A 57671-nucleotide genomic window follows, 5' to 3' on the forward strand; every position below is an offset into this window, starting at 1 on the left:
CCGAACCCGGAAGTTAAGCTTCCCTGCGCCGATGGTACTGCACTCGGGAGGGTGTGGGAGAGTAGGTCACCGCCGGACAATCTTTATAGGAAAGGGCCCCGACGCCGAGCGTCGGGGCCCTTTCTGCGTTGTCGAGCTGTCTGCATGGCGGCGTCGGCCAGCGAACCCGGGATGGTGATGGCGTCCTGCTTGTTGGCCGGCAGGGGCGGCAGATCGGCAGGTCCCATGTCTGCGCCCCACGGCACCAGAAGGAGCGAGAGTCTTCGCCCGCCTCCTGCGCCATCCTCAACTCGGCTGTTCCTCTCCCTTCGCCATCGACATCGCAACCGGCGGCAGCCTGCCCGTGGCGCTCGAACCGTACCGTTCGTACATCTGGCCGTTTCTGGGGTGCTCGGTGCGGCACCGGTGGTGCCGGTCCCAGAGTGGCGGAGTGGTGGGCCTCTGTCGCTGAGCTCGATTCTGGCGCGCCCGTACGACCAAAGGCGGTCCCGTCGGCCCATGGCTGGGTGAGAGCAGCTGCAGGGGCATCGCTGGCTCCTCCCCCTGCTGCTGGAGATCGGCGGGTCGATGTACCCCCGATCGGACACCGCGTGGCCTGCGTTCGATCAGGGCCTTCAGCAGGGTCCTGTCGTGTGGGGCCGTCGGCGGTGGGGAGCATGGGGTCCTTGGCCGTCTTCGGGCTCGTGGGCGTAGCGGGGTTGCCGCGTCCTTAGGCTGACCGAGACCTCGGCGTACGTGATGGGAACGGTGTCGGCGGCTGCCACGGCTCAGGGATGCTGGCGGCTTCCGCGGCTCAGGGATCGGGGCTGTCGGCTTCCGCGGCTCTCGGCCTGGTCGCATCGTATGGCCCTTTAGCCTCCCTCTCTCTGAAGAAGGACGGGGCGGACACCCGGCGAAGGCTCGCCATGAATGCGGTCTACGGCCGGGTGTTCGGCGCAGTCGTGGTAGTGACGGCCCGGATGTTGCTTGTTGCACGCCCGGGTGCCTTCGCCGGCGTTGGTCCATGAGCGTTCGTGCTGCTGTACATCGCGATGCCGGCCATCTGGCTCATGGCGTTCGGCATCCTGCCCTTCGTGGCGCTGGCGAGCGCCGGGTGGGCCTGGCAGGGCTCGGGCTCCTGCCGTTGCGGTGGCGCCGCTTCGTGCGGGTGATGACCGGTCGTGGTCTGGAGTTGTGGGATGGCCGCGGTTGCCGCTACCTCCATCCGGTCTTCCGCCACTACGGTCGCGGCTCGCGTGGAGGAGGAGCGGAAGAGCTCTAGCTGACGTGCAGGGTGCCCGACATCACGGTGACGGCCCGGCCGGCGAGGTGGACCCGGTCGGCGGCGTGCGTCACGTGGACGAGACCGCCCCGGGCTGAGAGCTGAGCGCCCACCAGCGAGGGCCGGCCGAAGCGGGCCGACCAGTACGGGGACAGGGCGCAGTGTGCCGAGCCCGTCACCGGGTCCTCCGGCACCCCGACCCTGGGGGCGAAGAAGCGGGAGACGAAGTCGGTTTCGGTGCCGGGCGCGGTGATGATGATTCCTCTTGCGTCTACTGTGTTTAGAGCGGCGATGTCTGGGGTAATACCGCTTACCGCTTCCTCTGACTCCAGCTCCACCAGCAGGTCGAGCCGGCTTTTGCCGACCCGTACCGGGGTGACACCGAGGGCTTTCTCCAGGCCGGGAGGAGCCTCTGCGGGGGTCACCTCCATGGCGGGGAAATCCATTGTGATCATGCCGTCGGCATGGCGATTCACGGTGAGCGTTCCGCTGGCGGTGTCGAATTCGAGCTGCCCGTCCGCCGCACCGGTCGAATAGAGGACGTGTGCGGTCGCCAGCGTGGCATGACCACACAGCGTGACCTCTACGGCCGGGGTGAACCACCGGAGCGAATCCCCGAGCAGGAAGGCGGTCTCGGAGAGGTTCATCTCCGCGGCTACGCTCTGCATCCATTGCTCAGTAACCGGAGTGTCCAACAGGCAGACGGCTGCGGGATTACCCTGGAAAGCTGAGTCGGTGAAGGCATCGACCGTGAAGAGGCGCATGTGGCCGATGGTATACGGGGGTCGGATATCCAGCTGCAAGCAGGCTGCAAGCCGTACAAAATGGAATTAGGGCTGGGCGTGTCGCGTGGCGAATGCGGAATCGTCGGTTACCGTCCAATGTGTAGGGACGTGCCGATTACGGTGAGTTCCTGAGGAAAGGACAAGCCGATGGGGGCAGTGCGCAAGGTGGTGAGCTACCTTGGCCTGAGCGGGGTCGATCACTACGACGAGGGCTATGACGACGACGAGCAGTACGAGGACGAGTACGTCCCGGCCACGGAGCGGGCTGCCCGGCGGTGGCGCGCGAACGTCGACTCGTCACGGATCGTTATGGTCCAGCCGCTCAAGTACAACGACGCACCGGTGATCGGCCAGCACTTCCGAGACGGTCAGACAGTGATCATGGACGTTACGGGCATGTCGATGCCTGAGGCGACGCGGATGGTGGACTTCGCCGCCGGGCTGGCCTTCGGCTGTGAGGGGCGGATCGAGCGCATCGCCGAGCGCGTCTTCCTCCTCGCCCCGGCTCACGTGGAGATCGAGACCACCTGAGCGCGTAGTACGAGCTGAGCATGGGGAACCTGCCCGACACGGGCGGGTTCCTCGTTGTTCGCCCCACTGGCGGCCCGGGGGTCGGCCGCCGTCCGGGCACCCGCTTCCGGGGCCCACCGGGAGTGGCGGGGCGTTCCACGGTCTGGTGTGAGTTGAGCGGCGGCTACAGGCTCGGTGGTGGCCTGCTGGCGAGAGGGCCTGGGCCCGGGGCTCCCCGAATCGGGTAATTCCTCCGGAGCGGACGTTGAGGGCCGTCCCGTGTCCGGGCAGCGCCGTCCCCGCTCGTCACGCCCGCCCGTGGTGCGCCCGGCGTGCCGCATGCGCTCGTCAGGCGCGCGGCGTGATGCGCCCAGCGTGCCGTCCTCACCCGTCACGCTCGCGATGGGACGCGCCGCCTGCCGTCCCGGCTGCTACGCGCCGCGTTGTGACGTGCGGGCAGCACGCGCGGAGCGTGACGCGTGGGGCGGGGCGGCTCGTCACGGCCTTGGACGGCTCTTCAGCGCCGCCCCCGGCAGCCGCACGGGGTGGGCGTGGTGGTCAGTGGGCGGCGCGGGGGCCGCGGCGGATGAGGCGGGTGAGCTCGGCCGCGTCCTCGGCGGCCTGCTTCGCCCGGGTCTCCGCCTCGCGGGCGTACGCGTGCAGCGCCCAGACAGCCCCCTCCGCCAGCTCCTTCAGCTCGTTCACCTGGCCGGTGACGTACCGGGCGTCGGCCTCGACGAGCTTGCGGCGCTGCCAGAGCTGCCAGCCGGCGAGGCCGATCATGGCGACGGCGGCCGCGGCGAGCAGGCGGGGGCCGAGCGCGGCACCGACGAGGCAGGCGACGCCCGCGACGATCAGCACCAGCGCGGCCCACGGCCGGCCGCGCGGGACCATGCCCTCCGTGAGGATCGACTCCTCGGCGGCGGCGAGCGAGGCCTGGTCGGGGCCCTCGGGGCGCAGGTGGATGCGGTGGCCGAGCAGCGGGACCGTGAGCGTGGCAGGGGGTTCGAGGCGGCTGTCGGCCTCGAGCTCCTCGGCCACCCCGCGCAGGATCGGCGCGGCCACGTGCAGGGCGATCGCCGCCAGGTGCGGGTCCGCGCCGGGGCGCAGGTCGTCGAGCAGGTACGTGCTGAGCGAGGCCATCGGCCCGGCGGGGCCGCCCTGGCCGATCAGGGTGCGCAGGACGGCGAGCGGCTCGTCCTCGGCCCAGGCCGGGGCAGGGGCGGCGGGGCTGTTGTCGAGCGGGGCGGGGGAGTCGTGCTCCGACTGCCGCGCCGAGGTGATCTCCGCGCACCGCCCGCGCAGCCTGGCCAGCCGGGCGGCCGCCACGGCGGGCCTGGCCAGCTCGGGAATCTCGGCCATCTCCGGGAAGTCGGCCAGCGACGGCGGCACGACGACCGACGGCTCGCCGGGCACGAGCGCCTGCACCCACTGCTGCGGGTCGGCGTGCTCCTGGACGGCCAGCGCGTCGAGCTTGCGCAGCACGAAGATCTTGCCGGCGGGCCCGTACGCGCCCCTGGCGGCGGCCAGCCACAGCGAGCGCTGGCCGTGGGAGACCGGGCGGTCGAGCGACAGCTCGCCGAACGCGGTGCCCAGCCAGGAGGCGTGGATGCGGCTGCCCTGCCCGGACACCGCCAGCGCCAGGCAGAGGAAGAGTGCGGTCTGTTGCTGGTCGCGGCCGGCGGCCCGGCTCAGCGGCTCCAGCGGGTCGTCGCCGGCCAGGATGGCGACCAGCGCTTCGAGGGCCGGGGGCAGCCAGTAACCCGGTACGTCGCGAAAGCTCGGTGCGGCCGGAGGCGCGGTGCCCTTGGCGGCGAGGTGCGCCAGCAGCGCCTCGGCGTAACGATGCAGTTCGGTCGCTGCTGGGGGGCTCGCAGTCAGGTCCGTGCTCAAGGCAGAGAACTCCCCATTTCGGCCTCAGTTCATGACCGCGTAAAGCCTAGCCGTTGGGGCGCGCCAACCCGGTGGAGGCGCGCCCACGACGGAACGGGAGACTTTGAGCCAACTGCCTGTTACATGCGCTCGGGGACAGGGACGCCCAGAAGGTCGAGCCCCGTCTCCAGCACCCGCAACGTCAGCGCGCACAGGGCCAGCCGGTGGTCCCTGGTCTCGGGGTCGACGCCCTCCTTGATCACCGGGCACTCCTCGTAGAACGTGCTCAGCAGGCTGGCCGTCTGGAAGAGGAACGCGCACAGCCGGTGCGGCTCGGAGTCGGTGGTGACCTGGGCGACGAGCTCGCCGAAGCCCAGCAGGTGGAGACCCAGCGCGCGCTCGGCCGGGGCCGCGAGCACGATGGGCGCGCTCGCGTCGGCCGGGGCGATGCCCGCCCTGCGGAAGATGGAGCGGATCCGGGCCGTCGCGTACTGCATGTAGGGGCCGGTGTTGCCGGTCGTGGCCACCATGCGGTCGAGGTCGAAGACGTACTCGCTGTCGTGGCTGACCGACAGGTCGGCGTACTTCACGGCGGCCATGCCGACGGAGTGGGCGATCTCCCGCTGGGTCGCCTCGTCGTAACCGCGCTCCTCGATCAGCTTGGCGGCCCGGTCGACGGCCTCCTGCAGCAGGTCCATCAGCTTGACGGACTCGCCGGAGCGGGTCTTGAAGCGGCGGCCGTCCTTGCCCAGCATCATGCCGATGCGTACGTGCTCGGCCGAGGTGGTCTCGGGCAGCCAGCCCGCCTGCTTCGCCGCGGCGAACACCATCTGGAAGTGCAGCGCCTGCTCGTTGCCGACGACGTAGAGGATGCGGTCGGCCTTGAGGTCGTGGACCCGGTAGCGGATGGCCGCCATGTCGGTGGTGGCGTAGCCGTAGCCGCCGTCGCTCTTCCTGATGATGAGCGGCAGCGGCTTGTCGTCGGAGCCGGTGAAGCCGGGCGGGAACACGCACAGCGCGCCCTCGCTGATCACCGCAGTGCCCGAGCCCTCCAGGTCGTCGCAGGTCTTCTGGAGCATGGGGTTGTACATGCTCTCGCCGGCGATGTCGGCGTCGGTGAGCGTGACGCCGAGCAGCTCGTAGACCTTGTTGAAGAAGCGCACGGTGGCGTCCATGAACACGTGCCAGAGCCGTAGCGTGTCGGGGTCGCCCGACTGCAGGGTGCTCACCCGCGCCCGCGCGCGTGTCTTGAACGCCTCGTCGCCGTCGAACTTGGCCCGCGCCGCCTGGTAGAACTCGGTGCCCTGACCGGCCTCGAGCTGCTCGACCGCGGCCTGCTCGCCGATGTCGAGCAGGTGCTCGATGAGCATGCCGAACGGGGTGCCCCAGTCGCCCAGGTGGTTCTGCCTGATGACCTTGTTGCCGAGGTGCTCGTGCAGGCGGGCCAGCGAGTCGCCCACGATCGTGGTGCGCAGGTGGCCGACGTGCATCTCCTTGGCCGCGTTGGGCGCGGAGTAGTCGATCACGACGGTCTGCGACGGGGTGATCGTGCCGACGCCGAGGCGCGGGTCGGCCAGCATCTGCCGGGCCTCGGACTCGATCCACGCGTTGTCGAGCGTGATGTTGAGGAAGCCCGGGCCGCTGACCTCGATCGTGCCGGGGAAGTCGGACAGCTCCGCAGTGATCGCTTCCGCGACCTCCCGCGGGGACCGTCGCAGGCGCTTGGCCAGGCTCATCGCGACGTTCGCCTGGAAGTCGGCGAACTGGGAGGGCCGGATCAGCGGATCTGCGTCGGCGTGCTCCGGACCGAACGCGCGGGCCAGCGCCTGCTGGACGCGCTCGGTGAGCACAATCTGCGGGTCGGTCATGGTCTAAGGGTACCGGCGAGCTTGACCGCCACGCTTATCATGAGCGCCGCCAGGATCGAGATGCCGACGGCGGTCAGATCGTTGCTGAGATCGCCGGGTTCGAGGGCGAAGAACTCCCTGACGAACGGCAGCGCCATGCCGACCGCGAACAGCACCGCCATGGCCCCGACGAGCGCCGCCCGCCACCAGTTGAGCGGCCTGGCGATGAGCACGAGCACCCACCAGGTGGTGAGGAAGAGGGTGATCACGGCGGCCGTCTGGTCCTCGAGGAGGGTGGAGGTGCCGCTGTGCGCGGCCCAGAACGACACCAGCACCGCCACCGCGCACAACACCCCCGCCGGCACGGCGAAGCGGAGCACCCGTGGCACGAAGCCGGGCAGGGAGCGCTCCAGCGTGGGCGCCAGCGCCAGGAAGAACGCCGGGATGCCGATGACCAGCGCGTTGGTCAGGGTCGAGTGGCGCGGCGCGAACGGGAACTGCATCCCGGCGAGCCCGACCGTCAGCGACAGCACGATCGCGTAGAACGTCTTGGTGAGGAACAGGTTGGAGACCCGTTCGATGTTGGCCAGCACCCGCCGGCCCTCGCCCACGACGTACGGCAGCGTGGCGAACTTGTCGTCGAGCAGCACCACCTGGGCGACCGCCTTCGTGGCGGGGCTGCCGGCGCCCATCGCGATGCCCAGGTCGGCGTCCTTCAGGGCGAGCACGTCGTTGACGCCGTCGCCGGTCATGGCCACGGTGTGGCCGCGGGCCTGCAGGGCGGTCACGAACTCGCGCTTCTGCTGCGGGCTGACCCGGCCGAAGACGGTGTGGGTGTCCAGCAGTTCGCCGAGCTTGGCCGGGTCGCCGTGCGGGAGGGTGCGCGCGTCGATCGACCGCTCGCCGCCGGGGATGCCGAGGCCGGTCGCGATGGCGGAGACCGCCAGCGGGTTGTCACCCGAGATGATCTTCAGTGTGACGCCCTGCTTGGCGAAGTACCCGAGGGTCTCGCGGGCGTCGGGCCTGATGCGCTGCTTGAGCGTGACGAGCGCGACGGGCTCCGCCGCCGCCTCGCCGCTCTCGGTGCCGGCCAGCGACCCGGTACGGCACAGCGCCAGCACGCGCGTGCCGGTGGCGGCCAGCTCGGTAGCCCTGTCGAGGCAGGCGCCGCCGTGCAGCAGCACGTCGGGCGCGCCCAGCACCCAGGCGCCGTGCTCGCCGAAGTCGGCCCCGCTCCACTTGCGCGCCGAGGAGAACGGCACGGTCGAGCGGGCGGTCCACCCGCCGGGGGCGGCGGGGTAGCGGGCCCTGATGGCCTCGGCGGTGGCGTTCGGGCGGTCGTCGAGGTTGGCGAGCGCGGCCAGGGCCTCGTCGACGAGCCGGCGGTCGTCGCTGACGGGCAGCACCTCGTCGAGGTCCATCCCGCCCGCGGTGAGCGTGCCCGTCTTGTCCAGGCAGAGCACGTCCACCCTGGCCAGGCCCTCGATCGCGGGCAGCTCCTGGACCAGGCACTGGCGCCGGCCCAGGCGTACGACGCCGACGGCGAACGCGATGGAGGTCATCAGCACCAGGCCCTCGGGGATCATGGTGACGATGCCCGCGACCGCGCCGGTGACGGCGGTGCGCAGGTCGGCGGAGTTGTGCAGCTGGCTGTAGATGAGCAGGGCGCCGATCGGGATGACCAGCCAGGTGATGTACTTGATGAAGTTCGCCACGCCCGCGCGCAGCTCGGAGTGGGCCAGGTGGAACTTGCTGGCCTCCTCGGCCAGCTTCGCCGCGTACGCGTCGGTGCCGACCCGGGTGGAGACGAACGCGCCGGAGCCGGCCACCGCGAAGCTGCCCGACAGCACCTGGTCGCCGGGCTGCTTGTGCACGGGGTCGGCCTCGCCGGTGAGCAGCGACTCGTCGATCTCCAGGCCGTCGGAGTGCACGACCTCGCCGTCCACGAGGAGGCGGTCGCCGGGGCCGAGCAGGATCAGGTCGCCGAGGACCACGTCCCGGGGGTGGATCTCGCGTTCCGCGCCGTCGCGGCGCACGCGTACGGGCGCCTCGTTGATCACCGCCAGGCGGTCGAGGGTGCGCTTGGCCCGTAGCTCCTGGATGATGCCGATCAGCGCATTGGCCACGATGACCAGCCCGAACAGGCTGTCCTGCCACTCGCCGAAGATCAGGATCAGCGCCCAGAGCACGCCGATGACGAGGTTGAACAGGGTGAACACGTTCGCTCTGAGGATCGCGCTCAGGGAGCGGCTGGACCGGCGCGGGATGTGGTTCGACTTCGCGCTCGCCACCTGCTCCGACGTCAGCCCATGTGCCACCGAGATGAGCCCGTCCACATAAGCCCCCGTTTCTGTGGATCGGTCTCACACCCTAAGGGGTCACCCGGCTTCAGGGGAGCGACTTGGGTCCTCACTCCGGTCGATCTCCACCGTGGCTCGACCACCACAGCCTGTGGGAGCGGCTGGAGGCGGCCATCCGCTCGCCGATCGCGGTCACCACGCCGGCGGCCGACAGGTCCGCGGCGAGCCGGCATGCCGCGCTGATGCCCTGGGCCCTGGAGGCGCCGTGGGCGATGACGACCGTGCCGTTCAGGCCGAGCAGCACGGCGCCGCCGTGTGCCTCGGAGTCGAGGCGGCGGTGCAGCTCGCGCAGGCGCGAGCGCTGCATGGCGGCGCCCAGCCGGGCCAGCCTGCTGTCGCTGATGGCCTGCCTGAGCTCGGCGAACGCGTAGCGGACCGCGCCCTCCATGGTCTTCAGCGCCACGTTGCCGGTGAACCCGTCGGTGGTGATGACGTCCACCTTGCCGGTCAGCAGGTCGTGGCCCTCGACGTTGCCGGCGAAGGTGATGCCGGGGGAGCCCTGCAGCAGCTCGTGGGCGCGCCTGACCAGCTTGTCGCCCTTCTCGGCCTCGCTGCCGATCGTGAGCAGGCCGACCTTGGGGTTCTCGATGCCGTGGGCGAGCTCGGCGTAGGTGGCTCCGAGATGCGCGAACTGCACCAGCATCTCCGGCTTGACCTCGGCGTTCGCGCCCGCGTCGAGGAGCACGGCGGGGGCGGGCAGCGTGGGGAGGTCGACGGCGATGGCCGGTCTGAGCACGCCCTGCTGGCCCTTGAGCCGCAGCCGGCCGGTGGTCACGATGCCCGCCGTCGATCCCGCGGACACGACCGCGCAGGCGTCGCCGCGGCGTACGAGGTGGCAGGCGATCGCGATGCTGGAGCGGGGGCGGCGCAGGCTGGCCAGCGCGCCCTCGTCCATCTCCAGCGCCTCCTCGGCCCGGACGATCGGGATCTCCTTGGTGGCGTCGTGGTCGGCCAGCGCCTCGTAGAGCACGCGCGGGGAGCCCACGAGCACGACGGGCAGGCCGCGTTCCCGTACCGCGTGCACCGCCCCCGCCACGATCTCGTGCGGCGCGTGGTCGCCGCCCATGGCGTCGAGCGCGACTGGCCTGCTCTCGGACAATGCTCACCTCGTACGGCATCGAGCCCGCCGCCACGGCTTGGCCGGTACGCGGGCTCGGTATGTCCGCATCGCAGGCAAGGCAGGTGTCAGGTTAACCGGCGGGTAGGACCTCTTGGTTCCCTGCCACGGCCGTTCCAGTCCTGGCCGCTCACCTGCTTCTACTGCAGGTTCCAGTCGTCCTTGCCCCGGGTGACGATCACCTTGGAGAACCTCGACGCTCCCAGGACCCTGATCAGGGGGCCGTCCCCCGTGGATCCCGCCGTCACGTTCCGCTTGCCGAAGAGCGAGCTGCCCTCGTCGACCACCTGCGCGTTCTCCGGCACCCGCACGATGACCTTGCTGAACATGGCGTCGGCGTGGATCGTGATCTCACGGCCCGGCAGCACGGCGTCCGAGAGGTCGATGATGAGCGCGCCGAACCAGGCCGACAGGGCGGTGGTCCGGGAGGCGACCCAGCGCCCCTTGCGCACGACCTTGCTGAACTTGGAGTGGATGACCTGCCGCTCGATCGCGGCGGGCCTGCTGGACGCGGACACCTCGGGCAGATCCCGGGTGAGGGGGACGAGCTCGCCCACCGTCTTGGCCGTGTAGGCGACGTCGAGGCGGTCGGCGTGCTCGATGGTGGTGAGTCTTCCCGTGGCGAGTGCCTCGGACAGCACGGCGGCCACGCGGTCGCGGTCGGCGTCTGAGGCGCGCAGGTCCGGATGGTCGGTCACGATATGTCAGTCTACGCCCGGACACGATATGTCGCGAGTGTCCGTGAACCTCAAGGAAAACTTGGAGCCCAGCGGAACCACGAACGCAGGTAGCCGCGTCCGGGTATTAAGAACCGTAGACGCGCGACAGGGTCGTGAGGTTTACACCCGATCGAACAAAAAAGATGGGAAAGGCCTAGTGATCTTGAACCAGGCAGGCACACGGCGTTTCCGGGCGTACACGTCCAAGCACCTTGACCAGCTCCTGCAGCGTGCGGGGCTGGGGGACGACGAGCGCCTCAAGGTGCGCGCCGTCGCCACGGTGCTGCCTTTCCGGACGAACGCCTACGTCGTGGATGAACTCATAGATTGGTCGGCCGCGCCCGACGACCCCATATACCGGCTCGTCTTCCCGCAGGAGGACATGCTGCCCGCGGCAGACGTGGCCAGGCTGGCCGACCTGCTGAAGGCGGAAGCGCCGAACGCCGAGATCCAGGCCGAGGCGAACCGCGTACGCGCACAGCTCAACCCGCATCCCGCCGGCCAGAAGGAGCTCAACGTCCCGAGGATCGGCGACGAGCCCGTCCCCGGCATGCAGCACAAATATGCGGAAACCGTACTGATCTTCCCTAAACAGGGGCAAACCTGTCATGCCTACTGCACCTACTGCTTCCGGTGGGCGCAGTTCGTCGGCGACGCCGACCTGAAGTTCGCCTCCGACGACATCGGCCAGATGGTCGGTTACATCCGCCGGCATCCCGAGGTCACCAGCGTGCTGATCACCGGCGGCGACGCCATGATCATGGGTGAGCCGGTGATCAGGCGATATATCGAGCCGCTGCTGGAGCTCGACCAGCTCGAGTCCATCAGGATCGGCACCAAGGCGCTGGCCTACTGGCCGCAGCGTTTCACCTCCGACCCCGACGCCGACGACACGCTCCGCCTGTTCGAGCGGGTGGTCGAGTCGGGCAAGAACCTCGCGTTCATGGCGCACTTCTCGCACCCGCGCGAGCTGGAGTCGCCGCTGGTCGAGTCGGCCGTCCAGCGCATCCTCGGCAGCGGGGCCACGATCAGGACCCAGGCGCCGCTGATCAGGTCCATCAACGACGACCCGGCCGTGTGGTCGGGCATGTGGCGGCGCCAGCTCAGGATGGGACTGATCCCCTACTACATGTTCGTCGAGCGCGACACCGGGCCGCAGGACTACTTCGCGGTCCCGCTGGCGCGGGCGTACGAGATCTTCAGGGACGCCTACGCCGGCGTCTCCGGGCTCTGCCGCACGGTGCGCGGGCCCTCCATGTCGGCCACGCCGGGCAAGGTGTGCGTGGACGGCGTCATGGAAATCGCCGGGGAGCAGGTGTTCGTGCTCCACTTCATCCAGGCCCGCGACCCGTCGCTGGTGGGGCGGCCGTTCTTCGCGCGCTACGACCCGTCCGCCGTCTGGCTGACTGATCTGCGCCCGGCCTTCGCCGAACGTTTTCCGTTCGAGCCGGCCGATGCCCTGCTGACCGTCTGATCCCGGCCGCGGGCGTCCACCGCGACCGGAAAAAGTGGCCCCGCGGCCCGTGAACATTTGTTTTCGCGACCCATTGTTCACGGGCCGTCGGGGCCCTCTTGCGTTCCTGCGCAAGACGCGCGCACTATCGGAAAAAAGACCCTCCTATTTCCCGTTTTGTCTGTCCGCTCAACACTCCCCCTTTACTCGGTAACCGGGCTGCAAACCCCTGCTACATGGGCATTCATGCGCCTGCGGTCGATCAAGCCGAGTGATAGAACTGCTTGCGTAGCTCAGCCGTAGCGACACGCTTCGTGTGGTGCCCATAGCGCGTCCGCAACGGCATACGGGGGTTATCGATTCGCATTTCCACCGCATTCGAGAGCGATCGATCACGAGCCGGGAAGGCAATCATGAATCGAGTAGTCAAGACGGCGCTGGCCGTCACAGCATTCGGCTTGGCGGCGGCGGCATTGGCCGTGCCTGCCCAAGCGGAAGTTCAATACAACACCGCCAAGCACGCACCGGTCGACGGCCTGGGCGGAGGCACCATTGCCGGCGCCGACCCGCTGGGAGGGCTGCTGAGCAGCCTCATCGGCGGCGGCGGCGGCCTACTCGGCGCGCTCGGCGGAGCCGCCAAGTCCGGCGCCCAGCCGAAGGGCCAGATGTCCGAGGTCGAGCGCGACCTCGCCAGCGAGAAGCTGGCGGAGGCCGCCGCCACGGGCAACGCGGCCGAGGACATCACCGCCCGAGGCGGACCGGTGCCCGAGCTGATGCCCATCGTCAGCAGCATCGGCAGCATCCCGCTCGGCGGGGGCGGCCTGACCGAGTCCCTGCCGCTCCTCGGCGCGGCGCGCATGGCCAAGCCGGCCACGCCCTCCGTCAAGGCCGGCAAGCAGGACCAGAACGCGCCCGCCGCCCGGGACGGCTCCGTGTCCAGCGGGGTGACCGGCACGGTCGGCTCGTCCGTCGAGCGCACGGTCGGCACGCTGGCCGGATCGAGCCTGCTGCCGGGCTCGAACAGCGGAGCCACGGCCAAGAGCATGGCGAGCAGCTCCTCCGGCCTCGGCACCCTCTCCGCCGACGCCCTGCTGGGCGGCGTCACCCAGGCCACGTGGCTCGCCCTGCCGCACGGCGCCGGCCGCCAGCTGGCCCCGGCGCTCGGGCAGGTGACGCCCGCCGAGATGGCCCCGGTCGTCGAGGCGCTGCCCGCCACCTCCCAGGCCGCCGCCATGGACGAGCTCGCCCCGCTCGTCCAGGACACCTCGGCCTTCGTCGAGGGCCGCGGCGTGCAGGCCGCCGGCGCCTACAGCGACCTGATCACCGCCCTCGGCTGGACCACCGACGCGCTGACGAGCTCGGTGCGGGGCACCGCGGCCCGCGACTAGTCGCCGCTTCTGGGCTCGCGACTAGGCACTCCTAGAGGCGCGGCTGGACACTCCTGGGTTCGTGGCCAGGCACTCCCTGATTCGTGGCTAGGCGCGATTTCTGGGCGGGTGACCTCGGCCGCGACCCCGGGCTGGTGGCCGGGCGCGGCTCCTAGGCGCGACCCCCAGGTTCGCGACAGGGCCGCGATGGAGGCGCTGACGAGCGCGGCCGGCCGAGGAACCCGGCAGGACGGTTCGCGGGTGTCCCAGGTGCCGACACCCGGGCACCGGCCCTGGCGGTGACCGGGCGGCTCGCTCGCTCGCCCCAGCAGTCCCCTGACGGCATGCTCCCTCAACCGGGGCCGCTCCGGGATCCCCTGATCTGGGCCCTTCCACTGGAGATCCGGGGATCGCCGAGCCCGGGCCGCGTCACCGAAGGTCCGGGAACCGCTTGACCTGGCCCCTTCCGCTGGAGGTCCGGGGCTCGCTTGCCCCTGGACTCTCCTTCGTCAGGTCTGGGGCTCGCTTGCCCCCAGGTCCTTTCGCTGGAGGTTCGGGGATTTCTTGCCCCCGGGCTGTGGCCGGGAGGTCCAGGTTCTCTTGGTACAGGACCTCGCCGGAGGCCCGGGTTCTCTGATCGGCCCCTTGGCCGGAGTGCTGGGCCGGTCCCTTCGATCGGGACGCCGTCGCACTGACGCGGCAGGCCACGAGGCGCCCTCAGGTGCCGGGCGCTCGTGGCACTGGCGCGCGTAGGTTGCGAGTCCGCCGCCACGAACGGGCGGGCTCACGTCGGGCCTGGGCGGACGCGCCCTCGCCTCGGGGCACGCAAGGCGCCGCCACTGCAGGGCAGCGGCGCCGACGCCCCGCATCGTCACCGGCCCCACCCCGGGGCCGGTGACGATGCTCTTCGCGGTCCGCTGTTCTCGCGGCTCTTACAACCCCCACCCATCCATTACGGCACAGCCGAGGTAACCGCCACCCGCCGCACGCGGCTGAGGGCCTCCAGGAATACGCCCGCTGAACCCGCACGTGGCCGGCCGCCGTTACGCGCGCACACTTGACCATCCAAGGCTGGACGTGTTGCCCATCCACGCCGCGAAGCTTGCGCCGGCCGTCATGCCGAACTCGAACGCCACCCCGGACCGAGCTCCCGCGGCCGTCCCCCCGGGACCGGAGCAGGGCCGTAGAGGCCGTAGATCGTCACAGGCGCCCCCCAGCGCCCTCGGCGGCCCCTCGGCCGCTGTGAACGGGTCTCAGGGCAGACGGACGCCCGTGCGGCGGGCTATCTGCGCCTGCAGCCTCGCCATCTGCCAGTGCAGCTCGAGAAGCTGCTCAACGAGCTGCACCCGCGGGACCTCGGACACGTCCTCGGTGGCCAGGTGGTCAATCGCGGCCGCAAGCTCTCCCATCGCGCGCCCCCACTCCATCACCGTTCCTCGGATCGAATTGACGTTCGAATCCTATCGGAACGGGTGGCTCGGTGTCAGTCATTTGCCCCTCCAGTCGCCGCCGTTTCGCACGCAAGATCGAATAGCGCGACGGCCGACACTCTGCCACGGGGCCGGGCAACGTGGGCTCGCGTAACGGCGGGTCACCGCTGAAGGGTCAGAGGCCGTTTCCCTGGAGGGCCATCAGCCGGAGTGCGGTGGGTGGCTGGCCACGGCAGCGCGTAAGGGAGGGGTGGGGGCCGGGTCGGCGGGAGGCCGGCTGAGAGATCAGCCGAAGCGGCCGGCCTGGCTGGAGACAGCAGCCGAAACAGGAGAGCTGGGGGCGGCTGAAGCAGCGCCAAGCCGGTGGTCGCTGGTGGGGAGGAGCCGCCGCCGTCGGCCCGGGCCTGGGGGCGGCCGGGCCGGTCGGAGGCCTCTACGAGAGTGCGGACCGAGGAAGGACGGGAAATCAGCCCTTGTTGTAGGCGGCGATGACTTCCTTCGGGTCACCGTCCATCTTGATCTTGCCCTTGTGGAGCCAGATCACCCGGTTGCACGTCTGCTCGATCACCCGCAGATCATGGGCGACGAGGAACACCGTGCCGGCCGACTCGCGGATCTGCCGGATGCGCTCCTCGCTCTTCTTGCGGAACTCCCGGTCACCCGTCGCCAGCGCCTCGTCGATGAGCAGGACGTCGTGGGTCTTGGCGGAGGAGATGGCGAAGCGGAGGCGGGCGCCCATGCCGGAGGAGTAGGTGGACATCGGGAGCTGGACGAACTCGTCGATGCCGGAGAAGTCGACGATCTCCTGGTACTTCTCCTTGACCTCGGCGGGCGTCATGCCCATGGCGTAGCAGCCGAGGACGATGTTGCGCTCGCCGGTCAGCTCGCGCATCAGGGCCGCGTTGACGCCCAGCAGCGAGGGCTGGCCGTCGGTGTAGACGGCGCCCTTGTGCGGGGGCAGGAGGCCCGCGATGGCGCGCAGCAGCGTGGACTTGCCCGACCCGTTGCGCCCCACGATGCCGATGGCGTCGCCGTGGTAGGCCACGAAGGTCACGCCCTTGACGGCGTGCACCTCCTTCATCTGCGGCCGGCCCTGGCGCTTCAGGATGCGCGTGAGGGCGTTGACCGCGTTGCCCTTCTCGGCGTCGGAGGCGGCCCCGTAGACGCGGTAGACGATGTGCAGATCGTCGACGATGACGGTGGGAGTGCCTGTGGGGACGTCGAGGGGCCGCTTGCCCGGGGGCTCCGGGTTGGGATGCACTCTCACATCCTTGCCGGGGTCGGCGGGCTTGTCGCCCTTCACCTGTGACAGCTCCTTGGTCAGTTCAGCCACGCCCGTACCTCTCCTCGGACCGCCAGAAGTACCAGAAGCCGAAGCCGAGTGCGAACACCGCCCAGAATACGCAAGACACCAAGACCATCGTCGGCGGGTGGTGTCCGTAGGCGGTGTTGTAGCTCGGGATGAGAATCTCGCGCATCCACTCGATGTAGGAGGCCGCCGGGTTGAGGTACATCAGGTCGGCCACCCACTGGGGCAGCCCCGCGGACCCGACGACCTTGGCCTGGATCACGAAGAAGACGCCGGAGGCGTAGAGCCAGGTGCGGGTGATGAACGGCAGCAACTGGTTGAGGTCGCGCATCTGGGCGCCCAGCCTGGCCATCACCAGACCGGCCCCGATGTTGAACAGCGTCTGGAGCAGCAGCACCACCGGGATCATGAGCCAGTACCAGGTGGGCCACTCGCCCGTGGCCACCACGAGGACCAGCAGCACGCCCATGGAGATGGCGAGTTGCTGGAGCTCCTGGATCGTGTACGCCAGCGGGAGCGAGGCCCTGGGGAAGTGCAGGGCCCTGATCATCGACAGGTTGCCGGAGATCGACTTCGCGCCCGCGGTGACCGTGCGCTGGGTGAAGGTGAAGATGAACATCCCGGTCAGCAGGAACGCCGGGTAGTTCTGCACATCCTTGCCGCCGCCCAGGATGACGCCGAACATCACGAAGTAGATGGCGGCGTTGAGCAGGGGCGTGAGCACCTGCCACAGCTGGCCGAGCGCGGAGCTGGAGTATTTCGTGACGTTGCGCGAGGTCGCGTACGTCAGGATGAAGTGTCGGCGCTGCCACAGCATGCGCAGGTAGACAGGGAACCTCGGCCGCGCGATGGCACGGCGAAGCCCGTATCTCTTGGCGAGCTTGGCCAGCGGCTCCTGCCCGCTCCGGCCGCCCGCCTGGGCGTCCGCGACAGCGGATTCCGGCTGGCTCATGGCAAGGACTCTATTGGATCCCGGTCGGTGGGGTGCCTGTCGTACGGGTTGACGGCAGACAGTTGGACAGACTGTTGGACGGAGTCTTCGGACGCTGGGGTTCCAAGGCGTCGTCAAGACCTGCTCAACCGTAGCCCAGCGAGCCGGGGCGTGGTGGCAGAGGCACGAGCAGGGTCGTGTAGGGGGTATTTTTCATCGACTGTTCACGTCCAGGCTCTGCCCGTTGAGGTGGATTTGTACTGATTGCTCCACATCGGGTCAAATGTCTGTGACGCTGGATTGGCACACGTGTGACCGAACTGCAACGCACCAGAGACTCGCTGGTGGCAAGTAGTGAGGGATAGTCGCGATCGACTGGCAGGGCGTCGGCTGGTTTGACCATGTCAGCCAAATCCGGGGGGATACCAGGAACTCCCCGTCAGGCTGCTCTTGATCACTGCAGCTCAGCGCTAGGCGCCCACCTGTAGAGGGAGGATTTCTTTCACCATGCGTGTTACTAAGGGCGCACGGATCGTCGCCGGTACCGCGCTGCTCGCCCTCGCGGTTGCCGCGTGTGGCGGCGGTGCCACGGACAACGGTGGCACTGCCGCGGGCGGTGAAACGCCGGTCCGCATGGAGGTCGGTGAGCCCCAGAAGATGCTGTACCCGCAGGACACCACGGAGACCGAAGGTGCCGAGGTGCTCGCTGCGGTGTTCTCGCCGCTCGTGCGTTACGACGAGAACAAGCAGCCGGTCGAGGAGGCCGCCGAGTCCATCACCACGACGGACAGCAAGGTCTGGACGATCAAGCTGAAGTCGAGCTACACGTGGCACGACGGCACCCCGGTGAAGGCCGAGGACTACGCCCGCGCGTGGAACTTCGCCGCCCTCCAGGACAACGCCATGAGCTCGTCCTACTTCTTCGGGCGCATCGACGGTTACACCGATGTGCACCCGGGTGAGGGCAAGACTCCGACGGCCAAGGAGATGAAGGGCCTCAAGGTCGTGGACGACACGACGCTCGAGGTCACGCTCTCCGCACCGTTCTCGCAGTTCAAGACGATGCTGGGCTACACCGCGTTCTACCCGCTGCCTGCCTCGGCGATCGGTTCCGACGGCAAGCTCAGCCCGACCTACGGTGAGAAGCCGATCGGGCAGGGCCTGTTCAAGGTCGACAAGCCCTACAAGAAGGGCACCGACCAGACCATCGAGATGTCGGTGTACGACAAGTTCCCCGGCAAGAAGCCGGCCGGCTGGACGAAGCTCCAGTTCAAGGTCTACACGAGCTCCGAGACCGCGTGGAACGACCTCCAGGCCGAGAACCTCGACATCCACGACTCCCTGCCGGCCACGGCCATCTCCACGGCCAAGCAGGTGCTGGGTGACCGGTACTTCGACGAGCCCGACGCCTCCATCGGCTACATCGGCGTCCCGCTGAAGTACAACAAGGAATTCGAGAACGTCGACGTCCGCAAGGCCATCTCGATGGCCATCGACCGGAAGACCATCTCCGACACGGTCTTCTCGGGCACCCGCTCCCCGGCCGACGACTTCATCAACCCGGCCATCCCCGGCTACCGCCAGGGCGCCTGCACGGCGTGCACGTACAACCCGGCCGAGGCCAAGAAGCTGTACGAGAGCGCCAATGGTCCCAAGACCATCGAGCTCGGCTACAACGCCGACGGCGGCCACAAGGAGTGGATCGAGGCTGTCGCCAACAACCTCCGTGCCAACCTCGGCATCGAGGTCACGCCGAAGCCGTTCGAGAAGTTCCAGGGCATCCTGGACGCCCTGGACGCCAAGGAGTACAAGGGCCTGTTCCGCATGGGCTGGTCCATCGACTACCCGGCGGCCGAGAACTACCTGACGCCGATCTTCGGCACCGGAGCCATCGGCACCGGCTCAAACTACGGCGGCTACTCCAACAAGGAGTTCGACGACCTGGTGGCCAAGGGCGACCAGGCCACCGACGCGGCCGAGGGCCTGAAGTTCTACCAGCAGGCCAGCGACATCCTGATCAAGGAGCTGCCGTACATCCCGGTGTACTTCTACCGCAGCAACTTCGGGCACTCCACCAAGGTCAAGAACGTCAAGCTCAACCTGCTCAACCAGATCAACTGGGCGGACGTCGAGAAGGCCTGACGTCATTCGTCTGGCGGACGGTACTTGCCGTCCGCCCGTCGGAGGACTGAGCTTGGAGGCAGTCACTCGGGCCGGGTAAATCACGGTTTCCGAGGGGCTGCCTCCAAGTGCGTACCGGAGGGCTTGAAATGGGCCGATATGTAATCAGGCGACTGATCCAGGCGATACCCGTCCTGATCGGTGCCACGCTACTCATCTTCTGCATCGTCTTCGCCCTGCCCGGGGATCCCGTCGCGGCACTGTTCGGAGACAAGCGCCCGGACCCGGCGGTGGCCGAGGTCCTGCGCGAGCAGTATCACCTCAACGATCCGCTGCTGCTGCAGTACTGGTACTACATCAGCGGCGTGCTCTTCCGCGGCGACTTCGGCGTGAACTTCGCCCAGGTGCCGGTGTCCGAGATCCTGGCGGGCAAGTTCCAGGTCACGCTGAACCTCGCCCTGACCGCCCTGATCATGGAGGCCATCCTCGGCGTCGGCCTCGGCCTGTGGGCGGCGCTGCGCCGCGGCAGGGCCACCGACACCATGATCCTGGCCTCGACGCTGCTGCTGATCTCGATCCCCACGCTGGTGACGGGCTTCGTGCTGCAGCTGGTCCTGGGCGTGAAGCTCAAGCAGTGGACCGGTCTGGACATATTCCCCGTGGCCGGCGTGTTCGCGGGCCTGCGCAGCTACCTGCTGCCGGGCTTCGTGCTGGCCGGAGTGTCGGTCGCGTACCTGACCAGGCTCACCAGGACCAGCCTGGTGGAGACCCTCAGGGCCGACTACATCCGCACGGCCACGGCCAAGGGACTGTCCAGACGGCGCGTCATCGGCAGGCACGGCCTGCGCAACGCGCTGATCCCGCTCATCACCTATCTGGGCGCCGACCTCGGCAACCTGATGGGCGGCGCGGTGATCACGGAGACGATCTTCAATCTCCCGGGAATTGGCAATCAGCTCTTCACATCGGTTTACTTGCGAGAACAGCCGGTTGTGGTGGGCACCATCACGGTGCTCGTGCTGATCTACATCCTGGCCAACCTGGTCGTCGACCTGTTGTACGCCGTGCTCGACCCGAGGATCCGCTATGAGTAACCCAACCCCGCCGGTCGGGCCGGGACTCCCGGAGACGCAGACGCTGGTCCCGGACACGGTGCCCGCTCCGGCGCCCGAGCGTGAGGGCAAGAAGGCCAAGGGCGGCAAGCCCGCCAGCCTGTGGACCGACGCCTGGTACGACCTCAGGCGCAGGCCGATGTTCATCATCTCGGTGGTCATCATCCTGATCCTGCTGGTCATGTCGCTCTGGCCGTCGCTGTTCAGCGCGATCGACCCGTACAACGCCAGGACCTGCGACCTGTCCACGGCGCGGCAGGGGCCCAGCCCCGGCCACCTGTTCGGGCGTGACAACCTGGGCTGTGACGTCTTCGCCAGGACCATCTACGGAGCCCGCAACTCCATCGTGATCGGCGTCTTCACCACGCTCATGACCACGATCATCGGCGGTCTGCTCGGCATCGTCGCCGGCTTCCGCGGCGGCGTGGTCGACACGGTCGCCTCGCGGGTCACGGAGATCTTCTTCGCCATCCCCTCGATCCTGGGCGCGCTGCTGATCGCGGCCACGTTCCGCGGCAGGGCCAACAGCATCCTGCTGGTCATCGTGGCCCTGACGGTGCTCGGCTGGCCGATGGTGTTCCGCATCATGCGGGCTGCCGTGATCACGGCGAAGAGCCAGGACTTCGTGGTCGCGGCCAGGGCGCTGGGCGCGGGAGCGGGCCGGATCATGTTCCGGCACCTGCTGCCGAACTCGCTGGCCCCGGTCATCGTGGTCGCCACCATCAACCTGGGCACCTTCATCGCGGCCGAGGCCGCGCTGTCGTTCCTGGGCGTCGGCGTGCAGTCGCCGGACATCTCGTGGGGTCTGATGATCGCCGACGCGCGCAACAGGTTCCTCGAGGCGCCACTGCCCCTGGTGTTCCCGGCGGTGTTCCTGAGCGTCACCGTGCTCGCGTTCATCATGATGGGCGACGCCGTGCGCGACGCGCTCGACCCGAAGCTCAGGTAGAAGGGGACTCAGTGAAGAAAACCTCCACAAACCTGTTGCCCGCCGAGGGAGGGCTGGGCGACGAGCCGCTGCTCGCGGTCGACGACCTGCACGTGGAGTTCCGCACGCGAGCAGGGGTCGTCCGCGCCGTCAACGGCGTGAGCTACACGGTCGGGCCCGGCGAGACGCTGGCGGTGCTGGGCGAGTCGGGGTCGGGCAAGTCCGTGACGGCGCAGGCCATCATGGGCATCCTGGACATGCCTCCCGCGGTCATCCCCAAGGGGGAGATCCGCTTCAGGGGCACCGACCTGCTCAAGCTCTCGGAGGAGGCCCGCACGCAGGTGCGCGGCCAGCGGATCGCGATGATCTTCCAGGACGCGCTGTCCGCGCTCAACCCGGTCTTCACCGTGGGCTGGCAGATCAGCGAGATGTTCCGGGTCCACCGGGGCATGTCGAAGTCCGACGCCATGAAGAAGGCCGTCGAGCTGATGGACCGGGTCCGCATCCCGGCCGCCAGGCAGCGCGTGCACGACTACCCGCACCAGTTCTCCGGGGGCATGCGCCAGCGCATCATGATCGCCATGTCGATCGCGCTGGACCCCGAGGTGCTGATCGCGGACGAGCCGACCACGGCGCTGGACGTGACCGTCCAGGCGCAGATCATGGAACTGCTGGCCGAGCTGCAGCGCGAGAGCCAGATGGGCCTGATCCTCATCACCCACGACCTCGGGGTCGTGGCCGACGTGGCCGACAAGATCGCGGTCATGTACGGGGGCCGCATCGTCGAGAAGGCCCCCGTGCACGACATCTACAGGGCGCCCGCGCACCCGTACACGAAGGGCCTGCTGGACTCGATCCCCAGGGTCGACCAGAAGGGCCAGGACCTGTACGCGATCAAGGGCCTGCCGCCGAACCTGCTGGACCTGCCGACGGGGTGCGCGTTCCACCCCCGGTGCCCGTACAAGCAGGACAACTGCGTGACCGACGTCCCCCCGCTCTACGAGATCAGCGGCACGCGCGGCAGCGCCTGCCACTACTGGAGGGAGGTCCTCGATGGCGAACAGCAGTGAGCGCATCCTGGAAGTGCGTGACCTGGTCAAGCACTTCCCGCTGACCCAGGGCATCCTCTTCAAGAAGCAGATCGGTGCGATCAAGGCCGTCGACGGCGTCTCGTTCGACCTGAACAGGGGCGAGACGCTGGGCATCGTGGGCGAGTCGGGCTGCGGCAAGTCCACGCTCGCCAAGGTGCTGATGGCGCTCGAACGGCCCACCTCCGGCTCCGTGGTGATCAACGGCCGGGACATCGCCAAGGCCAGGGGCGGCGAGCTCAAGCGCATGCGCCGCAACATCCAGATGGTGATGCAGGACCCGTACACCTCGCTGAACCCCCGGATGACCGTCGGTGACATCATCGGCGAGCCGTACGAGATCCACACGGAGGTCGCGCCCAAGGGCGACCGGCGCAAGAAGGTGCAGGAGCTGCTCGAGGTGGTCGGGCTCAACCCGGACCACATCAACCGCTACCCGCACCAGTTCTCCGGCGGCCAGCGGCAGCGCATCGGCATCGCCCGGGGCCTGGCGCTGCAGCCGGAGATCATCGTCTGTGACGAGCCGGTCTCCGCGCTCGACGTGTCGATCCAGGCGCAGGTGATCAACCTGCTGGAGCGGCTGCAGAACGAGTTCAACCTGGCCTACATCTTCATCGCCCACGACCTGTCGGTGGTGCGCCACATCTCCGACCGGGTCGGCGTGATGTACCTCGGCAAGTTCGTGGAGCTGGGCAAGGACGCGGAGATCTACGATCGTCCCGCGCACCCGTACACGCAGGCGCTGCTGTCGGCGGTGCCGGTGCCCGACCCGGAGGGGCGGGAGCAGCGTGAACGGATCATCCTTCAGGGCGACCCGCCGTCCCCGGCCAACCCGCCGAGCGGCTGCCGCTTCCGCACGCGGTGCTGGAAGGCGCAGGAGATCTGCGCCGAGGAGGAGCCGCTCCTGCAGATCCGTCCTGGTACGGGGCACGAGAGCGCCTGCCACTTCGCCGAGACACACGATGTGGTGCACGTGAGCTGAGCGCGCCCGGTGAGTTCGAGGGCGTGGTGGGCCGTCCCGTGGTCGTCTAGACCGTGGCGATGATCGCCGAACCGTGGCCGAACAGGCCCTGGTTGGCGGCCAGGCCGACGCGGGCGTTCGCCGTCTGGCGGGCGCCCGCGCGGCCTCTCAGCTGGGTCGTCAGCTCCACGAGCTGGGCGATGGCCTGGGCCGGGACGGCCTCGCCGAACGACGCCAGGCCGCCCGAGGGGTTGACCGGGACGCGGCCGGTCAGGGACGTCCGGCCGTCCCGGAGGAGCTTCTCCGCCTCGCCCGGCGGGCAGAGGCCGATGTCCTCCATCCAGTCCAGCTCCAGTGCCGTGGACAAGTCGTACACCTCCGCCAGGGAGAGGTCCTCCGGGCCCACCCCGGCCTCCTCGTACGCCGCGTGCGTGATCGCGGCTCTGAAGGGCCTCTCAGGGGCGGGCACGGCCGCACAGGAGTCCGTGGCGAAGTCCGGCAGCTCCAGCACCGTGTTCGGGAAGACGGGTGTCACCGTGGAGACGGCCGCCAGGCGGACGAAGCCGGCGCCGAGGCGGCGGGCGTACGACTCCGAGGCGAGCACCACGGCGGCGCCCCCGTCCGAGGTGGCGCAGATGTCCATGAGGCGCAGCGGGTCGGCCACCATGGGCGAGGCCAGCACCTCCTCTGCCGTGACGGGCTTGCGGTAGCGGGCCATCGGGTTGAGCGAGCCGGCCAGCGCGTTCTTGACCTTGACGGCGGCGAAGTCGGCGGGTGTCGAGCCGTGCAGGGCCATGCGGCGGCGGGCGTAGAGGGCGAAGTAGGCGGGGTTCGTGGCGCCGAGGAGGCGGAAGCGCAGCCAGTCGGGGTCGTCGGGGCGGTCGCCGCCCACCGGCTTGAAGAAGCCCTTGGGGGTGGCGTCGGCGCCGATCACGAGCGCGACGTCGCACAGCCCGGCGAGGATCCGGGCCCTGGCGATGTCCAGCGCCTGCGCCCCCGACGCGCACGCCGCGTAGCAGGAGGCGACCCTGGCGCCCGACCAGCCCAGCTCCCTGGCGTAGGAGGCGCCGGAGACGAAGCCCGGGTAGCCGTTCCTGATCGTGTCGGCGCCGACCACGTACTGCACGTCGGTCCACTCCAGGCCGGCGTCCCGCAGGGCCGCGCGGGCGGCCGCGACGCCGTACTCCAGGAAGGGCCGGCCCCACTTGCCCCACGGGTGCATGCCCGTGCCCAGCACCGCCACCGCGCTCACGAGGCCCGCCCCCACATCCACACCAGCGGCCCGTCGGCCAGCGGTCCCGAGGTCAGTTCCAGCTCCATGCCCGCCTGCAACTGGTCCGCCGTCAGGTCCTTGACCTGGCCGAGCACCACGATGCCGACCTCGTCGAGCTCGACCGCGGCCAGCGTGACCGGCACGTACGGCTGAGCCGCCACGAACGGGGGCGGCGGCGGGTAGCAGGCGTTCGTGTACGACCAGACGCGCCCGCGTCGCGGCAGGGGGAGCACCTGCATGTCCGTGCCCGCGCAGCGCGGGTTCGGGCACGATCCGCGCCGGGGCGGGAAGCAGACCGTGCCGCAGCCGGCGCATCTGGTGCCGAGGAGATGGACGCCGTCCTCGGGGGAGATGGCGAACCAGCCGTCGATGGCGTACGTCATAGCCGGAGTATCACACAAGCGCTTGCTAGGTTGAATCCCTCGCGCGCCGATCGCGGGAGATCGCCTTGGTCGCGCGGGCCCTGTCCGGGCCGCTCAGATCGGATCCGGCCTTGGTCACCTTCGGGCTCCGCCTGGGCCGCTCAGTCTGGATCCCGCCGGCGACCGCCGTGCCGCAGCACCACCCGGGCCGACATCACCGCCATCAGCAGCACCATGCCGGCGACCACCGGCGTCCTGGAACCGGGCGCGGGCCCGGCGCCGAAGTACGGCCCCGGCCGCGGCGGGCTGGTCGCCGGCACGTCGAGCCTGTCGGCCTCGCGCAGGGCGAGCAGCGCGTTCGCCACGCCGTGCCCGTAGGCGGGGCTGTAGCCGTCCTCGGGCCGCCGCCTGGTGCCCCGCTCGATGGCCATCCGGACGTGGTACGGCGACAGGTCGGGGTGCGCCGACCTGATCAGGGCCGCGATGCCGGCGACCATGGCGGCGGCCGAGCTGGTGCCGTCGCCGACCACGTACGAGTCGCTGCCGTCCGCGGTGACGATCTCCGTGCCGGGGGCGACCACCGACACGTAGTCCTGCTTGTTGGAGAAGGCCGCCACCTTCATCCGCCGGTCCACCGCGCCCACCGCGATCACCCCGGGGTAGGCGGCGGGGAAGTTCTTCCTGTTGCCGGCGTCGCCGTCGTTGCCCGACGAGGCCACCAGCACGGCGCCTTTGCCGATCGCGTACTGGACGGCTTCCTCCTCTGCCGCCGACCCCTCCCACGCGCCGCTGCCGCCGCCGAGCGACATGCTGATCACGTCGGCGCCGTGGTCGGCCGCGTACCTGATGCCCGCGGCCAGGGCGTCCCGCCAGCCCGAGCCCGAGCGCTGCTTCTCGCGCCGCGGGTCGCCGTTCTCCAGCGTCACCCTGATCGACAGCACCTTGGCGGCGGGCGCCACCCCGAGGACACCGCCCTTGCGGCCGTCACCGTGCCCGCGCCCCGCGATCAGGCTGGCCATGGCGGTGCCGTGCGGCCCCCACGCGCCCTTGCCGGCACCCGCCGCGCCGGCGTCCGGGCCTGTGCCGGTCGCGGGTGCGTCCGGCCGCGTTGTGCCGGTGGCGGCGCCGGTGAGGTCCGGGCCCGGGATGACGGCGCCCTGCAGGTCGGGGTGGCGGGCGTTCACGCCGGTGTCGAGCACGGCCACCACCACGCCCTCGCCCCTGCTCGACCGCCATGCCTCGGGCAGCCGCAACGCGCCGAGCTGCCACTGCCCGGCCCGCGCCGCCTCGGCCACGTCGTCCGCCCCGGGGGCCTGGCCATCGTCGTCCGCCCACGAGACGGGGCCGGCGGCGCAGGTCACCAGCCCGGCCAGCAGGAGGACAGGCAGAGCGCGCCTTCCCCGCAGCCCAGCGCCAGCGCCACGTCCGGCAGCGCCGGGGCCTCGTGCGGCGCCGTCGGACGTGCTCATCGGACCAGCGCCTCGTGCAGCGCCGTCGCGAGCCGCCGCGCGGCGTCGCGCAGCCGTGGCGTGACGCGGTCGCCCGGCTGGTACGCCCGCCCGTCCGCGTACCCGGCGGCCGTCGCCACCATGTACCGCTCCCCGGACCCGACGACCACGCCGGTGAAGTACTGCCGGTCGCCGAACCGCTCGGCCGGCCCGCCGGGGAAGGCCGCGGGGCGCACGGTGGCGGGCCGTCCCGAGCCGTTCCGGCCGGGGCCGGGCGCGTCGAGCACGGCGATGCCCACGGTGACGACGAAGGTCTGCGTGCTGTCGGCGTACGTGGCGCGTAACGCGGTGCGGCAGCCGGGGCGTACCGCGGCGGGCTGGAAGGCGACCCGGCAGGGCGCCTCGGGGGCGACCCCGGTCAGCACGTACGTGACCCTGGCACCCGAAGGGCTGTGGCCGGGCACCGCGGCGGGGAACACCCGGACGACCGGCCAGGCGTGCCAGCGCTCGGAGACGGGCGGCGCCGGGGTGGGCCAGACCATGGAGACGAGGGAGAGCAGCACAACGGACAGGTGGTACACGGCGACCTCGAACGGAAGGGGAGGGACCTCCGATCTGCCCATGCATTCTGACATGCGAGTGCGCGGTCAATCCGACGCTTCGGTAAACAGACCGATACGCGGAGTAGTTACGGATCTGCGGCTTTCCGCCTATTGAGGCCTACGGAGTGGGTGAAAGTCGCACATGTGCTCCGGGTGGGAGCCCCAGCCGCTGCGCCGCGTCACCGGAGTTGACCGCGATCGCGATCAGCCCGGCCGAGTCCGCGAAGGCCACCAGCTCCCCGGGCGGCACCGCCGCGTACGTCTCCCGGTACGGCAGCGCGAGCTGCCGCCGCCCCAGCCACACGCCCAGCGTGTCGCCCACCCGCACGCCCAGCGCCTGCAGGTCGCCGGCCGCGATCGAGAGCTGCGTGTTGCCGTAGCGGTCCACCGAGACGACCTCCCCCTCCACCGAGCCGTCGCGCAGCAGCGAGGTAGGCTCGGGCAGCGAGACCAGCCGGTCCAGCGGCACCTCGGGCCCCAGGTCCGCCGGCCTCAGCCCCCCGCACAGCCGCCCCGCGACCGGCGAGAACACGTCGCGCCCGTGGAAGGTCGGGGAGACAGGGTGCAGGAAGTGATCGGGGTTCCTGATCTCGTACGCCGCCCGCGCGCCGCCGCTGGCGTGCACGGCCCACGACAGCAGCCCGTTGTCGGGGCCGATGAACACCCGGCCGCCCGCCTCGACGGCCACCGCGCGCCTGGCGCCGCCCGCGCTCGGATCGACCGCGCCGATGTGGATGCCTTGGGGGAGATAGGGGATGGTCTGGGCGAGAACCGCCGCGCCGCGCCGTACGTCGCCGGAGGGGATCAGGTGGCACACGTCGATCACCCGCGCCTCGGGGGCTATGCCGGCGATCACCCCATGACAGGCCGCCACATAACCATCCTCGAGCCCATAGTCGGTGAGGAGCGTGATGACTGAGGTCACATTTCGTGACTGTACGTCTCTCAATCCGCCGTGAACAGCCGCACTCCGCACATTACGATGGCCACGGGCCGCGTGCGGGCGACGTGATCGTCCCCGCCCCTTTCGAGGAGGACACCATGGGAGCACCGCTCAGCGGTGACAATGCTGCCCAGGAACCGTCCCGACAACCACTCTCGGACCGCGAACTCGAGCTCCTCGCCTTCGAGCGCCAATGGTGGCGCTACGCGGGCGCGAAGGAGCATGCCATCAAGGAGACCTTCGGGTTCTCCGCCACCCGCTACTACCAGCTGCTCGGCGTGCTGATCGACCGGCCGGAGGCGCTCGAGCACGACCCCATGCTGGTCAAGAGGCTGCGCAGGTTACGGTCCACGCGACAGCGTGACCGCGCGGCCAGAAGGCTTGGCATGCGCCCCTGACGTGCTGGGTACGGCAGGCGCGTGAAGAACATCCCTGGAATGGAAGCGATCTTGAGTGATCCGGCCGGCGCCGTGATCGGGCTCGACTTCGACGGCACCCTGTCGCCGATCGTGCCCGACCCCGCCAAGGCCGTGATCCACCCGAAAGCGCCCGAGGTACTCGCCGACCTGGGCGCGCACGTCCTCGCGGTGGCCATCGTGACCGGGCGTCCCGCGGCCACCGCACTGGAGCTCGGACCCGGCCTGGCCGACGTGCCGGGGCTGGTCGTGCTCGGGCACTACGGTTTCGAACGCTGGGAGGGCGGGCGGATCTCCGCGCCCCCGCCCCCGCCGGGAGTGCCCAGGGCCGAGGCCGAGCTGCCGCTGCTGCTCGACTCGCTCGGCCTGAGCGGCGTGGCCGTCGAGGACAAGGGCCGGGCCGTGGCCGTGCACACCAGGCGCAGCCCCGACCCCGAGGGCGCGCTGGCCAAGCTGCGCGAGCCGCTCGCCGAGCTGGCCGACAAGCACGGCCTGGTGATCGAGCCGGGGCGGATGGTGCTGGAGCTGCGGCCGCCCGGCATGGACAAGGGGCAGGCGCTGAGCCTGTTCCTGGCGGAGCGGGCGGCGAGGTCCGTCATGTTCGTGGGCGATGATCTGGGCGATCTGGCCGCGTTCGACGCGGTACGCGCTTCCGGGCTGCCGGGTGTGACCGTGTGCAGCGGGTCCACCGAGGTGACCGCGCTGGCCGAGCGGGCCGACATCGTGGTGGACGGGCCCGAGGGAGTGGTGGCGCTGCTCGCCGAGCTGGCCTCGGCCTTCACCCGTACGTGAGAGCCGCCTTCAGTCGTTGGTGAGTGATCTGCAAGTCGCGTTCCCTAGGGTCGGCGGCATGCACAAGCGTTGTCTCGCCGTCGTGGCCGCCACCGGGGTGGCCGCGGCCACCCTCCTCTCCTCCTCTCTGCCTGCCGCCGCCGCCCCCGCCCAGCCGCTCACGTTCAGGGGCATGACGCTCTACGTCCCGATCCAGTGGGAGGTCCACCGGTTCGGCGCCGACGCCGTCCAGGTGGTCACCGGAAAGTGCGGCAAGGCCAGGGGGTGGAGCACGCCGGAGTGCGACTCGTTCTACCTCCTCGGGCCGAAGCTCATCAAGATCGGTGCGGAGGGCTGGGGCCCCTACACCGGCAAGCGGCCCTTCTACACGGCCAGCGACGTGCAGCCCTGCCCGTTCGACGACAAGTACGGCGAGATCATCGGGCCCAAGGTCAGCCGGGGGCTGCGCCAGGTCGGGCCCGGGCACAAGGCGGCCTACAACGCGTGGCAGGCCAAGTGCGTCTCCTACTCCAGCACCAAGGTGTACAAGCGCTTCACGCAGCGCGAGTGGTACCTGCCGAAGTCGAAGATCCTCGTCGTGGACCAGTGGAACACGCCGGGCCTGTCCGACACTCTCAAGCACGCCGACTGGAGGTAGAACCCCGGCTCACGCGCGCCGGCCGGGGACGAGCACGCCGGCGACCGCGAGGCCGATGAGCACCGGCACCATCAGGAACGCGTTCCGGGTGCCGTAGCCGTCGGCCAGCGCGCCGAGCACCAGCGGCCCGATCGCCATGGCGGCGCCCGCCCAGACGGGTGAGGCCGCCGCCGCCAGGTCGGCCCGGTCGCCCGAGCCGGCGATCAGCGCGGCCAGCGCGAGCGGGAAGTGCAGGGCGGCGCCGAGCCCGCAGATCACCAGCCCGGCGTAGGACAGCACCGGGTGGCCGCTCGTCCAGAACACCAGCCAGCCGGCCAGCGTCAAGCCCAGCGCCCCGGCGAACAGCGGCCCCCGCGCCAGCCGCAGCGCGAGCTGCGCCCCGGCGAACCTGCCCGCCGCCATGCCCGCGATGAACGCTGTCAGCCCGGTGGCCGCCGCGGCCGTGGACAGCCCGGTGCCGATGGCGAGCAGCTCCGCCGCCCACAGGTTGAACGTGAACTCCAGCGCCACGCAGCAGAACAGCACCAGTCCCGCCAGATGGAACCGCCAGCCCACCCGGGCCCCGGTGGCGGCAGGGTCAGGCATGGCGACCTCCCCGGCGGCGGCAGGACCGGTGGCATGCCCGGTGGCAGGGCCGGGGCCGGCGCCGGTGGTGGCGCCGGTGGTGGCGTCGGTGGTGGCGCCGGGGGTGGCGGAGCCGGTGGGCCGGTGGCCGGGCCACACCCGTCCCATGGCCAGCGCGAGCAGCACGCTCATGACCGGCGTGGCCAGCAGCGCGGCGCGCCAGCCCAGCGTGCTCTGCCCGACCACGCTGAGCCCGAACGTCATCGCCATGCCCGCCACCACGGCGACCGCGTTCGCCTCGCTCAGCGCGGCGGGCCCGGCGGTCCCGTGGTGGTCGCTGAGCGCCGCCATGGCGGTGTAGAGCATGACCGAGCCGAAGCCGCCGGCCACGCCGTACCCCAGCAGGGTCAGCGGCAGGGCGTCGGTGGCGAGGATCGTGAGCATGCCGGCGTTCATCCCCGTCAGCCCGATCCAGCTCGTCGCGCGCCGCCCGTACGTGCGGGTGAGCAGGGGGAGCAGGAGCCCGGCGGCGATCGTGCCCGCGGCCATGGAGGTGCCGTGCAGGCCCGCCACGGTGGCCGAGGTGCCCTGGTCGGCGCGCAGCAGCGGCAGGGCGGCGCTGAGGCCGTACACGAAGGTGGCGAAGGTGCTGAGCTGGAGGTAGATGAGCCAGGTCGGGCGGTCTCTGATCAGACGGTCGGGCGATAAGGCCGTGGTCACCCGGCAGCCTCCCGGTGATCGGAATGACCTTGCCCTCCCATGTTAGGTGAGGGCTTCGAGCTGGGTCGCGAGCCACTTCTGCGGCGGCAGGGCGGTGGCGGCGGCGTGCAGCTTGTCGCGGCGCGTGCGGCGCTCGTCCTCCGGCATGACCAGCGCGGCGTGCAGCGCGGCGGCGGTGCCGCTGATGTCGTAGGGGTTGACCACGAGCGCGTGCGCGCCGAGCTCGGCGGCTGCGCCCGCCTCGCGCGAGAGCACCAGCGCGCATCGCGGCGACAGGATGGGGCCCTCCTTGGCCACCAGGTTCATGCCGTCGCGGATGGGGTTGACCAGCAGCACGTCGGCCATCCGGTACGCGGCCAGCGAGCGCGGGTAGTCGTCGTTGACGTTGAGTATCAGCGGGTCCCAGTCCTCGGTGGCGTACTCGTCCTCGATCTGCCGGGCGCAGCGCTGCACCGACGCGGTGTACTCGCGGTATTCGGGCAGGTCGTGGCGGCTGGGGTAGGCGAAGGCCAGGTGCACGACCCGGCCGTGCCACTCGGGGTGCGCGGCGAGGAACTCGCGGTAGGCGATCAGCCCGCGGACGATGTTCTTCGACAGCTCGGTGCGGTCGATGCGGACGATCAGCTTGCGGTCGCCGACCTGCTCCCGCAGCGCGGTCATGTGCGACTCGACGTCGGGCTCGCAGGCCCGCTGCCACAGGGCGTCGCCGTCGACGCCGAGGCTGTGCACGCCGATGCGGGTCGTCCTGCCCTCGTAGGTGACACTGCGCCCCACCCGGTCGGCCTCCGCGCCCAGGAGCCGCTCGCAGCAGTCCATGAACGCCTGCGCCCACCTGTCGGTGAGGAACCCGGCGTGATCGGCCCCCAGGATGCCTTCCAGGACCTCGCCCGCCACGTCGTCGGGCAGCAGCGAGAAGTACTCGGGCGGCGCCCACGGGGTGTGGCTGAAGTGGGCGATGCGCAGGTCGGGCCGCTCGGCGCGGAGCATGGCGGGGGTGAGCGTCAGGTGGTAGTCCTGCACCATCACGCGGGCGCCGTGCCCGGCCTCCTCGGCCAGTGCCAGCGCGAACGCGCCGTTGTAGTCGCGGTACGACTCCCACTCGCGCGCGAACCTGGTGCCGAAGTTGGGCGAGTTCGGGATGTCGTAGAGCAGGTGGTTGACGAACCACAGGGTGGAGTTGGCCACGGCGTTGTAGGCGCGGTGGAAGATGGCGGGCGGGATGTCCAGCATGCGCAGCGGGCCGGTGTCGTAGCCCGCGTGGTCGATGCGGCCGCCGGTGGCCAGGCGGACGGCGCTGCGGTCGCCGTCGGACAGCGCGGCGCAGACCCAGAGCACGCCGTCGTCCTTGGCCACGCCCGACAACCCCGAGACGAGGCCGCCGCCGCCGCGTCGCATCGTCAGCTCGCCGTCGTCGGAGACGGTGAAGGAGACAGGCCCTCTGTTGGAGGCCAGCAGGACGCTGTTCATCTCGGCTCCCTTCGATCATAGGATCCCAGCTATGGCGCTTGATGAGCTAACCGAGGAACTCGCCCGCTCCGCTGCTGCGGGAGATCATCGCGCACTTGGCGAGCTCCTCGCGCGGATTGAGCCGGATGTGATGCGACACTGCGCCCGGATCCTCCCCTATCACCAGGACGCGGAGGAGGCCTCGCAGGATACGTTGCTGGCGGTGGCGCGCAACATCGGGCGGTTCGAGGGGCGGGCCAGGTTCAGCACGTGGCTGCACATCGTGACGGCCAACTGCGCGCGCACCACGTACCGGTCGCTGAAGCGCAGGGCGGCCGAGCAGACCTCCGACGAGCTGCCCATGCAGAAGCCCGACGCGCGGCGGGTCAGCGTGATCGCGGGGTCGCGGCTCGACCTGCTCGACGCGATGGAGGCGCTGGAGGCCGACAAGCCCGACCTGGCGCAGGCGCTGGTGCTGCGCGATATCGTCCAGCTCGACTACAACGAGGTGGCCGAGCAGCTCAACATCCCGCTGGGCACGGCGAAGTCCCGGATCCATCAGGCCCGCAAATACGTGCAGGGCGTGCTGGGCGAGGACTATCGCTGAGACTGCTTGTCTCACATCTTGAGACGGGTGGTAATTTCGGCCACTTAAGCGGGTAGAGTCCAGTTCAACAACTGCATATTGCTCATCCAGAGGGGTGGAGGGACCGGCCCTGCGAAGCCCCGGCAACCCTCCCGGCTTTCGACTCGCGACCTGGCGAGGCCGACCGGGACAAGGTGCCAATTCCGGTTCGCGGTCAAGGTGGCCGCGGGCGAAGATGAGGGAAGGCCTCGCTTCATGTCGCTTGACTTTGGTCCTGCCGCCGCTCTGTCCTGCCGCGAGTGCGGCGCCCGTTACCCGCTGGGCCCGAGCTTCGCGTGCCAGGAGTGTTTCGGGCCGCTGGAGGCGGCCTACGACTTCGGTGACGTGACCCGCGCGGAGATCGAATCGGGTCCCGCGAACATCTGGCGTTACCGCTCGCTGCTGCCCGTCCCCGCGGACGTGGCCAGTAAGCCCAATATGAACCCCGGCTGGACGAAATTGGTCAAGGCCGGAAACCTGGGTCGCGCGCTCGGCATCAAGTCCCTTTACGTGAAGGACGACTCGGGCAACCCCACCCACTCCTTCAAGGACCGGGTGGTGGCCATGGCCGTCGAGGCGGCCCGCAACTTCGGCTTCCACACGCTTTCCTGCTCCTCCACGGGCAATCTCGCCGGCGCCGTCACCGCCGCCGCCGCGCGGGCCGGGCTCGACGCGTGCGTGTTCATCCCGGCCAACCTCGAGAAGGCCAAGATCGCCATGGCTCGCGTGTTCGGCGGGCGGCTGATCGGCATCGACGGCACGTACGACGAGGTCAACCGGTTCTGCTCGGAGCTGATCGGCGACCCCATGGGCGACAAGTGGGGCTTCGTCAACGTGAACCTGCGGCCCTACTACGCCGAGGGCTCCAAGACGCTCGCGTACGAGATCGCCGAGCAGCTCGGCTGGCGGCTGCCCGAGCAGATCATCATCCCCATCGCCTCCGGCTCCCAGCTCACGAAGATCGACAAGGGCTTCAAGGAGCTGGTGAAGCTGGGCCTGGTGGAGGACACCCCGTACAAGGTCTTCGGGGCGCAGGCCGCCGGGTGCTCGCCCGTGTCCACGGCCTACAAGGCCGGGCACGACGTCGTGCAGCCGGTCAAGCCCGACACCATCGCCAAGTCGCTGGCCATCGGCAACCCCGCCGACGGGCCGTACGTGCTGGACATCGCCCGGCGCACCGGAGGCGCCGTCGAGGACGTCACGGACGCAGAGATCGTGGCCGCGATGAAGCTGCTGGCCTCGACCGAGGGCATCTTCGCCGAGACCGCCGGCGGGGTCACCGTCGGCGTGCTGAAGAAGCTCGCCGAGAGCGGGCGGCTCGACCCGGAGGCCGAGACCGTGGTGCTCAACACCGGCGACGGGCTCAAGACGCTCGACGTGCTCACCGGTGAGGCCGTCGAGCCCACCGCCGTGATCAGGCCCTCTCTCGACGCGTTCCGCGCGACTGTCTGACAACCAGGAAAGGCGATTAGAACCATGAGCGTTTCTGTGCGGATTCCCACCATTCTGCGCACGTACACCGGGGGGAGCGCGGAGGTCAGTGGCGAGGGCGCGACTCTTCGTGACGTGCTCGCCAAGCTCGACTCCGACTACCCGGGGATCGGCGCGAGAATTCTGGATGAATCGGGCAAGATTCGCCGTTTCGTCAACGTTTACGTTGGGGAAGAGGACGTCCGTTTCGCCGAGGGGCTCGACACTCCCGCCCCTGACGGCACTCAGATCTCCATCATCCCGGCGGTTGCCGGCGGCTGAGCCCCGCAGACCACCCTCTTGAAGGCGCCCCTAGTGGGCGCCTTCTCCTTTTCCCGGCCAATTCAACGTTGAACGACCCCTACTGCGAAGAAATAGGCAGTTTGCGGATTGACTCTGTTGCCAAACCCCTTGCCACAGGTATGGTCGAGGGCGATCGTCTGGCTGCTTTTCCGTTAAGTCATACGATTACAGGTCCCGCGGAGGAATGGGCGAGATCTGGGAGACCAGTAAGAGGAGTCGGAAGTGGCGCAGGGCACCGTCAAGTGGTTCAACGCGGACAAGGGCTACGGCTTCATCGCGGTAGACGGTGGTAAAGATGTATTCGTCCATTACTCAGCGATCATGATGGACGGGTACCGCTCTCTCGAACAGGGGCAGCGTGTCGAGTTCGAGATCACGCAGGGCCAGAAGGGGCCGCAGGCGGAGTCCGTCCGAGCGGTCTGAACGTCCAAGCTGGTATGCACCAGGCGGGATCGCGCGGCAACGCAGTCCGCGCGAGCCGTCACCTCTCATTCGCCGACTCGCGTGCGGCGAGCCGCTCCGCGCGGCTCGCCGTACCGACTGACTGACCTGGGCGGGAATGCCGGGCGGGGTGGCGTTCGCTTGCACTCGGCAGGGTAGAGTGCTAAACAGTTCGTTGGCACTCTGTGCAGCAGAGTGCCAACACTGGATCGGGACGACGGGGTCTGCCGAACGGAGATGCTGACCCATGCCGTCGCGGGCGTCGGCTCGGTCCACGACAAGCCACCCTGCATCTGGGAGGTCTAGCCTTATGGCAGCCAAGATGATCGCGTTTGACGAGGACGCCCGGCGCGGTCTCGAGCGCGGTATGAACCAGCTCGCCGACGCCGTCAAGGTGACCCTCGGCCCCAAGGGCCGCAACGTCGTGCTGGAGAAGAAGTGGGGCGCTCCCACGATCACCAACGACGGTGTGTCCATCGCCAAGGAGATCGAGCTCGAGGACCCTTGGGAGAAGATCGGCGCCGAGCTGGTCAAGGAAGTCGCGAAGAAGACCGACGACGTCGCCGGCGACGGCACCACGACCGCCACCGTGCTCGCCCAGGCGCTGGTGCGTGAGGGCCTGCGCAACGTCGCCGCCGGCGCCAACCCGATGGCCCTGAAGAAGGGCATCGAGGCCGCCGTCGAGCGCGTCAGCGAGGAGCTCTCCAAGCTGGCCAAGGACGTGGAGACCAAGGAGCAGATCGCCTCCACCGCCTCCATCTCCGCCGCCGACGCCGAGATCGGCTCGCTCATCGCCGAGGCGATGGACAAGGTCGGCAAGGAAGGCGTCATCACCGTCGAGGAGAGCAACACCTTCGGCCTGGAGCTCGAGCTCACCGAGGGTATGCGCTTCGACAAGGGCATGACGTCGATGTACTTCGTCACCGACTCGGACCGCATGGAGGCCGTGCTCGAGGACCCGTACATCCTGATCGTCAACAGCAAGGTCTCGGCCAATAAGGACCTGCTGCCGCTGCTCGACAAGGTCGTGCAGTCGGGCAAGCCGCTGCTGATCATCGCCGAGGACGTCGAGGGCGAGGCCCTGGCGACCCTGGTCGTGAACAAGATCCGCGGCCTGTTCCGCTCCGTCGCCGTCAAGGCGCCGGGCTTCGGCGACCGCCGCAAGGCGATGCTGAACGACATCGCGATCCTGACCGGTGGCCAGGTCATCGCCGAGGAGGTCGGCCTCAAGCTCGAGACCGCCACCCTCGACCTGCTGGGCCGTGCCCGCAAGGTGGTCGTGACCAAGGACGAGACCACGATCGTCGACGGCGCCGGTGACGCCGAGCAGATCTCCGGCCGGGTCAACGAGATCCGCGCCGAGATCGAGCGCACCGACTCCGACTACGACCGCGAGAAGCTGCAGGAGCGGCTGGCCAAGCTGGCCGGCGGCGTGGCCGTGATCAAGGCCGGTGCGGCGACCGAGGTCGAGCTGAAGGAGCGCAAGCACCGCATCGAGGACGCCGTGCGCAACGCCAAGGCGGCCGTCGAGGAGGGCATCGTGCCCGGCGGTGGCGTGGCGCTGCTGCAGGCCGGCGCGAAGGCGTTCGACAAGCTGGAGCTGAACGGCGACGAGGCCACCGGTGCCGCCATCGTCAAGAAGGCGCTGGAGGAGCCGCTCAAGCAGATCGCGGTCAACGCCGGTCTCGAGGGCGGCGTCGTGGTCGAGAAGGTGCGCAACCTCACCCCGGGTGAGGGCCTGAACGCGGCCACCGGCGAGTACGTCAACATGTTCGAGTCGGGCATCATCGACCCGGCCAAGGTGACGCGCTCGGCGCTGCAGAACGCCGCCTCCATCGCGGCGCTCTTCCTGACGACCGAGGCCGTCATCGCCGAGAAGCCCGAGAAGACCCCCGCCGCCCCGGCCATGCCGGGCGGCGGCGGCGACATGGACTTCTAGGTCTTTTTCTCGCCGCGCGGACGAAGAGCGGCCCGGGTTTTTCCCGGGTCGCTCTTGTTTTGTTTAGGTGCTATTACGTTTCACAATTGATCAGTTACCTGGAGTGAGGGAAGGTGGTGGCGTTTACACCTCGACCGAAGGAGCAAACAGTGCATTTCCGCAGCAGGAGAATTCTCGGTATCACCGCCCTGACCATGGCCGCCGCCACCACCGTGGCCGCTCCCGCGCACGCCGGCGACGACGCGGGCATCATGGCGGCCGGGGAGGTCGAGGCCGACACGAAGGCCTGGTTGCACGTGTACGCCGATGACGAGGGGCCCCAGGTGCGCCTCATCGGCGAGCCGATGCGCGACGTCGTGCTCCCGCGCGAGCTGTGGTTCCCCCTCTGCACGTCCGAGCCCGATCTCCGCATCCCGATCGTCAGCGACGTGCTGCCACGGCTCATGGGCTGCCCGGCGCCCGCACCGGAGGGCTGAGGCCCGGGTGCCGGTCAGGCACCCGGCGACGAGCGGCTCAGACGCCGTAGAGGGCGGTGACGTGGCCCCGGGCCAAGGTGTTGGCGGTGATGTTGAAGCCCACCACGGCCGGGCTGGCGTCGCTGTCCACGCCGAGCTTGTCCACGCCCAGCGCATGCACCGTGAACACGTAGCGGTGCGGGTCTCCGGGGGGCGGGGCCGCGCCGCCGTACGCCTTGGTGCCGTAGTCGTTGCGGGCGTGGACCGCGCCGTCAGGCAGGCCCTTGAAGTCGGGGGCCGTGCCCGCGCCCGCGGGCAGCTCCGTCACCGAGGCAGGCAGGTCGAACAGGACCCAGTGCCAGAAGCCGCTGCCCGTGGGGGCGTCGGGGTCGTAGCAGGTGACGGCGTAGCCGCGGGTGCCCTCGGGGGCGCCGGACCAGCGTAGGTGGGGGGACTGGTTCTGGCCGCTCATGCCCCAGTCGTTGAACACGTGGAGATCTGCGAGCGTCCGGCCGTCCTGGATGTCGTCGCTCTCGACCGCGAGCGCGGGCACCGGCGGCAGGAACTCGTGGGGAAGGGGTGCGGGCACGGCATCCTCCTGGAGTGAGTAGCTGCTTGCTCGACCATCCTAGAAGCGGCCGTGCCCGCGTCCGTCATGCCACGAGCTGTGCCGGCAGAGCCTTCTCGTGCAGGACCGTCAGGGAGGTCACGGCTCGGGTCAGCACGACGTACAGCCGGGCCAGCCCGCGCGGCTCGGCCGAGACGATGTCCGCCGGCTCGACGACGATGACGTGGTCGTACTCCAGACCCTTGGCCAGCGTGGCCGGGACGATCAGGAGGCGGTGCTCCTCGGCGGAGTCGGGGTCGAGCACGGCGTGCGGCAGGCTCGCCAGCGCCGCGGAGACCTCCCCGACCAGCGCGTCGGGCACGATGACGCCGATGGAGCCCTCCTTGGCGAGCGCCTCCTCGGCGGCCTGCGCCACCGCGAGTCCCTGCCGGACGGTGAGCGAGCCGGCGCCGGGGCGCAGCGAGCGCGGGGCGGCCAGGTCGGGGGCGATGGAGGGGAGCAGGCGGGCGGCGTAGTCGAGGACCTCGCGGGGCACGCGGAAGCCGAGCGTCAGCTCCGTCACCTCGCCCTCGCGCTGCCCGAGGTGCTCGAGCACCGACTCCCACGAGCTGGTCGACCACGGCGTGGTGCCTTGAGCGAGGTCGCCGAGCACGGTGGCCGAGCCGTTGCGGCAGCGCCGGCCCAGCGCCCTGAGCTGCATCTCGGACAGGTCCTGGGCCTCGTCCACGACGAGGTGGCCGAGCGAGGGCGTGCGCTCCATGAGGTCGCGCAGCTCGTCGAGGAGCGCGGCGTCCGCCGCCGACCACTTCGCGGACTTCCAGCTCCGGTACGGCTTGCGCCAGACCAGCGTCTCCTGCTCCTCGGCCGACAGATCGCCCTTGGCGGCCTTGGCGAGGAACTCGGGGTCCGACAGCAGCCGGTACAGCACCTGCTCGGGCGTCAGCTTGGGCCACACCGCGTCCACGAGCTGCTTGACCGGCTTCGACCTGGCCACCGCGTCCTGCACCCGGTCGTCGGGCGACTCGCCGCGCTGCTCCATCCTGACCAGCACCATGTGGGCCAGGCGCTGCGCCAGCGCGGCCCGGCCGGGGTTGTAGCGGGTGGTGCCGCGCAGGGAGGCCACGATCTCGCGCACCTCGTAGTCGGCCACCCGGTAGCGGTAGGCGCCCTTGGTGAACACCACGCCTTCCGACGGTTTCACGATGTGCATCCAGAGGGCGCGTTCGAGCACCGCCGCCATCCTGGCGTCGCCCTTCACGGCCGCGACGAGCGGGTCCTCGGGCGCCGAGTGCTCGCCGAGCAGGCCCGCCACCGTGGTCTGGTCGACCTTGACCTCGCCGAGGGCGGGGAGCACGGAGGAGATGTAGGACAGGAAGGCCCGGTTGGGGCCGACGATCATGACGCCGGACCTGGCCAGCCGCTCGCGGTGGGTGAACAGCAGGTAGGCCGCGCGGTGCAGGCCGACGGCGGTCTTCCCGGTGCCCGGCGCGCCCTGGACGCACACGGTCTGGGTCAGGGTGGAGCGGACGATCTCGTCCTGGTCGGGCTGGATGGTGGCCACGATGTCGCGCATGGGGCCGGTGCGCGGGCGCTCGATCTCCTCGGTGAGGATCTTCGAGGGGCCGATCTCGCCGCCCTCGCCGAGCGGCTCGTCCTCGAACGCGGTGAGCTCGCCGCCGTGGTAGCCGAAGCGGCGGCGGCGTACGATGCCCATCGGGTCGGCGGGGCTGGCCTGGTAGAACGCCCGGGAGACCGGCGCCCGCCAGTCGATGACCAGCGGCTTGCTGCCGCCGTCGTGCACGTGGCGGCGGCCGACGTAGATCGTGCCGGGCAGGTCGTCACCCGCGGCGCGGTCGAGGCGGCCGAAGAACAGCGGGGTGTCGGGGTGGTCGGCCAGTGCGGCCACGCGCTGGTCGAGCAGCGACTGGAGGATCTGCTGCGACACCCAGTCGCCCGCCGCGTCGGCGGACAGCGACTGCGCGTGGGCGCGCATGGCCTTGAGCGCGGCCCGGGACTCGGCGAGGTGTGCCTGCTCGGCGGCCAGCACGTCGGTGGGTATGTCCGGGGCCAGCTTGTGGGTGGGCATGCGAAAGCGCCTCCCTGGTTCGAAACGGAGGTGGTCAAAGGCAGCGAATCGGCCAGTCTAGTGGCGACTTCCGCGTGCTTCCAAAGCATTTACCGGCGGGGGGTGGGGTAGGGATAGGAGGTGGCGCGGGTGCAGCTCCGTTTCTCGCCGATCATCCCCACGATCGCGAGCTTCCTGCTCGCGGCGTTGTGGGGACTGTCGGTGTTCGCGGGGTGGGGGCTGGAGGCGTTCTGCGCGGGCGGCGAGGCCGCCACCGCGTGCTCGCAGCGGCTCGGCACGGTCTCCACCGTGTCGGGGCTGTTCGCCGTGCTGGCCGCCTGCTGCACGGTGGCCGCCTGGCTGCTGCCGTGGTCGAGGCAGGACTCGCGGGCGTTCGCGCGCCTGATGGGCGCCGGGGTGCTGGCCTGGATCGTGGCGGAGGGCGTGCTCTTCCTGGGGGGCCTGCTGGTGCGCTGACCTCGCAAGCTGTAACGAACCTGGGAATACCGAAAAATTCGGGCATATCAGGTGCGTTTGCCGGATCATGAGGGTATGTCGCAGGCGGCGTGATAGTACGCAGGTGAGGGGGGTGGTTCGAATGTCGGCCCGCGGAGTCTCGTGGACGTGACGCCACGCTGAATGCCTGGCCGCTCAGGACGAGCGGCCGGGCATCACCACCGTCACACCCCGCCCAGCACGTCGTCGGCGTCGATGATCTGGTACGCGTACCCCTGCTCGGCCAGGAACCGCTGCCGGTGCGCCGCGAACTCCTGGTCCACCGTGTCGCGGCTGACCACCGTGTAGAACCGGGCGCCCCCGCCGTCGGACTTGGGCCGCAGCACCCGCCCCAGCCGCTGCGCCTCCTCCTGGCGCGAGCCGAACGTGCCCGACACCTGGATCGCGACCGTCGCCTCCGGCAGGTCGATGGAGAAGTTGGCCACCTTCGACACCACCAGCACCTGGATCTCCTTGTCGCGGAAGGCCTGGTAGAGCCGCTCGCGCTCCTTCACCCTGGTCTCGCCCTTGATGACCGGGGCGTTCAGGTGCTCGCCGAGCTCGTCGAGCTGGTCGATGTACTGGCCGATGACCAGCACCTGCTCGCCCAGGTGGCGGCGGACCAGGGCCTCGGTCACCTGCGTCTTGGACGGCGTGGTGGCGCAGAAGCGGTAACGCTCCTCGGACTCGGCCATCGCGTACGCCAGCCGCTCCTCGTCCGTCAGCGTCACGCGGACCTCGACGCAGTCGGCCGGCGCGATCCAGCCCTGGTTCTCCATCTCCTTCCAGGGCGCGTCGTAGCGCTTGGGGCCGATCAGCGAGAACACGTCGCCCTCGCGCCCGTCCTCGCGCACCAGCGTCGCGGTCAGCCCGACGCGCCTGCGGGCCTGCAGGTCGGCGGTCATCCGGAAGATCGGTGCGGGCAGCAGGTGCACCTCGTCGTAGACGATCAGCCCCCAGTCGCGGGCGTCGAAGAGCTCCAGGTGGCTGTAGACGCCCTTGCGCCGGGTGGTCATCACCTGGTAGGTGGCGATGGTGACCGGGCGGATCTCCTTCTTGGTGCCGGAGTACTCGCCGATCTCGTCCTCGGTCAGCGACGTGCGCTTGAGCAGCTCGGTCTTCCACTGGTGGGCCGAGACCGTGTTCGTGACCAGGATGAGCGTGGTGGCCTGGGCCTGGGCCATGGCAGCCGCGCCGACGATGGTCTTGCCGGCGCCGCAGGGCAGCACGACCACGCCGGAGCCGCCGTTCCAGAACGCCTCGGCCGCCTCCCGCTGGTACGTCCGCAGCTCCCAGCCGTCCTCGCGCAGCGTGATCGGGTGGGCCTCGCCGTCGACGTACCCGGCCAGGTCCTCGGCCGGCCAGCCCAGCTTGAGCAGGGCCTGCTTGACGTTGCCCCGGTCGCTGGGGTGCACGACGACCGTGTCGTCGCCGACCCGCTCGCCCAGCATCGGCTGGATCTTCCTCGAGCGCAGCACCTCTTCGAGCACGGCCCGGTCGGTGGAGGTCAGGATCAGGCCGTGGACCGGGTCCTTCTCCAGCCGCAGCCGCCCGTAGCGGGCCATCGTCTCGGCGACGTCCACCAGCAGCGCGTGCGGCACCGGGTAGCGGCTGTAGCTGATGAGCGCGTCGATGACCTGCTCGGCGTCGTGCCCGGCGGCGCGCGCGTTCCACAGCGCCAGCGGGGTGACGCGGTAGGTGTGCACGTGTTCAGGCGCGCGCTCCAGCTCGGCGAACGGCGCGATCGCCTTACGGCAGGCGTCGGCCCGCTCGTGGTCGACCTCGAGCAGCAGCGTCTTGTCCGACTGGACGATCAGCGGTCCATCGCTCACTGGCTATCTCCGTGGGGTTTCGGACGGGGGCCTGGCGCAACAGGACCATCGTCTCCTGATCCCGGCTCCCCCGCTCCGAGTCTCCAACAACGGCAGGGCCAGGATTAGTCCTCAGGATCGCCGGGTCACTCGTCGAAGGCGCCGCTGACCCCGAGGGCGACGAACGTGCCGATGGTGAGCACGAAGCCCAGCCCGAACAGCACCCAGCTCCAGATGACCATGGTGCGCGCCGTCTCCGGCTGCGTGCTGGACTTGCTGATGGCCAGGCCGGCCAGGATCGCGCCGGGGATGCCCAGGACGTTGCAGCAGGAGACCAGCGCGAAGAGGTTGAGCACGAGAGAGACGATCGCGTTGGCGCTCGGCCCGTTGCTGCGCGGGGGAGGCGGATAGCCGTAGCCGTACGGCGGGGGCGGCTGCTCGCCGTAGGGCGCGCCATATGGCTGGTACGGATATCCCGACGGGTCACCCTGACTCATGTTCACCTCCAGACAGGTCAACACTTATCACGGAATTGACACGCGTCTGACCGAGAGCACGAGATCACCCTAGATCCACAAGGAGGGCTCAGCCGAGCCGGCTCCGCAGCGCCTTGCGGTCGAGCTTGAGCACGCTCGTCAGCGGCACGGAGTCGACGAAGCGCACCTCGCGCGGGTACTTCACCCGCCCCACCCGCTCGCGGGCCCACTCGATCAGCTCCTCGGCCGTCACCGTAGCATCGGGCCTGAGCTGCACGAACGCGACGACCTCCTCCCCGGTGCGAGGGTCGGGCCGGCCCACGACGCCCGACGCCACGACGTCGGGGTGCCGGTTGAGGGCGTCCTCGACGTCGCGCGGGAACACGTTGAAGCCGCCGCGGATGATCAGGTCCTTCTTCCTGTCCACGATGTACAGGTAGCCGTCGTCGTCCACGCACCCGATGTCGCCGGTCCGCAGCTCCTTGCCGACCAGCGCGGTGCCCTCGGGATCGGGCTGGTGCTCGCCCCAGTAGCCGAGCATCAGCGAGTCGCCGGAGACGCAGATCTCGCCGACGTCCCCCGTCTCCATCGTCTCGCCGTCGCCGTCGCGGATGGTGATCGTGTAGCCGGCCAGCGGGAGGCCGACGCTGCCGGCCCGCCGCCTGCCCGGCGGGTTGAACGTGGTGACCGCGCTGGTCTCGGTCAGGCCGTAACCCTCCAGGATCTGCACGCGCGGCACCCTGCGCTCGAACTCCTCCAGCGTCTGCCTGCCGAGCGGCGCCGCGCCGCAGGTGAGGTAGGCCAGGTCGGGCAGCGGGTGCTGCTCCAGCGGCTCGGCGAGCAGGAGGTGGATCATGGAGGGGACCACGGTGGCGTAGTGCACGCGCTGCTCGGCCGCCAGCTCCAGGAACGCCCGCGGCTCGAACCAGCGCATCAGCACCGCCTGCTGCGGCTCGGTGGCGTGCAGCGAGGCGATCGTGATGATCAGCCCGTACGAGTGCGACAGCGGCACGGGCACCAGCGCGCGGTTCTTGCCCTTCTGGTGGGACAGCTCGAAGGCGTCCTTGGCCACGTGCCACAGGCCGTGGTGGCTGAGCATGACACCCTTGGCCCTGCCGGTCGTGCCGCCGGTGTAGAGGAGCGCGGCCAGGTCGTCGGGGTCGCGGGAGACGGGGCCGCGTTCGGCCGCCCGCTCCAGCTCCGCCGTGTCCACGTGGACGGGGATGTCGACGTTCGCGGCGCGTACGTGGTCCGCCAGCTCGGGCGAGGTGACGATCGCGCTCGCGCCGCTGTCGAGCAGGAGGTGGCGCAGCTCCTCCGGCCCCACCAGGAACACCACCGGCGTCACCACCGCGCCCGCCGCCCACAGGGCCTGGTAGACGATCGGCACCTCGGGGGAGTTGGCCATCATGACGGCCACCCGGTCGCCCGGCCGGATGCCTGCCTCGGCGAAGCCGCCGCACATCCGGCGCGCCCGTTCGGCGAGCGCGTGGCTGCGGTGCCAGACGCCTTCGTAGTACACCGAGTCGTGGTCGTCGAACCGGCTCCACGACTCCTCCGCCAGCCTGCCCAGCGTTTGCTCGGTCACATGCACAACCTGATGCTTGTGAGCAGGCCCAGTCAAGCCTCGGCCCCTTGACTGGCCCTTGTGGAGGGTGTTCTTGTAACCCGTAAACAGGCATAAAGCATCCTCTGTCGCCATTCGTGTTTTCATGATGGTTCAAATCGTGTAAAGGTGGGGTGCCGAGGATCGCAGGCCGGTCCTGGCCGCCTGTCTTCGCAGTTCAGCAGCCGGGTGGTGACGCTCGGTAACGCTGGTGAATAAAACGAAGAAACTCGTTGTCTTGCCATAATTCCTGTAGAAAAGTTTCCAGTTAACTTCCGAGGTGGCTTCGTGACCGAAACGCCTGAACCGGGCGAGATCGAGCTCCACAACATGACGCTCACGGGGAGCCTCATGGCCGTCACCGAGCACCTCCGCGCCGTGGCCGGCCCGGCCACCCGAGACCTGACCAGACGGGAGGCCGACACGCTGCTCCGCTCGTACCTGGAGCCCGGCTGCTTCCCCGACGCGGTGCGCCGCCTGGCCGGCCGCCACCTGCTGGTTCTCGTCGGCGAGCAGGAGACGGGGCGGCGCCTGGGAGCGCTCGCACTGCTGTCGCGCATGTCGCTGGCCGAGAGCACGATCACCGTGCTGTCGCCGGCCGCCGACGCGTACGACCTGCTGACCGGCACCGAGTACGAGCCCGGCCGGGCGTACCTGCTGCACGACTGGATCGTGGCCAGCACCGACCGCACCGAGCTGGTCAACCTGGCGCGCAAGCTGGCCGAGCTGGGCTCGTACCTGGTGATCACCAGGAGCGGCGGGCCGTCGCAGGCGGTCGAGGTGGAGCACGCGTGGGCCGCGCCCGAGCCCGGGGAGCTGTTCGAGCTGTGCCTGAGCACGTACGACCTGCGTGCCGGGCTGTCCGCCGAGGAGCTGGCCCGGGCCAGGGAGGCGGCGCTGACGCTGCCGACGCCCGCCGAGGTCGTCCGTCTCGCCTCGCGCCTCGTGCCCGGCGGCGAGCCCGCCGGTGAGGAGGTGGCGGCCTGGCTCGACACCAAGCCGCCCATGCGCGAGGTGCTGGCCGTGGCGGCGCTGGCGTTCACGCACCGGCTGGCCGAGCCCGCCTTCGACGAGCAGCTCTCCCGGCTCGAACGGCGCTGCCGGGAGATCGGAGGCCGCCCGCTCACCGGCCCGCTGATCGGCGTCGAGGACGGCCTCGTCGGGTTCCGGGCGGCGCACCAGCGCGCGCGGGTGCTCGGCGAGCTGGCCGGCCGGTACGGGTTCTGGCTGTGGCAGCCGCTGCGCGAGTGGGTCAGGTCGCTGCCGGGGCAGGGGCCGGCCGTCCAGGTACGGGCGGCGGCAGGCGTGGCGCTGCTGGCCCGGCACTCGTTGAAGGAGGTCCGGCAGGAGTTCCTGGAGGTCTGGGCCCAGGGGAGCGCGGCCGAGCGGGTGGCGGCGGCCAACGTGCTGTCGTACATGTGCGCCGACGACAGCCTCGCCCCCGAGGCGCTCGGGATCGCGCTGGGCTGGGCGGCCTACCCGGCGGACATCAGGGCGACGACGGCGGCCGTGGCGCTGGGCGCCGGGCTGTCCGTGCGCTACCCCGGCGACTGCGCCCGGCTGCTGCGCCACCTGGAGTCGCTGGGCGGCCCGGCGGCGCCGGTGGCGGCCCAGTCACTCAGAGCCCTGCGACGCCGGTGATGCGGTGCAGGGCGAAGCGGTGCACGGCCGCTCGCGTCTCGTCGTAGGCGGTCAGGTACCCGCCCTCCATCCGCGCCGGCTCCAGGATGCGTGAGGTCGCGTTGCCCTGGGAGTCGAGGTAGCCGATCCACACCCGCACGCCCTGCTTGATCGCCTCCTGCAGCGCCGAGATCGTGGCCGTGGCGGGCCCGCGCGGCACCTGGCCGCCCGGCGCGTCCACTGGCTCCCGCCGGGCCAGGTGGGCGGCGTCGCCGGCCCGCAGCGCGCGTACGGCCGCCACCGCGACCTCGGGATCGAGGCCGTTGGGCGAGGCCACGGCGCGGGCGGGGGCCACCCCCTCGGTGCGCCGGCTCTCGAGCTGCGAGATGATCACGTCGCCGTCGAGCGACTCGGCGACCGGCGCGTACCCCATGGCCCGCAGCGAGTCGACCAGCGCCGCCCTGGACGAGCGGGAGGCGATGACGGTGGGCGCGAGCCGGCGCAGCCGCAGCGCGGCCGAGCGGCGGTCGGCGGTGATCTGGTCGAGCAGCGCGGGGTCGTCGCAGCGGATGTAGGCGCTCGCGGTGCCCACCCGGATCCGCCCGTGCCGCCTGGCCACGTCGGTCACCAGGTACGACAGCGCCTGCGGCACCGGCGTGGCCGAGTGCCGGGCCAGCATCGCCACCAGCTCCTCGCCGCCGTGGCCCGCGTCGAGCGCCCGCCGGATCGAGCTCTCGCTGAACCGGTAGACCGTGGCCCCGCCCTTGGACTCGACGTCGGCGGTGAGCGTCATCCAGCGGTTGAGCTCGCTCGTGAGCGGCCCCGGCGCGACGGCCGTGAGATCAGCCTGCAGCAGCACGTGATCGACGGGCTCCGGCAGCAGCGGCGCCAGCATTTCGGCCGCCCCGCCGCCCTCGACCAGCGCTCGCCCGTGCCCCGACAGCGCGCCCAGCCCTGTCACGCCGACCTGCTCGGCCTCCCTCAGCGTGAAGTCGACGAGCTGCTCGCGCAGCGGGCCGCGGCGGCGCGGCTGCTCCCACGCCAGCCGTTCCAGTACGGAGTCGCGGTCGGGCGCCAGGCCCGGCGCCGCGGCGAGCACGCCCAGCGTGGCCGCCCTGACGCCCGGCGCGGAGGAGCGGCGCAGGTCGGTGTGCAGGGCGTTGAGCGGCCTGTCTCGGTCGTCGCGCTCGCCGACCAGGCCGGGCACCCGGTCCATGTGCAGCCACGTGGCCGCCAGCGCCGTCCACCGGTCGGCGGTGGACCTGACCCGCCACAGGTCGTAGCCGGAGGTCGGCAGCCACTCGCCGTCCACGCCGCCGCCGGCCGCGACCAGCCCGGCCGCGTGCGCCACCTCGACCACCAGCGCCGTCACCCACTCCGGCAGGTCCAGCTCGCCCGCCGCGCGCTTCAGGTCGCGCACGCCGAGCCCGCCGGTACGCAGCACGCCCGGCGGCTCGACGCTCCACCGCTCGCACAGCTCCTCGACGGCCCTGACGAACGAGAACGCCTGCCCCGCCGCCGTACGGTCGGCCAGGGACGGGTCGCGCGTGGCGCCGTGCAGCGGCGGCGGCACGGCCAGCAGGTCGCGGTGCACCCGGCCGCCACGCAGGAAGAGGCCGACCTCGCGGGGCAGCGTCACGCTCTCCTCGCCCGTGGCGGCCAGCAGGCCGCGGGCGAGCAGCTCCTCGATGGGGGAGCGGGCCGACTCGATCCGCACCTCGCGCCTGGCGTTGGGCACGCGGCCGGTCGGCGGGCCCCAGACGAGCTGGTCGAGCGCGCCCCTCGCCTCGGGCGAGACGGACGCGACGAGCGCGGCCGGCTCGGCCAGCGCCGCAGCCAGGCGCTCCTTGCCGGAGCCCGCAGTGCCGGGGGCGATGTCGTCGGCCATCTCGTCGAGCTGCTCGGGCGCGTGGTGCCGGAACGCCTCGGCCGCCCTCGGGCCGAGCCCGGCCGGGTCGTCGAGCACCTTGCGTACGCCGGGGCCCAGCTCCAGCGCGTCGTCGGGCCCGTAGACCAGCGCGAGGTCGCGCAGCCTGTCGAGCGCGGCGGACAGCGCGGGCTCCGGATCCCCTGGCTCGCCGCCTCCGGCCGCCCGCGGGTGCGTGGGGTCGCCGGACCCCAGCGCCCTGCCGATGAGGTCGTGCAGCGCGTCCTTCGCGATCGGCTCGTCGCGCACCGCCAGCGTCTCCACGACCGCCAGCGTGAACCGGTCGAGCCGGTCCAGCACCCTGCCGATCGCCGAAGGACTGGCGGCCCGCGAGGCGAGACCCTCCAGATGCGCGGGCACCGGAGTGATCAGCTCGGGACGCGCGGAGACGAGCGCCCGTAGCTGTTCGTCGGTGCGCCCCCTGATCCACTCCGTGAACTCCATCGTTGCCATGGTATGTCCCCCCTGATTGGGGCAGCATTGCTAGACGTGATAGAGCGCGCGGACCAGCTGGTGCTGAACTACGTCTCGAAGGCGGCCGACGCCGCCCACGGCGTGCTCAGGGCCGACCAGCGGCTCGACTTCGCCAGGCGGCTGCGGGCCAGGATCGAGGCCGAGCGGCGCGGCAGCCAGAGCGCGCGCGAGGTGGCGAAGGTGCTGGCGCGGTTCGGCGATCCGGCCGCCCTGGTCGAGCGCGAGGCCAGGAGGCTGGCCGAGCAGGGGGTCCCCACCAAGCGAGACCTGACCCCGCTGGGCGCGTCGGCCGCCCCGAGCGCGCCGGGCGCGGGTGGCTCGGCCGGTGCCGGGCCGACCGGGGGCGGGGCGGCTGTTCCCGGCGGGACGGCCGTGGACGCCGAGTCGGAGGGCCCGGCGGGTACGCGGAGGTTCCCCGCCATCGTGGACGACCGTGACGCGCCGCCCGGCGTCCGCACGTACCGGAGGGTCGCGCAGGAGCGGCTCGGCACGCAGCGGCAGGGCCTCGGGCTGCCGTTCGCGGGGCTGCGCAGGGCGGCCATGTCCAGCGCCAACCCGATGGCCACCGGCGGCAGGGACGCCAGGACCATCGTCAAGGAGCAGCCCCGCGACGTGTCGGCCATCGTGATCCTGGTGGTGGCGGCGCTGCTGGTGCCGGTCGACCTGCCGCCACTGGCGATCTTCGAGGTGCCCCTGGTGGTGTGGGCGGTGGGCGCGGCGCTGGTGCTGTTCAGCGAGAGCTGGGGCCTGCGCGACAAGTTCCTCGGGATCGGCGCGCCGCTGCTGGGTTACTCGGTGGGCGGGGTGGTCATCGGCGGCCTGCGGGTGGGCATCGAGGCCGGGATGCAGGCGTTCGTCCAGCAGTTCTTCGACGTCAGCGGCACGATGTTCATGATCGGCACGGGTGTGGGCGTGGTCTGGCTGGCCTACCGCCTGCTCGACGTCAACTGACCGGCGCCGGGCTGGGCAGCAGGCCGACCGCCAGGCGTACCCAGGCGGCCACGAACTGGTCCTTCTCCGCGTGCCCCGGCAGCTCGCCCACGGTCTCCTGGAACAGCCGGTAGTGCACCACGGAGCCGCCGAGCACGGTCGCGATGCCCGGCCAGTCGAGCTTGACGTCGCGATACTCGGGCTGCGCCTGGAACCAGGTCACGATGGCGTCGAACATCGGCTGCATCAGCCCCTCGCGCACCACCGCCACCAACTCGGGGAACTGGCTCAGGTCGCGGAAGAAGACGCGGGTCAGCTCCGACTCCTCGCGCACCTTGGCCAGACCGGCGCGGCACACGTGGGACAGGCGCTCCTCCAGGTCGACCGACGCCTCCATGGTGCTCAGCGCGGCCAGGCTCTCGGCCACCTGGAGCCGCGTACGGCTGGCGTGCTCGTTGATGGCGGCGGCCAGCACCTCGTACTTGGACTTGAAGTGCCGGTAGAGCCCACCGGCGCCGGGAGACAGCCCTGAGGCGGCCTCGATCTCGGCCACGGAAGTGGCGGAGTAACCCCGCTCGGCGAACAGCCGCAGGGACTCATCGATGATCCGCTCACGGGTCGATCTACTCATATCTACGCTGATACCTCCGTAAGGAGAGTAATCGCTTCCGCGGGCCGCGGTTCAGGCGGCACGCTGCGAAGATCGGACTTTGCACTCAGGCACCCGCGCGCCGGATCAGGCCCGCCAGCGCGGAGCCGGCGATCAGCCAGACGATCGCGGCGAGCCCGTAGTTGACCAGCGCCGTCCAGCGTGGGTCGGCGAGCTGGAAGAGGTTGGCCAGGCCCAGTGACAGCCACGTCGCCAGCAGTTCGACGAGCTGGTACCACAGGTTGCCCGGATTGGCCCGGAAGACCGTGAAGAGCGCGTGCAGCAGCAGGGCCAGCGCGGCCACCCTGGAGGCCAGCCGTACCAGGCCGGCCAGCGTCGTGGCGACGCGCTGCCTGACCGTCACCTGGTGCCCGCCGGGGCGGGCCGGGCGGTGGGGGCGGGGCGGAGCGGAGGAGGCGACGAGCCGGTCGCCGGGCTCAGGGGTGTCGGTCAAGGCCGCTCCTCTCCGATAAGTAACTCCTTTCTTCCCATTTCTCTTGCCGCGGAACAAGGGCCGTTACGCGGGGCAGGGGGTCGTTTGGCATCCTGCAACCTGTGATGACTTCGGTGGGATTCGACCTTGACATGACATTGGCCGACACGCGGGCGGGGATCGCGGCCGTTTACGACGAGCTGGCTGTGCGATTGGGCGTGCCATTTGACAGCGCGGCGATCGTGAGCCGGTTGGGGCCGCCGCTGGAGGTGGAGCTGGCCAACTGGCTGCCCTCGGAGGAGGTGCCGGCCGCCGCCGACCTCTATCGAGAGATATATCCGGAAATGGGGGTTCCGGTGCACACGGCCATGGCCGGCGCGCACGAGGCCATCGAGGCCGTGCGCCGGGCCGGTGGCGGGGTCATCGTGGTGACGGGCAAGAACGTCCGCGACGCCAGGGGCACGGTCAAGGTTCTCGGGCTCGACGTGGACGAAGTGGTCGGCTCGGTTTTCGGCGCCGACAAGGGATCGGCACTCGCGCGCTTCGGCGCGGCGGCTTATGTTGGTGACCATGTCGCGGACATCCAGGCGGCACGCGCGGGCGGCGCCGTGAGCGTGACAGTCGCGACCGGCCCTTACACAGTGGGAGAGCTGCGTGATCACGGAGCAGATGTGGCACTGGGCGACCTGACCGAATTCGCCGCCTGGTTCGCCGGCTGGCGCGAGCATGATGCGCTTCGGTAATTGTCCCCCATTTACCCGGTCGCCTCGGTGCTTCGCGGGGCATAACCTACATCCATCCATCCTTCTTTTCGACTGTTTGAACGAGGTCCTCCTGTGCCGAGTGGCAAGGTCAAGTGGTACGACGCCGACAAGGGTTTCGGCTTCCTCACCCGCGACGACGGCGGTGAGGTCTTCGTGCATTCATCCGCGCTGCCCGCCGGCGCAGGCCCGCTCAAGCCCGGCCAGAAGGTCGAGTTCGGCGTGGCCGAGGGCCGCAGGGGCCAGCAGGCGCTCTCCGTCAGGATCCTGGAGCAGCCGCCGACGCTGGCCAAGACCAAGCCGAAGGGCAAGCGGAAGAAGCCGGACGAGATGGTGGTCATCGTCGAGGATCTGATCAAGCTGCTCGACGGGGTCTCGACCTCGTACCAGCGGGGCAAGCACCCGGACGCGGCGCACGCCAAGAAGATCGCCCAGGTGCTCCGGGCGGTCGCCGACGACCTCGACGCCTGACCTCCTCGCGATATCCCAGCGCCCCGGCCCGCCCTCCCCGGGCGGGTCAGCCGTTCGGATTGGTGAGGGGTTTGGTGGAGTCGAGCTTCTCCTTCCGCGGCGGCGGCTCCTCGCCGCCCCGCGGCTCGTCGTAGGGCAGGGTCTCGTCGTACGGGGTGGGCTCGTCGTAGGCGGAGGCCGAATCGTGGGCGGCGGCCGAGCCGTTGACGGTGGCCGAGTCGTACGCGGCGGCCGGGCCGCCGGCGGGGGCTGAGCCGTTGGCGGAGGCCGAGCCGTACGCGGCGGTCTCGCCGCGGGTGCCGGGCTCGGCGTGGGCCGTGGCCGCATCGGCCGGGCCGGCGGCCTCGGCGCGCCGGCGGCGCAGCTCGGCCTTGGTCGCGCGGACCCGCTTCCTCCGGGAGATCAGCAGCCACCCCAGCGCCGCGGTCAGCGCGACCGACAGCGTCACCAGCCCCGCCAGGCTGCTCTCGGTGAGCGAGAGCACCAGCCCCACCAGCCCGCCGAACACCCAGGCGAGCTGCAACACCGCCTCCACCACGCCGAAGGTGGACGAGCGCACCTCCTCGCCGATCTCCCGCTGCACGATCGCGTCGAGCGCCAGCTTGCCCAGCTCCTGCGAGAAGGCCGCGACCAGCGAGATCGCCAGCGCCGTCCACAGCCCGAAGAAGACGGCGGTGACGATGGCGGTCACCACGGTCATGGCCAGCGTGGCCAGCACGATGAGCTGCGGCGCGTGGTTGCGCGTCCAGTTCGCCACCGCGGCGCCCGCCAGGCCGCCCAGCCCGGCCGCGCCCGCGAGCAGCGCGATCGTCTTGGGGATGTCGAAGAACGGGTCGCGCGCCCACGGCTCCGCGGCGGCCAGCCACGGCACCGCCTCGTCCTGCACCAGGAACAGCAGGAAGAACAGCAGGAACCCGGAGAAGACGCGGATGGCCACGTTCGCCCAGACCGCCTCGGCCACCGCGGGCCCCACCTTCAGCAGGGTGCGCCAGCGCGGGGCGGCGCCCTCCTCCTCCGTGTCGGGGGAGTCGATGTGGCGCGGCAGGCGTACCGCGACGACGCCGAGCAGCAGGAAGCCCACCATGGCGACGCGCAGGATCATCGCGCTGCCCAGCCACGCGGTCAGGCCCGCGCCGACCGGCACCGCCACCCCGGCCGAGACCAGCGTGAACAGCGCCACCCGCGCGTTCGCCGACACCAGCGTGATGTCGGCGGGCAGCACGCTCGGCATGATCGCCGCCCGCGACACGTTGTACGCCTTCGACAGCACCAGCACGCCCAGCGCCCCGATGAACAGCGTCGGCAGGTCGCCGGGGCCCACGGCCGCCGCCATGGCGAAGCACAGCAGGCCGCGCCCGAACAGCGTGCCCGCCATCACGTAGCGCCGGCCCGACCTGAACCGGTCGAGTATCGGCCCCACGAACGGCGCGAGCAGCGCGAACGGCAACATCGTGATGACGAGGTAGAGGGCGACCGAGCCGCGCGCCTCGCCCACCGGCACGCCGAAGAACACGGTGCTGGCCAGCGCCACCGTGACGAGCGCGTCGCAGGCGCTGTTGCCGGCCGACAGCTCGATCAGCCGGCCGAGCCCGGTGCGGCCCGCGCCGCCCGCGTACGTGAGCCTGCGCGTGGCCTTGCCGACCTTCCGCGCGCCCCTGGCGGTGGCCTTGCCCGCCCGCGCGGTGCCGCTCGCCGTGGCTCTGGTCGCGCGCACGGTCGCACGTCCGGCGTCCGCGGCGCCACGCGCCACGCGCCGGGAGATGTGGCGTGCCCGCTCCCAGCCTCCCTCCACGACTACCAGTCTTACCCGATCCTGGCCCGATCTCAGCCGTGTGGGCCCCCGCAGGTCCCGTGATGGGTGAGAATGAAGTGTGAGCGAACAGCACCTTTCGGCGAAGGCGGCCCGATGAGCCGCACCAGGGCCCGCGTCTCCGCTCCCGACCAGGCCTGTGTCGCCGCGGTCGATCTGGCGCGCGCCGCGGCCGAGGAGCTAGCGCGGCCGGGCCAGCCCGGCGAGCACCTCGGTTACGAGAGCGAAGGCGACCGGATCGTCACCCACTACTTCGCCTGCCTGGATCGGGCCTACCGCGGCTGGCGCTGGGCCGTCACGGTCACGCGTGCCTCGCGCGCGAAGAAGGTCACGGTCAGCGAGGCCGTCCTGCTGCCCGGCTCCGGGGCGCTGCTCGCGCCCGAGTGGCTGCCGTGGAGCGAGCGCCTGCGCCCCGGCGACCTGGGCGTGGGCGACCTGCTGCCGACCGCGGACGATGACGACAGGCTCGCGCCGGGTTTCACCGAGACCGACGACGACGCCGACCATCAGGCGGTTTTCGAGTACGGCCTGGGCCGAGCCCGTGTGCTCTCGGCCATCGGCAAGGACCGGGCGGCCAGACGCTGGCACTCGGGCGAGCACGGGCCGCATACGCCGATCGCACACGCCGCTCCCGCGCAATGTTCCACCTGCGGGTTCTACTGGCTGCTGGCGGGTGGCTTGCGGCAGATGTTCGGGGTCTGCACTAACGAGTACGCCCCCGACGACGGCAGGGTCGTGGCCGCCGACCACGGCTGCGGCGCCCACTCGGAGGCCGCCGTGCTGCCCCCGCCCGTGGAGCAGGCCATCCCGATCCTTGACGATCTGGGTTACGACCTCATGGAGGAGGAAGCAGGTTCGGTGGACGAGTCGGCTTCCGAGGAGCTCGGCCATTCCTGACCGAGAGTGTCGGTGAAGGCCGCTAACCTACGGTGGCCCCCTACCCTCCAACCAGGATCGTGATCGATGAGCGACACCTACGGCACTGACCGGATGCGCGCAGCCGTCCTCTCGGCGTGGACGGCCTCGCCCGCCCGGTTCCGCGAAGACGCCAACGCGGAGGAGGACTTCGCGCTCGGCGGCTACCGCGACCGGCTGATCGTCGAGCTGGCGCAGAACGCCGCCGACGCGGCGCTGCGGGCGGGCGTGCCAGGGGTGCTGCGGCTGACGCTGCGCGGCGAGGTGCTGACGGCCGCCAACACCGGCGCCCCGCTCGACGCCACCGGCGTGGAGAGCCTGTCCACGCTGCGCGCCTCGGGCAAGCGTGACGAGGCGGGCGCGGCGGGCCGGTTCGGGGTCGGGTTCGCGGCGGTGGTGTCCGTCTGCGACGCGCCCTCCATCGGCTCGCGCGGCGCCCCCGCCGTGCGCTGGTCCCGTACGGAGACCGCGGCCCTGGTCGCCGAGATCCCCGCGCTCGCGGGCGAGCTGGCCGAGCGCGGCGGGCACGTGCCGCTGCTGCGGCTGCCCTTCGACGAGCCGCCGATGATCGACATCCCTGAGGGCTTCGACACGGTGGTCCGGCTGCCGCTGCGCGACCAGGCGAGCGTCGAGGTCGTGCGGCGGATGCTGGCCGAGGCCAGCCCGGCGTTGCTGCTCGGCATGCCCGCGCTGGAGAGCATCGAGATCGACGTCGACGGCTCCGTGCGCACGGTGGCGGCCGACGGCTGGCACGTCGTGTCGGAGTCCGGCGAGTTCACGCCCGAGGAGGTGGGCAGGCTCTTCGCCGACCGGCCCACCGAGGAGCGCGCCCGACCTTACTGGTCGCTGCGCTGGGCGGTGCCGGTCACCGGCACCGGCGAGCCGGGCCCGCTGCCCGCCGCCGTGCCGCCCGTGGTGCACGCCCCGACGCCCAGCGACGAGCCCATCGACCTGCCCGCGCTGCTGATCGCCTCGTTCCCGATGGCCACCGACCGGCGCCACGTGGCCAAGGGCCCGCTGGCCGACTTCCTGGTCGAGCGGGTCGCCGACGCCTACGTGCGGCTGCTGCGCGAGCTGCCGCGCACGTCCAAGCTGCTCGACCTCGTGCCCTCCCTCATGGGCAAGGGCGAGCTCGACGCCCGCATCCGGCGGGCCGTGCTGGCGCGGCTGCCCGGCACGCCGCTGCTGCCCGCGCTGTCGGCGCCCGCCCCGGCCGTGCAGACGCCGTCGTTCGCCGAGGAGAAGGTCTACGAGCCCGACGCGCAGTGGCAGGTCGAGCACCCTGCGCCCGAGCCCGACGGTGACGGCTGGGTGGTGACGGGCCGCGAGGCGGCCGTCGTGGCCTCCGCCTCGCCCGGGCTGCTCGCCGCCGTCGCCGAGTTCGTGCCGGGGCTGCTGCCCGCCGGCTGGCCCGCCCGCCATCCGGCCATGGCCGCGCTCGGGGTGCGCAGGGTGGAGCTGTCCGACATCGTCGACCTGCTGTCGGGCGAGGCCGTGGAGGCGCGCGAGCCGTCGTGGTGGCGCTCGCTGTACGAGGTGCTGCCGGCCGACGACCCCGAGTCGCTGGGCGCGCTGCCGGTGCCGCTGGCCGACGGCCGGCTGGTGCGCGGGCCGCGCGGCACGCTCATCCTGGCCGACGGCGGCGCCGAGCTCGACCTGACGCCCCTCGGGCTGCGCATCGTGCACCCGGAGGCGGCGCACCCGGCGCTGCTGCGGCTGGGCGCCGCCGAGGCCACGCCGCGCACGGTGCTGGACGACCCGCTGACCAAGGCCGCCGTCGCCCAGTCGCTCGACAGCCCCGACCCCGAGCCGGTGGCCAGGGCCGTGCTGTCGCTGGTGGAGGCGTCCGGGCTGGCGCCCGGCGAGGCGCCGTGGCTGGCCGAGCTGGCGCTGCGCGGCACCGACGGCGAGCTCTACCCGGCCGGCGAGCTCATGCTGGCCGACGGGGCGCTGGCGGCGGTCCTGGAGTCCGACACGCATCTCGGGGTGGCCGCGGCCGAGCTGGAGGAGACCTACGGGCCGCGCGTGCTGGCCGCGGCGGGGGTGCTCGACGGGTTCGCCGTGGTGCACGAGCCCGACGTGCTGCTCGACCCCGACGAGTGCGACCACGACCTCGACGGCGAGGCCGACTGGCTCGACCACGTGCTCGACCTGCTGCCCGAGCTGGACGTGCCGCCGCTGGTGCCCGAGTTCCTCGCGGTGCGTGACCTGGAGCTGGTGGCCGACTGGCCGGCCGCGCTGGAGCTGCTGACCACGCCGCCGCTGCGGGCCGCGCTGCACCCGCTGCGCGTCGAGGGCGTGGAGGTGCCGTCCTACACGGCGTGGTGGCTGGCCAACCATCCGGTGCTGGACGGGCGCAAGCCGCTGGAGCTGCGGCTGCCCGGGGCCGACCCGCTGCTGCAGGGCCTGTATTCCGACGCCCCGGCTGGGCTCGACGAGGCGGCGCTGTCGATGATCGGCGTCCGCACGACGCTGCCGGAGCTGCTGGCCTCGCACGGCGGCCCCGAGGAGCTGCTCGACCTGATGGCCGACGAGTCGATCGAGGTCGACCGGGCCCAGCTCCGGGCGCTGTGGATCGCGCTGGCGGCCGTGGACCCGTCGCGGGTGGCGCCGCCTGCGAACTTGCGGGCGGTCCTCCGCGGGGAGATCGTGGTGGCCTCCGCCGAGGACGCCGTGGTGGTGGAGGCGCCCGACCTGCTGCAGCTCGTCACCGATCGGCCGCTGGTGCTGGCCCCGTACGACCTGGCCGAGGCCCTGTCGGAGCTGCTCGACCTGCCGCTCGCCGGCGAGCTCGCCTCGGGCGCGGTCACCTCGGAGGGGGTGACGCGGCAGGTGCCCGCCGAGGTGCGCTCGCTGCTGCCCACCGCGCCGCAGACGTACGTCGAGCACGAGAAGCTGCTGGTTGACGGCGTGGAGTGCGCCTGGCGCTTCTTCGAGGGCGCCGTGCACTGCACCGGGGTCGACGGGCTGGCCAGGGGGCTGGCCTGGGCGACCGGGCAGTGGAACGACCGGCTCGCGGTGGCCGCGTTGCTGCGCGACCCGGAGGCGGTGCC

General features: G+C 70.8%; 50 protein-coding genes, 1 rRNA gene and 1 riboswitch (1 of these 52 running past the window's edge). Of the genes, 26 read left to right on the top strand and 25 right to left on the bottom strand.

The genetic code is table 11. The features are described from left to right. Positions 1-78, top strand: a 5S ribosomal RNA gene (gene rrf / locus ACBJ32_RS46010); the annotation flags it as partial. A 935-nt stretch (positions 79-1013) separates the two neighbouring features. Next, positions 1014-1151, top strand: coding sequence for a hypothetical protein (locus ACBJ32_RS46015; RefSeq protein WP_375132240.1), 138 nt, complete (start codon positions 1014-1016; stop codon positions 1149-1151). A gap of 106 nt (positions 1152-1257) precedes the next feature. Here ACBJ32_RS46015 and ACBJ32_RS46020 read toward each other — a convergent pair whose 3' ends face one another. After that, positions 1258-2025, bottom strand: a complete 768-nt coding sequence (locus ACBJ32_RS46020) for a PhzF family phenazine biosynthesis protein (protein ID WP_375132241.1) — start codon at positions 2023-2025, stop codon at positions 1258-1260. A 168-nt stretch (positions 2026-2193) separates the two neighbouring features. Here ACBJ32_RS46020 and ACBJ32_RS46025 point away from each other — a divergent pair, with 168 nt between their 5' ends. Beyond that, positions 2194-2577: a cell division protein SepF gene (locus tag ACBJ32_RS46025; RefSeq protein WP_357894570.1), complete on the top strand. Its 384-nt coding sequence runs from the start codon at positions 2194-2196 to the stop codon at positions 2575-2577. 537 nt (positions 2578-3114) lie between these two features. Here the strand turns inward: ACBJ32_RS46025 and ACBJ32_RS46030 are convergent. The 5 genes from ACBJ32_RS46030 to ACBJ32_RS46050 all read right to left on the bottom strand — a co-directional run bounded on the left by ACBJ32_RS46030 (position 3115) and on the right by ACBJ32_RS46050 (position 10450). Next, a complete protein-coding gene (locus ACBJ32_RS46030) occupies positions 3115-4449 on the bottom strand; it encodes a hypothetical protein (protein WP_375132243.1) in 1335 nt (444 codons plus the stop codon). A 119-nt stretch (positions 4450-4568) separates the two neighbouring features. Then, positions 4569-6296: an arginine--tRNA ligase gene (argS, locus tag ACBJ32_RS46035; RefSeq protein WP_375132244.1), complete on the bottom strand. Its 1728-nt coding sequence runs from the start codon at positions 6294-6296 to the stop codon at positions 4569-4571. Continuing rightward, complete coding sequence (locus ACBJ32_RS46040; protein ID WP_375132245.1) at positions 6293-8611, bottom strand: HAD-IC family P-type ATPase; 2319 nt, start codon at positions 8609-8611, stop codon at positions 6293-6295. Before ACBJ32_RS46040 ends, argS begins: the two co-directional genes overlap by 4 nt. Before the next feature lie 73 nt (positions 8612-8684). Then, positions 8685-9734: a phosphate acyltransferase PlsX gene (gene plsX / locus ACBJ32_RS46045; protein ID WP_375132246.1), complete on the bottom strand. Its 1050-nt coding sequence runs from the start codon at positions 9732-9734 to the stop codon at positions 8685-8687. Positions 9735-9892: 158 nt separating this feature from the next. After that, complete coding sequence (locus tag ACBJ32_RS46050) at positions 9893-10450, bottom strand: DUF1707 domain-containing protein (protein WP_357894583.1); 558 nt, start codon at positions 10448-10450, stop codon at positions 9893-9895. A gap of 178 nt (positions 10451-10628) precedes the next feature. Between ACBJ32_RS46050 and ACBJ32_RS46055 the strand changes: the two genes are divergently transcribed. Together ACBJ32_RS46055 and ACBJ32_RS46060 are read left to right on the top strand one after the other, a co-directional pair. After that, the gene (locus tag ACBJ32_RS46055; protein ID WP_375132247.1) at positions 10629-11945 is read left to right on the top strand and encodes a KamA family radical SAM protein; all 1317 of its coding nucleotides are present in this window, start codon (positions 10629-10631) and stop codon (positions 11943-11945) included. A 392-nt stretch (positions 11946-12337) separates the two neighbouring features. Next, positions 12338-13312, top strand: a complete 975-nt coding sequence (locus tag ACBJ32_RS46060) for a hypothetical protein (RefSeq protein ID WP_375132248.1) — start codon at positions 12338-12340, stop codon at positions 13310-13312. Positions 13313-14544: 1232 nt separating this feature from the next. Here the strand turns inward: ACBJ32_RS46060 and ACBJ32_RS46065 are convergent. From ACBJ32_RS46065 to ACBJ32_RS46075, 3 genes are all read right to left on the bottom strand, one after another. Beyond that, positions 14545-14718 carry a hypothetical protein gene (locus ACBJ32_RS46065; protein ID WP_357894592.1) on the bottom strand — a complete coding sequence of 58 codons (174 nt, stop codon included), beginning with the start codon at positions 14716-14718 and terminating at the stop codon, positions 14545-14547. A gap of 469 nt (positions 14719-15187) precedes the next feature. Continuing rightward, positions 15188-16054: an ABC transporter ATP-binding protein gene (locus ACBJ32_RS46070; RefSeq protein ID WP_185100376.1), complete on the bottom strand. Its 867-nt coding sequence runs from the start codon at positions 16052-16054 to the stop codon at positions 15188-15190. After that, complete coding sequence (locus ACBJ32_RS46075; protein ID WP_357894595.1) at positions 16047-16982, bottom strand: ABC transporter permease; 936 nt, start codon at positions 16980-16982, stop codon at positions 16047-16049. Before ACBJ32_RS46075 ends, ACBJ32_RS46070 begins: the two co-directional genes overlap by 8 nt. 612 nt (positions 16983-17594) lie before the next feature. On the opposite strand from ACBJ32_RS46075, the gene ACBJ32_RS46080 reads away from it, so the two are divergent. The 5 genes from ACBJ32_RS46080 (at position 17595) to ACBJ32_RS46100 (ending at position 23192) form a co-directional block, all read left to right on the top strand. Further along, positions 17595-19103: an ABC transporter substrate-binding protein gene (locus ACBJ32_RS46080; protein ID WP_357894599.1), complete on the top strand. Its 1509-nt coding sequence runs from the start codon at positions 17595-17597 to the stop codon at positions 19101-19103. Positions 19104-19231: 128 nt separating this feature from the next. Then, complete coding sequence (locus ACBJ32_RS46085) at positions 19232-20176, top strand: ABC transporter permease (protein WP_185100379.1); 945 nt, start codon at positions 19232-19234, stop codon at positions 20174-20176. Further along, on the top strand, positions 20169-21143 hold the full coding sequence (locus ACBJ32_RS46090) for an ABC transporter permease (protein ID WP_357894602.1): 975 nt from the start codon (positions 20169-20171) through the stop codon (positions 21141-21143). The genes ACBJ32_RS46085 and ACBJ32_RS46090 overlap by 8 nt, the downstream gene beginning before the upstream one ends. Before the next feature lie 11 nt (positions 21144-21154). Continuing rightward, entirely contained in the window at positions 21155-22192 is a 1038-nt protein-coding gene (locus ACBJ32_RS46095) for an ABC transporter ATP-binding protein (protein ID WP_357894605.1), read from the top strand. Next, positions 22176-23192, top strand: coding sequence for a dipeptide ABC transporter ATP-binding protein (locus ACBJ32_RS46100; RefSeq protein ID WP_357894608.1), 1017 nt, complete (start codon positions 22176-22178; stop codon positions 23190-23192). Before ACBJ32_RS46095 ends, ACBJ32_RS46100 begins: the two co-directional genes overlap by 17 nt. 46 nt (positions 23193-23238) lie before the next feature. On the opposite strand, the gene ACBJ32_RS46105 is transcribed toward ACBJ32_RS46100, so the two are convergent. From ACBJ32_RS46105 to ACBJ32_RS46125, 5 genes are all read right to left on the bottom strand, one after another. After that, positions 23239-24393, bottom strand: a complete 1155-nt coding sequence (locus ACBJ32_RS46105; RefSeq protein WP_375132490.1) for a lipid-transfer protein — start codon at positions 24391-24393, stop codon at positions 23239-23241. Positions 24394-24419: 26 nt separating this feature from the next. After that, the gene (locus ACBJ32_RS46110) at positions 24420-24827 is read right to left on the bottom strand and encodes a Zn-ribbon domain-containing OB-fold protein (protein WP_375132249.1); all 408 of its coding nucleotides are present in this window, start codon (positions 24825-24827) and stop codon (positions 24420-24422) included. Between the two features lie 140 nt (positions 24828-24967). Then, positions 24968-26275: a S8 family serine peptidase gene (locus ACBJ32_RS46115; protein WP_375132250.1), complete on the bottom strand. Its 1308-nt coding sequence runs from the start codon at positions 26273-26275 to the stop codon at positions 24968-24970. Then, complete coding sequence (locus ACBJ32_RS46120) at positions 26272-26877, bottom strand: hypothetical protein (protein WP_375132251.1); 606 nt, start codon at positions 26875-26877, stop codon at positions 26272-26274. The genes ACBJ32_RS46115 and ACBJ32_RS46120 overlap by 4 nt, the downstream gene beginning before the upstream one ends. 97 nt (positions 26878-26974) lie before the next feature. Beyond that, on the bottom strand, positions 26975-27781 hold the full coding sequence (locus ACBJ32_RS46125) for an S-adenosyl-l-methionine hydroxide adenosyltransferase family protein (protein ID WP_375132252.1): 807 nt from the start codon (positions 27779-27781) through the stop codon (positions 26975-26977). 116 nt (positions 27782-27897) lie between these two features. Between ACBJ32_RS46125 and ACBJ32_RS46130 the strand changes: the two genes are divergently transcribed. From ACBJ32_RS46130 to ACBJ32_RS46140, 3 genes are read left to right on the top strand one after another with little or no spacing between them, the layout of a single operon-like run. After that, the gene (locus ACBJ32_RS46130) at positions 27898-28197 is read left to right on the top strand and encodes a DUF3263 domain-containing protein (RefSeq protein WP_185100387.1); all 300 of its coding nucleotides are present in this window, start codon (positions 27898-27900) and stop codon (positions 28195-28197) included. Positions 28198-28236: 39 nt separating this feature from the next. Further along, positions 28237-29007: a trehalose-phosphatase gene (gene otsB / locus ACBJ32_RS46135; protein WP_375132253.1), complete on the top strand. Its 771-nt coding sequence runs from the start codon at positions 28237-28239 to the stop codon at positions 29005-29007. Positions 29008-29065: 58 nt separating this feature from the next. Further along, positions 29066-29644, top strand: a complete 579-nt coding sequence (locus ACBJ32_RS46140; protein ID WP_375132254.1) for a hypothetical protein — start codon at positions 29066-29068, stop codon at positions 29642-29644. A 9-nt stretch (positions 29645-29653) separates the two neighbouring features. On the opposite strand, the gene ACBJ32_RS46145 is transcribed toward ACBJ32_RS46140, so the two are convergent. Together ACBJ32_RS46145 and ACBJ32_RS46150 are read right to left on the bottom strand one after the other, a co-directional pair. Next, entirely contained in the window at positions 29654-30928 is a 1275-nt protein-coding gene (locus ACBJ32_RS46145; protein ID WP_375132255.1) for a sugar MFS transporter, read from the bottom strand. A gap of 42 nt (positions 30929-30970) precedes the next feature. Next, entirely contained in the window at positions 30971-32395 is a 1425-nt protein-coding gene (locus ACBJ32_RS46150; protein ID WP_375132257.1) for a trehalose-6-phosphate synthase, read from the bottom strand. 31 nt (positions 32396-32426) lie between these two features. On the opposite strand from ACBJ32_RS46150, the gene ACBJ32_RS46155 reads away from it, so the two are divergent. The 6 genes from ACBJ32_RS46155 (at position 32427) to ACBJ32_RS46180 (ending at position 37628) form a co-directional block, all read left to right on the top strand. Further along, positions 32427-32981: an RNA polymerase sigma factor gene (locus ACBJ32_RS46155; RefSeq protein ID WP_185100392.1), complete on the top strand. Its 555-nt coding sequence runs from the start codon at positions 32427-32429 to the stop codon at positions 32979-32981. Positions 32982-33060: 79 nt separating this feature from the next. After that, a riboswitch (SAM riboswitch) is annotated at positions 33061-33202 on the top strand. A 13-nt stretch (positions 33203-33215) separates the two neighbouring features. Continuing rightward, entirely contained in the window at positions 33216-34451 is a 1236-nt protein-coding gene (gene thrC / locus ACBJ32_RS46160; RefSeq protein WP_375132258.1) for a threonine synthase, read from the top strand. Positions 34452-34475: 24 nt separating this feature from the next. Next, positions 34476-34751 carry a MoaD/ThiS family protein gene (locus ACBJ32_RS46165; protein WP_375132259.1) on the top strand — a complete coding sequence of 92 codons (276 nt, stop codon included), beginning with the start codon at positions 34476-34478 and terminating at the stop codon, positions 34749-34751. A gap of 243 nt (positions 34752-34994) precedes the next feature. Next, complete coding sequence (locus ACBJ32_RS46170; protein WP_068927743.1) at positions 34995-35195, top strand: cold-shock protein; 201 nt, start codon at positions 34995-34997, stop codon at positions 35193-35195. Positions 35196-35523: 328 nt separating this feature from the next. Beyond that, complete coding sequence (gene groL / locus ACBJ32_RS46175) at positions 35524-37152, top strand: chaperonin GroEL (RefSeq protein ID WP_375132260.1); 1629 nt, start codon at positions 35524-35526, stop codon at positions 37150-37152. A 149-nt stretch (positions 37153-37301) separates the two neighbouring features. Next, complete coding sequence (locus ACBJ32_RS46180; RefSeq protein WP_375132261.1) at positions 37302-37628, top strand: hypothetical protein; 327 nt, start codon at positions 37302-37304, stop codon at positions 37626-37628. A gap of 37 nt (positions 37629-37665) precedes the next feature. On the opposite strand, the gene ACBJ32_RS46185 is transcribed toward ACBJ32_RS46180, so the two are convergent. Then, positions 37666-38196 (bottom strand): YbhB/YbcL family Raf kinase inhibitor-like protein, encoded by a 531-nt coding sequence (locus ACBJ32_RS46185; protein ID WP_357893534.1) that lies wholly within the window; start codon positions 38194-38196, stop codon positions 37666-37668. Positions 38197-38260: 64 nt separating this feature from the next. Next, positions 38261-40261, bottom strand: coding sequence for a HelD family protein (locus tag ACBJ32_RS46190; protein ID WP_375132262.1), 2001 nt, complete (start codon positions 40259-40261; stop codon positions 38261-38263). A gap of 129 nt (positions 40262-40390) precedes the next feature. On the opposite strand from ACBJ32_RS46190, the gene ACBJ32_RS46195 reads away from it, so the two are divergent. Beyond that, positions 40391-40717, top strand: a complete 327-nt coding sequence (locus ACBJ32_RS46195; protein ID WP_357893538.1) for a hypothetical protein — start codon at positions 40391-40393, stop codon at positions 40715-40717. 203 nt (positions 40718-40920) lie between these two features. Here the strand turns inward: ACBJ32_RS46195 and ACBJ32_RS46200 are convergent, their stop codons facing one another. From ACBJ32_RS46200 to ACBJ32_RS46210, 3 genes are all read right to left on the bottom strand, one after another. Then, positions 40921-42567: a DNA repair helicase XPB gene (locus ACBJ32_RS46200; protein WP_375132263.1), complete on the bottom strand. Its 1647-nt coding sequence runs from the start codon at positions 42565-42567 to the stop codon at positions 40921-40923. Positions 42568-42692: 125 nt separating this feature from the next. Continuing rightward, the gene (locus ACBJ32_RS46205; protein ID WP_357893542.1) at positions 42693-43043 is read right to left on the bottom strand and encodes a hypothetical protein; all 351 of its coding nucleotides are present in this window, start codon (positions 43041-43043) and stop codon (positions 42693-42695) included. Positions 43044-43131: 88 nt separating this feature from the next. Then, positions 43132-44610: an AMP-binding protein gene (locus ACBJ32_RS46210; RefSeq protein WP_375132264.1), complete on the bottom strand. Its 1479-nt coding sequence runs from the start codon at positions 44608-44610 to the stop codon at positions 43132-43134. A 306-nt stretch (positions 44611-44916) separates the two neighbouring features. Between ACBJ32_RS46210 and ACBJ32_RS46215 the strand changes: the two genes are divergently transcribed. Further along, positions 44917-46269: a hypothetical protein gene (locus tag ACBJ32_RS46215; protein WP_375132265.1), complete on the top strand. Its 1353-nt coding sequence runs from the start codon at positions 44917-44919 to the stop codon at positions 46267-46269. Here ACBJ32_RS46215 and ACBJ32_RS46220 read toward each other — a convergent pair. Continuing rightward, positions 46247-48619 carry a helicase-associated domain-containing protein gene (locus ACBJ32_RS46220; RefSeq protein ID WP_375132266.1) on the bottom strand — a complete coding sequence of 791 codons (2373 nt, stop codon included), beginning with the start codon at positions 48617-48619 and terminating at the stop codon, positions 46247-46249. The genes ACBJ32_RS46215 and ACBJ32_RS46220 overlap by 23 nt on opposite strands. A 45-nt stretch (positions 48620-48664) precedes the next feature. Here ACBJ32_RS46220 and ACBJ32_RS46225 point away from each other — a divergent pair, with 45 nt between their 5' ends. After that, positions 48665-49600 (top strand): hypothetical protein, encoded by a 936-nt coding sequence (locus ACBJ32_RS46225; RefSeq protein ID WP_375132267.1) that lies wholly within the window; start codon positions 48665-48667, stop codon positions 49598-49600. On the opposite strand, the gene ACBJ32_RS46230 is transcribed toward ACBJ32_RS46225, so the two are convergent. Then, positions 49593-50210 (bottom strand): TetR/AcrR family transcriptional regulator, encoded by a 618-nt coding sequence (locus ACBJ32_RS46230; RefSeq protein ID WP_185100404.1) that lies wholly within the window; start codon positions 50208-50210, stop codon positions 49593-49595. The two genes, ACBJ32_RS46225 and ACBJ32_RS46230, sit on opposite strands and share 8 nt — an antisense overlap. A gap of 85 nt (positions 50211-50295) precedes the next feature. Beyond that, the gene (locus tag ACBJ32_RS46235) at positions 50296-50682 is read right to left on the bottom strand and encodes a hypothetical protein (RefSeq protein WP_375132268.1); all 387 of its coding nucleotides are present in this window, start codon (positions 50680-50682) and stop codon (positions 50296-50298) included. Between the two features lie 104 nt (positions 50683-50786). Between ACBJ32_RS46235 and ACBJ32_RS46240 the strand changes: the two genes are divergently transcribed. Then, positions 50787-51404 carry an HAD family hydrolase gene (locus tag ACBJ32_RS46240; RefSeq protein ID WP_357893632.1) on the top strand — a complete coding sequence of 206 codons (618 nt, stop codon included), beginning with the start codon at positions 50787-50789 and terminating at the stop codon, positions 51402-51404. Positions 51405-51497: 93 nt separating this feature from the next. Further along, positions 51498-51893: a cold-shock protein gene (locus ACBJ32_RS46245; RefSeq protein WP_101789277.1), complete on the top strand. Its 396-nt coding sequence runs from the start codon at positions 51498-51500 to the stop codon at positions 51891-51893. Positions 51894-51939: 46 nt separating this feature from the next. On the opposite strand, the gene ACBJ32_RS46250 is transcribed toward ACBJ32_RS46245, so the two are convergent. After that, positions 51940-53607 (bottom strand): MFS transporter, encoded by a 1668-nt coding sequence (locus tag ACBJ32_RS46250; protein WP_375132269.1) that lies wholly within the window; start codon positions 53605-53607, stop codon positions 51940-51942. Between the two features lie 192 nt (positions 53608-53799). On the opposite strand from ACBJ32_RS46250, the gene ACBJ32_RS46255 reads away from it, so the two are divergent. Both ACBJ32_RS46255 and ACBJ32_RS46260 read left to right on the top strand, forming a co-directional pair. Beyond that, positions 53800-54600, top strand: coding sequence for a DUF3027 domain-containing protein (locus ACBJ32_RS46255; protein WP_375132271.1), 801 nt, complete (start codon positions 53800-53802; stop codon positions 54598-54600). 66 nt (positions 54601-54666) lie between these two features. Further along, positions 54667-57671: the 5' portion of a sacsin N-terminal ATP-binding-like domain-containing protein gene (locus ACBJ32_RS46260; protein WP_375132272.1), read on the top strand. Its footprint extends 31 nt past the window's final position; only the first 3005 of its 3036 coding nucleotides appear in the window; its start codon is at positions 54667-54669; its stop codon lies beyond the right edge, outside the window.

Source organism: Nonomuraea sp. GTA35, from assembly GCF_041950525.1.
Lineage (GTDB): Bacteria > Actinomycetota > Actinomycetes > Streptosporangiales > Streptosporangiaceae > Nonomuraea.

Excerpts from the sequence above, each read along its gene's own strand:
- ACBJ32_RS46220 (WP_375132266.1), bottom strand. The coding sequence starts at position 48,619 with ATGGAGTTCACGGAGTGGATCAGGGGGCGCACCGACGAACAGCTACGG.
- ACBJ32_RS46025 (WP_357894570.1), top strand. The coding sequence starts at position 2,194 with ATGGGGGCAGTGCGCAAGGTGGTGAGCTACCTTGGCCTGAGCGGGGTC.
- groL (WP_375132260.1), top strand. The coding sequence starts at position 35,524 with ATGGCAGCCAAGATGATCGCGTTTGACGAGGACGCCCGGCGCGGTCTC.
- ACBJ32_RS46020 (WP_375132241.1), bottom strand. The coding sequence starts at position 2,025 with ATGCGCCTCTTCACGGTCGATGCCTTCACCGACTCAGCTTTCCAGGGT.
- ACBJ32_RS46255 (WP_375132271.1), top strand. The coding sequence starts at position 53,800 with ATGAGCCGCACCAGGGCCCGCGTCTCCGCTCCCGACCAGGCCTGTGTC.
- ACBJ32_RS46150 (WP_375132257.1), bottom strand. The coding sequence starts at position 32,395 with ATGAACAGCGTCCTGCTGGCCTCCAACAGAGGGCCTGTCTCCTTCACC.
- ACBJ32_RS46080 (WP_357894599.1), top strand. The coding sequence starts at position 17,595 with ATGGAGGTCGGTGAGCCCCAGAAGATGCTGTACCCGCAGGACACCACG.
- ACBJ32_RS46085 (WP_185100379.1), top strand. The coding sequence starts at position 19,232 with ATGGGCCGATATGTAATCAGGCGACTGATCCAGGCGATACCCGTCCTG.
- ACBJ32_RS46190 (WP_375132262.1), bottom strand. The coding sequence starts at position 40,261 with ATGCCCACCCACAAGCTGGCCCCGGACATACCCACCGACGTGCTGGCC.
- thrC (WP_375132258.1), top strand. The coding sequence starts at position 33,216 with ATGTCGCTTGACTTTGGTCCTGCCGCCGCTCTGTCCTGCCGCGAGTGC.
- ACBJ32_RS46120 (WP_375132251.1), bottom strand. The coding sequence starts at position 26,877 with ATGGGCAGATCGGAGGTCCCTCCCCTTCCGTTCGAGGTCGCCGTGTAC.
- ACBJ32_RS46065 (WP_357894592.1), bottom strand. The coding sequence starts at position 14,718 with ATGGAGTGGGGGCGCGCGATGGGAGAGCTTGCGGCCGCGATTGACCAC.
- ACBJ32_RS46100 (WP_357894608.1), top strand. The coding sequence starts at position 22,176 with ATGGCGAACAGCAGTGAGCGCATCCTGGAAGTGCGTGACCTGGTCAAG.
- argS (WP_375132244.1), bottom strand. The coding sequence starts at position 6,296 with ATGACCGACCCGCAGATTGTGCTCACCGAGCGCGTCCAGCAGGCGCTG.
- ACBJ32_RS46230 (WP_185100404.1), bottom strand. The coding sequence starts at position 50,210 with ATGAGTAGATCGACCCGTGAGCGGATCATCGATGAGTCCCTGCGGCTG.
- ACBJ32_RS46205 (WP_357893542.1), bottom strand. The coding sequence starts at position 43,043 with ATGAGTCAGGGTGACCCGTCGGGATATCCGTACCAGCCATATGGCGCG.
- ACBJ32_RS46110 (WP_375132249.1), bottom strand. The coding sequence starts at position 24,827 with ATGACGTACGCCATCGACGGCTGGTTCGCCATCTCCCCCGAGGACGGC.
- ACBJ32_RS46165 (WP_375132259.1), top strand. The coding sequence starts at position 34,476 with ATGAGCGTTTCTGTGCGGATTCCCACCATTCTGCGCACGTACACCGGG.
- ACBJ32_RS46090 (WP_357894602.1), top strand. The coding sequence starts at position 20,169 with ATGAGTAACCCAACCCCGCCGGTCGGGCCGGGACTCCCGGAGACGCAG.
- ACBJ32_RS46155 (WP_185100392.1), top strand. The coding sequence starts at position 32,427 with ATGGCGCTTGATGAGCTAACCGAGGAACTCGCCCGCTCCGCTGCTGCG.
- ACBJ32_RS46060 (WP_375132248.1), top strand. The coding sequence starts at position 12,338 with ATGAATCGAGTAGTCAAGACGGCGCTGGCCGTCACAGCATTCGGCTTG.
- ACBJ32_RS46115 (WP_375132250.1), bottom strand. The coding sequence starts at position 26,275 with ATGAGCACGTCCGACGGCGCCGCACGAGGCCCCGGCGCTGCCGGACGT.
- ACBJ32_RS46075 (WP_357894595.1), bottom strand. The coding sequence starts at position 16,982 with ATGAGCCAGCCGGAATCCGCTGTCGCGGACGCCCAGGCGGGCGGCCGG.
- ACBJ32_RS46240 (WP_357893632.1), top strand. The coding sequence starts at position 50,787 with ATGACTTCGGTGGGATTCGACCTTGACATGACATTGGCCGACACGCGG.
- ACBJ32_RS46130 (WP_185100387.1), top strand. The coding sequence starts at position 27,898 with ATGGGAGCACCGCTCAGCGGTGACAATGCTGCCCAGGAACCGTCCCGA.
- otsB (WP_375132253.1), top strand. The coding sequence starts at position 28,237 with ATGGAAGCGATCTTGAGTGATCCGGCCGGCGCCGTGATCGGGCTCGAC.
- ACBJ32_RS46140 (WP_375132254.1), top strand. The coding sequence starts at position 29,066 with ATGCACAAGCGTTGTCTCGCCGTCGTGGCCGCCACCGGGGTGGCCGCG.
- ACBJ32_RS46105 (WP_375132490.1), bottom strand. The coding sequence starts at position 24,393 with ATGCACCCGTGGGGCAAGTGGGGCCGGCCCTTCCTGGAGTACGGCGTC.